Annotated in this window: 57 protein-coding genes and 2 tRNA genes (1 of these 59 only partly in view); 22 read left to right on the forward strand and 37 right to left on the reverse strand. The window is 52.9% G+C overall.

Annotated features, from left to right (window positions below):
- From G6Q15_RS08255 to G6Q15_RS08265, 3 genes are all read right to left on the reverse strand, one after another.
- A partial coding sequence (locus G6Q15_RS08255) for a hypothetical protein (protein ID WP_205518129.1) occupies positions 1 to 249 on the reverse strand: 249 nt, incomplete at its 3' end.
- A 14-nt stretch (positions 250 to 263) separates the two neighbouring features.
- A complete protein-coding gene (locus G6Q15_RS08260; protein WP_164117657.1) occupies positions 264 to 653 on the reverse strand; it encodes a hypothetical protein in 390 nt (129 codons plus the stop codon).
- 91 nt (positions 654 to 744) lie between these two features.
- Positions 745 to 924, reverse strand: coding sequence for a PspC domain-containing protein (locus G6Q15_RS08265; protein ID WP_164117659.1), 180 nt, complete (start codon positions 922 to 924; stop codon positions 745 to 747).
- On the opposite strand from G6Q15_RS08265, the gene G6Q15_RS08270 reads away from it, so the two are divergent.
- The 3 genes from G6Q15_RS08270 to recF all read left to right on the forward strand — a co-directional run bounded on the left by G6Q15_RS08270 (position 923) and on the right by recF (position 2,595).
- On the forward strand, positions 923 to 1,129 hold the full coding sequence (locus G6Q15_RS08270; RefSeq protein WP_164117660.1) for a hypothetical protein: 207 nt from the start codon (positions 923 to 925) through the stop codon (positions 1,127 to 1,129). The two genes, G6Q15_RS08265 and G6Q15_RS08270, sit on opposite strands and share 2 nt — an antisense overlap.
- A gap of 9 nt (positions 1,130 to 1,138) precedes the next feature.
- Positions 1,139 to 1,414, forward strand: coding sequence for a hypothetical protein (locus G6Q15_RS08275; protein ID WP_164117662.1), 276 nt, complete (start codon positions 1,139 to 1,141; stop codon positions 1,412 to 1,414).
- A 77-nt stretch (positions 1,415 to 1,491) separates the two neighbouring features.
- The gene (recF, locus tag G6Q15_RS08280; RefSeq protein WP_240330817.1) at positions 1,492 to 2,595 is read left to right on the forward strand and encodes a DNA replication/repair protein RecF; all 1,104 of its coding nucleotides are present in this window, start codon (positions 1,492 to 1,494) and stop codon (positions 2,593 to 2,595) included.
- Between the two features lie 10 nt (positions 2,596 to 2,605).
- On the opposite strand, the gene G6Q15_RS08285 is transcribed toward recF, so the two are convergent.
- On the reverse strand, positions 2,606 to 2,827 hold the full coding sequence (locus G6Q15_RS08285; protein WP_205518130.1) for a hypothetical protein: 222 nt from the start codon (positions 2,825 to 2,827) through the stop codon (positions 2,606 to 2,608).
- 159 nt (positions 2,828 to 2,986) lie between these two features.
- Here G6Q15_RS08285 and G6Q15_RS08290 point away from each other — a divergent pair, with 159 nt between their 5' ends.
- Entirely contained in the window at positions 2,987 to 3,172 is a 186-nt protein-coding gene (locus G6Q15_RS08290; protein ID WP_164117665.1) for a hypothetical protein, read from the forward strand.
- A 4-nt stretch (positions 3,173 to 3,176) separates the two neighbouring features.
- Here the strand turns inward: G6Q15_RS08290 and G6Q15_RS08295 are convergent, their stop codons facing one another.
- The gene (locus G6Q15_RS08295) at positions 3,177 to 3,932 is read right to left on the reverse strand and encodes an arylesterase (RefSeq protein WP_164117667.1); all 756 of its coding nucleotides are present in this window, start codon (positions 3,930 to 3,932) and stop codon (positions 3,177 to 3,179) included.
- Between the two features lie 16 nt (positions 3,933 to 3,948).
- Between G6Q15_RS08295 and G6Q15_RS08300 the strand changes: the two genes are divergently transcribed.
- Complete coding sequence (locus G6Q15_RS08300; RefSeq protein WP_164117669.1) at positions 3,949 to 4,665, forward strand: ABC transporter ATP-binding protein; 717 nt, start codon at positions 3,949 to 3,951, stop codon at positions 4,663 to 4,665.
- A 2-nt stretch (positions 4,666 to 4,667) separates the two neighbouring features.
- Positions 4,668 to 7,184 (forward strand): FtsX-like permease family protein, encoded by a 2,517-nt coding sequence (locus G6Q15_RS08305; RefSeq protein ID WP_164117671.1) that lies wholly within the window; start codon positions 4,668 to 4,670, stop codon positions 7,182 to 7,184.
- On the opposite strand, the gene G6Q15_RS08310 is transcribed toward G6Q15_RS08305, so the two are convergent.
- The 8 genes from G6Q15_RS08310 to G6Q15_RS08345 all read right to left on the reverse strand — a co-directional run bounded on the left by G6Q15_RS08310 (position 7,170) and on the right by G6Q15_RS08345 (position 17,373).
- Complete coding sequence (locus tag G6Q15_RS08310; RefSeq protein WP_240330818.1) at positions 7,170 to 8,141, reverse strand: bile acid:sodium symporter family protein; 972 nt, start codon at positions 8,139 to 8,141, stop codon at positions 7,170 to 7,172. The genes G6Q15_RS08305 and G6Q15_RS08310 overlap by 15 nt on opposite strands.
- Positions 8,142 to 8,151: 10 nt before the next feature.
- The gene (locus G6Q15_RS08315; RefSeq protein WP_164117673.1) at positions 8,152 to 9,189 is read right to left on the reverse strand and encodes a CaiB/BaiF CoA-transferase family protein; all 1,038 of its coding nucleotides are present in this window, start codon (positions 9,187 to 9,189) and stop codon (positions 8,152 to 8,154) included.
- A 168-nt stretch (positions 9,190 to 9,357) separates the two neighbouring features.
- Positions 9,358 to 12,234 (reverse strand): TonB-dependent receptor, encoded by a 2,877-nt coding sequence (locus tag G6Q15_RS08320; RefSeq protein ID WP_345940294.1) that lies wholly within the window; start codon positions 12,232 to 12,234, stop codon positions 9,358 to 9,360.
- Positions 12,235 to 12,294: 60 nt separating this feature from the next.
- Positions 12,295 to 12,370 (reverse strand) — tRNA-Thr (locus tag G6Q15_RS08325).
- Between the two features lie 47 nt (positions 12,371 to 12,417).
- On the reverse strand, positions 12,418 to 13,290 hold the full coding sequence (locus tag G6Q15_RS08330) for a hypothetical protein (protein WP_164117675.1): 873 nt from the start codon (positions 13,288 to 13,290) through the stop codon (positions 12,418 to 12,420).
- Positions 13,291 to 13,385: 95 nt separating this feature from the next.
- A complete protein-coding gene (locus tag G6Q15_RS08335) occupies positions 13,386 to 14,621 on the reverse strand; it encodes a mechanosensitive ion channel (protein WP_164117677.1) in 1,236 nt (411 codons plus the stop codon).
- 96 nt (positions 14,622 to 14,717) lie between these two features.
- Entirely contained in the window at positions 14,718 to 16,073 is a 1,356-nt protein-coding gene (locus G6Q15_RS08340) for a serine hydrolase (RefSeq protein WP_164117679.1), read from the reverse strand.
- A complete protein-coding gene (locus tag G6Q15_RS08345) occupies positions 16,054 to 17,373 on the reverse strand; it encodes a replication-associated recombination protein A (protein WP_164117681.1) in 1,320 nt (439 codons plus the stop codon). Before G6Q15_RS08345 ends, G6Q15_RS08340 begins: the two co-directional genes overlap by 20 nt.
- Positions 17,374 to 17,476: 103 nt before the next feature.
- Here G6Q15_RS08345 and G6Q15_RS08350 point away from each other — a divergent pair, with 103 nt between their 5' ends.
- Positions 17,477 to 17,914, forward strand: coding sequence for a hypothetical protein (locus tag G6Q15_RS08350; protein ID WP_164117683.1), 438 nt, complete (start codon positions 17,477 to 17,479; stop codon positions 17,912 to 17,914).
- Positions 17,915 to 17,921: 7 nt separating this feature from the next.
- On the opposite strand, the gene G6Q15_RS08355 is transcribed toward G6Q15_RS08350, so the two are convergent.
- From G6Q15_RS08355 to G6Q15_RS08410, 12 genes are all read right to left on the reverse strand, one after another.
- Positions 17,922 to 19,100: a glycosyltransferase family 1 protein gene (locus tag G6Q15_RS08355; RefSeq protein ID WP_164117685.1), complete on the reverse strand. Its 1,179-nt coding sequence runs from the start codon at positions 19,098 to 19,100 to the stop codon at positions 17,922 to 17,924.
- A 45-nt stretch (positions 19,101 to 19,145) separates the two neighbouring features.
- Positions 19,146 to 20,093, reverse strand: coding sequence for a hemolysin family protein (locus G6Q15_RS08360; protein WP_164117687.1), 948 nt, complete (start codon positions 20,091 to 20,093; stop codon positions 19,146 to 19,148).
- Between the two features lie 18 nt (positions 20,094 to 20,111).
- Positions 20,112 to 20,636, reverse strand: coding sequence for an rRNA maturation RNase YbeY (gene ybeY, locus G6Q15_RS08365; RefSeq protein ID WP_164117695.1), 525 nt, complete (start codon positions 20,634 to 20,636; stop codon positions 20,112 to 20,114).
- A gap of 8 nt (positions 20,637 to 20,644) precedes the next feature.
- Positions 20,645 to 21,706 carry a PhoH family protein gene (locus G6Q15_RS08370; protein WP_164117697.1) on the reverse strand — a complete coding sequence of 354 codons (1,062 nt, stop codon included), beginning with the start codon at positions 21,704 to 21,706 and terminating at the stop codon, positions 20,645 to 20,647.
- On the reverse strand, positions 21,706 to 23,067 hold the full coding sequence (miaB, locus tag G6Q15_RS08375) for a tRNA (N6-isopentenyl adenosine(37)-C2)-methylthiotransferase MiaB (RefSeq protein WP_164117700.1): 1,362 nt from the start codon (positions 23,065 to 23,067) through the stop codon (positions 21,706 to 21,708). The genes G6Q15_RS08370 and miaB overlap by 1 nt, the downstream gene beginning before the upstream one ends.
- An 8-nt stretch (positions 23,068 to 23,075) precedes the next feature.
- On the reverse strand, positions 23,076 to 23,867 hold the full coding sequence (locus tag G6Q15_RS08380; protein ID WP_164117702.1) for a lysophospholipid acyltransferase family protein: 792 nt from the start codon (positions 23,865 to 23,867) through the stop codon (positions 23,076 to 23,078).
- Positions 23,868 to 23,901: 34 nt separating this feature from the next.
- Positions 23,902 to 24,327 (reverse strand): Fur family transcriptional regulator, encoded by a 426-nt coding sequence (locus tag G6Q15_RS08385; RefSeq protein WP_164117704.1) that lies wholly within the window; start codon positions 24,325 to 24,327, stop codon positions 23,902 to 23,904.
- 125 nt (positions 24,328 to 24,452) lie between these two features.
- Positions 24,453 to 24,881, reverse strand: coding sequence for a MucR family transcriptional regulator (locus G6Q15_RS08390; RefSeq protein ID WP_164117705.1), 429 nt, complete (start codon positions 24,879 to 24,881; stop codon positions 24,453 to 24,455).
- Positions 24,882 to 24,993: 112 nt separating this feature from the next.
- Positions 24,994 to 25,482, reverse strand: a complete 489-nt coding sequence (locus tag G6Q15_RS08395; protein WP_240330819.1) for a GNAT family N-acetyltransferase — start codon at positions 25,480 to 25,482, stop codon at positions 24,994 to 24,996.
- 8 nt (positions 25,483 to 25,490) lie between these two features.
- Positions 25,491 to 26,123 carry a tRNA (adenosine(37)-N6)-threonylcarbamoyltransferase complex dimerization subunit type 1 TsaB gene (tsaB, locus tag G6Q15_RS08400; protein WP_164117707.1) on the reverse strand — a complete coding sequence of 211 codons (633 nt, stop codon included), beginning with the start codon at positions 26,121 to 26,123 and terminating at the stop codon, positions 25,491 to 25,493.
- Positions 26,124 to 26,137: 14 nt separating this feature from the next.
- Positions 26,138 to 26,731: a malonic semialdehyde reductase gene (locus G6Q15_RS08405; protein ID WP_164117709.1), complete on the reverse strand. Its 594-nt coding sequence runs from the start codon at positions 26,729 to 26,731 to the stop codon at positions 26,138 to 26,140.
- A gap of 45 nt (positions 26,732 to 26,776) precedes the next feature.
- Positions 26,777 to 27,352: a NifU family protein gene (locus G6Q15_RS08410; protein WP_164117711.1), complete on the reverse strand. Its 576-nt coding sequence runs from the start codon at positions 27,350 to 27,352 to the stop codon at positions 26,777 to 26,779.
- 141 nt (positions 27,353 to 27,493) lie between these two features.
- Here G6Q15_RS08410 and G6Q15_RS08415 point away from each other — a divergent pair, with 141 nt between their 5' ends.
- Positions 27,494 to 30,394 carry a M16 family metallopeptidase gene (locus G6Q15_RS08415; protein ID WP_164117713.1) on the forward strand — a complete coding sequence of 967 codons (2,901 nt, stop codon included), beginning with the start codon at positions 27,494 to 27,496 and terminating at the stop codon, positions 30,392 to 30,394.
- A 33-nt stretch (positions 30,395 to 30,427) separates the two neighbouring features.
- Here the strand turns inward: G6Q15_RS08415 and G6Q15_RS08420 are convergent, their stop codons facing one another.
- A complete protein-coding gene (locus G6Q15_RS08420) occupies positions 30,428 to 30,694 on the reverse strand; it encodes a hypothetical protein (RefSeq protein WP_164117715.1) in 267 nt (88 codons plus the stop codon).
- A gap of 236 nt (positions 30,695 to 30,930) precedes the next feature.
- Here G6Q15_RS08420 and G6Q15_RS08425 point away from each other — a divergent pair, with 236 nt between their 5' ends.
- From G6Q15_RS08425 to G6Q15_RS08435, 3 genes are all read left to right on the forward strand, one after another.
- The gene (locus G6Q15_RS08425) at positions 30,931 to 32,304 is read left to right on the forward strand and encodes a 3-deoxy-7-phosphoheptulonate synthase class II (protein ID WP_164117954.1); all 1,374 of its coding nucleotides are present in this window, start codon (positions 30,931 to 30,933) and stop codon (positions 32,302 to 32,304) included.
- Between the two features lie 233 nt (positions 32,305 to 32,537).
- Positions 32,538 to 33,815, forward strand: coding sequence for a M20/M25/M40 family metallo-hydrolase (locus G6Q15_RS08430; RefSeq protein WP_164117717.1), 1,278 nt, complete (start codon positions 32,538 to 32,540; stop codon positions 33,813 to 33,815).
- Positions 33,808 to 34,362, forward strand: coding sequence for a hypothetical protein (locus G6Q15_RS08435; protein WP_164117719.1), 555 nt, complete (start codon positions 33,808 to 33,810; stop codon positions 34,360 to 34,362). The genes G6Q15_RS08430 and G6Q15_RS08435 overlap by 8 nt, the downstream gene beginning before the upstream one ends.
- Here the strand turns inward: G6Q15_RS08435 and G6Q15_RS08440 are convergent.
- From G6Q15_RS08440 to G6Q15_RS08450, 3 genes are read right to left on the reverse strand one after another with little or no spacing between them, the layout of a single operon-like run.
- Positions 34,359 to 36,650 carry a CHASE2 domain-containing protein gene (locus tag G6Q15_RS08440; RefSeq protein WP_164117720.1) on the reverse strand — a complete coding sequence of 764 codons (2,292 nt, stop codon included), beginning with the start codon at positions 36,648 to 36,650 and terminating at the stop codon, positions 34,359 to 34,361. The genes G6Q15_RS08435 and G6Q15_RS08440 overlap by 4 nt on opposite strands.
- Positions 36,651 to 36,694: 44 nt before the next feature.
- Positions 36,695 to 38,041 (reverse strand): FecR domain-containing protein, encoded by a 1,347-nt coding sequence (locus G6Q15_RS08445; protein ID WP_164117722.1) that lies wholly within the window; start codon positions 38,039 to 38,041, stop codon positions 36,695 to 36,697.
- 19 nt (positions 38,042 to 38,060) lie between these two features.
- Entirely contained in the window at positions 38,061 to 38,759 is a 699-nt protein-coding gene (locus tag G6Q15_RS08450; RefSeq protein ID WP_164117725.1) for a response regulator transcription factor, read from the reverse strand.
- Positions 38,760 to 39,028: 269 nt separating this feature from the next.
- Here G6Q15_RS08450 and G6Q15_RS08455 point away from each other — a divergent pair, with 269 nt between their 5' ends.
- The gene (locus G6Q15_RS08455; protein WP_240330820.1) at positions 39,029 to 39,907 is read left to right on the forward strand and encodes an aldo/keto reductase; all 879 of its coding nucleotides are present in this window, start codon (positions 39,029 to 39,031) and stop codon (positions 39,905 to 39,907) included.
- Between the two features lie 130 nt (positions 39,908 to 40,037).
- Here G6Q15_RS08455 and G6Q15_RS08460 read toward each other — a convergent pair.
- The 3 genes from G6Q15_RS08460 to G6Q15_RS08470 all read right to left on the reverse strand — a co-directional run bounded on the left by G6Q15_RS08460 (position 40,038) and on the right by G6Q15_RS08470 (position 41,527).
- A tRNA-Gln gene (locus tag G6Q15_RS08460) sits at positions 40,038 to 40,112 on the reverse strand.
- 84 nt (positions 40,113 to 40,196) lie between these two features.
- Positions 40,197 to 40,451, reverse strand: a complete 255-nt coding sequence (locus G6Q15_RS08465; protein WP_164117727.1) for a DUF2798 domain-containing protein — start codon at positions 40,449 to 40,451, stop codon at positions 40,197 to 40,199.
- A complete protein-coding gene (locus tag G6Q15_RS08470) occupies positions 40,430 to 41,527 on the reverse strand; it encodes a branched-chain amino acid aminotransferase (RefSeq protein WP_164117729.1) in 1,098 nt (365 codons plus the stop codon). The genes G6Q15_RS08465 and G6Q15_RS08470 overlap by 22 nt, the downstream gene beginning before the upstream one ends.
- A 110-nt stretch (positions 41,528 to 41,637) precedes the next feature.
- On the opposite strand from G6Q15_RS08470, the gene G6Q15_RS08475 reads away from it, so the two are divergent.
- Complete coding sequence (locus G6Q15_RS08475) at positions 41,638 to 42,174, forward strand: MarR family transcriptional regulator (RefSeq protein WP_164117732.1); 537 nt, start codon at positions 41,638 to 41,640, stop codon at positions 42,172 to 42,174.
- Here the strand turns inward: G6Q15_RS08475 and G6Q15_RS08480 are convergent, their stop codons facing one another.
- Together G6Q15_RS08480 and G6Q15_RS08485 are read right to left on the reverse strand one after the other, a co-directional pair.
- A complete protein-coding gene (locus G6Q15_RS08480) occupies positions 42,175 to 43,803 on the reverse strand; it encodes an amidase (protein WP_164117734.1) in 1,629 nt (542 codons plus the stop codon).
- 469 nt (positions 43,804 to 44,272) lie between these two features.
- On the reverse strand, positions 44,273 to 44,812 hold the full coding sequence (locus G6Q15_RS08485) for a hypothetical protein (protein ID WP_164117736.1): 540 nt from the start codon (positions 44,810 to 44,812) through the stop codon (positions 44,273 to 44,275).
- A gap of 109 nt (positions 44,813 to 44,921) precedes the next feature.
- On the opposite strand from G6Q15_RS08485, the gene G6Q15_RS08490 reads away from it, so the two are divergent.
- The 5 genes from G6Q15_RS08490 to proC all read left to right on the forward strand — a co-directional run bounded on the left by G6Q15_RS08490 (position 44,922) and on the right by proC (position 48,191).
- Positions 44,922 to 45,671, forward strand: a complete 750-nt coding sequence (locus G6Q15_RS08490; RefSeq protein ID WP_164117739.1) for a TlyA family RNA methyltransferase — start codon at positions 44,922 to 44,924, stop codon at positions 45,669 to 45,671.
- 65 nt (positions 45,672 to 45,736) lie between these two features.
- On the forward strand, positions 45,737 to 46,291 hold the full coding sequence (locus G6Q15_RS08495; protein WP_164117741.1) for a TspO/MBR family protein: 555 nt from the start codon (positions 45,737 to 45,739) through the stop codon (positions 46,289 to 46,291).
- A gap of 88 nt (positions 46,292 to 46,379) precedes the next feature.
- Entirely contained in the window at positions 46,380 to 46,697 is a 318-nt protein-coding gene (locus tag G6Q15_RS08500; RefSeq protein WP_164117744.1) for an accessory factor UbiK family protein, read from the forward strand.
- Positions 46,698 to 46,867: 170 nt separating this feature from the next.
- Positions 46,868 to 47,371, forward strand: coding sequence for a YbjN domain-containing protein (locus G6Q15_RS08505; RefSeq protein ID WP_164117746.1), 504 nt, complete (start codon positions 46,868 to 46,870; stop codon positions 47,369 to 47,371).
- A gap of 4 nt (positions 47,372 to 47,375) precedes the next feature.
- A complete protein-coding gene (gene proC / locus G6Q15_RS08510) occupies positions 47,376 to 48,191 on the forward strand; it encodes a pyrroline-5-carboxylate reductase (protein WP_164117749.1) in 816 nt (271 codons plus the stop codon).
- A 32-nt stretch (positions 48,192 to 48,223) separates the two neighbouring features.
- On the opposite strand, the gene G6Q15_RS08515 is transcribed toward proC, so the two are convergent.
- From G6Q15_RS08515 to G6Q15_RS08525, 3 genes are all read right to left on the reverse strand, one after another.
- Positions 48,224 to 49,105 (reverse strand): LOG family protein, encoded by an 882-nt coding sequence (locus G6Q15_RS08515; RefSeq protein ID WP_164117750.1) that lies wholly within the window; start codon positions 49,103 to 49,105, stop codon positions 48,224 to 48,226.
- A 141-nt stretch (positions 49,106 to 49,246) separates the two neighbouring features.
- Positions 49,247 to 49,960, reverse strand: a complete 714-nt coding sequence (locus G6Q15_RS08520; protein WP_164117752.1) for an extensin family protein — start codon at positions 49,958 to 49,960, stop codon at positions 49,247 to 49,249.
- A gap of 141 nt (positions 49,961 to 50,101) precedes the next feature.
- On the reverse strand, positions 50,102 to 51,547 hold the full coding sequence (locus G6Q15_RS08525) for a YadA C-terminal domain-containing protein (protein WP_164117753.1): 1,446 nt from the start codon (positions 51,545 to 51,547) through the stop codon (positions 50,102 to 50,104).
- Between the two features lie 886 nt (positions 51,548 to 52,433).
- Here G6Q15_RS08525 and G6Q15_RS08530 point away from each other — a divergent pair.
- The 4 genes from G6Q15_RS08530 to serA form a co-directional block, all read left to right on the forward strand.
- Positions 52,434 to 52,970, forward strand: a complete 537-nt coding sequence (locus tag G6Q15_RS08530) for a ferric reductase-like transmembrane domain-containing protein (protein ID WP_205518132.1) — start codon at positions 52,434 to 52,436, stop codon at positions 52,968 to 52,970.
- Positions 52,971 to 52,990: 20 nt separating this feature from the next.
- On the forward strand, positions 52,991 to 53,308 hold the full coding sequence (locus G6Q15_RS08535) for a PepSY domain-containing protein (RefSeq protein WP_164117757.1): 318 nt from the start codon (positions 52,991 to 52,993) through the stop codon (positions 53,306 to 53,308).
- A 237-nt stretch (positions 53,309 to 53,545) separates the two neighbouring features.
- A complete protein-coding gene (locus G6Q15_RS08540) occupies positions 53,546 to 54,712 on the forward strand; it encodes a phosphoserine transaminase (RefSeq protein WP_164117958.1) in 1,167 nt (388 codons plus the stop codon).
- Between the two features lie 118 nt (positions 54,713 to 54,830).
- Positions 54,831 to 56,223, forward strand: partial view of a phosphoglycerate dehydrogenase gene (gene serA / locus G6Q15_RS08545; RefSeq protein WP_164117760.1) — the 5' portion only. It continues 191 nt past the right edge of the window; the window shows 1,393 of its 1,584 coding nt (coding positions 1-1,393); its start codon is at positions 54,831 to 54,833; its stop codon lies beyond the right edge, outside the window.

The raw sequence follows: 56,223 nt of genomic DNA on the forward strand, positions 1-56,223 counted from the left end.
TTTTTCTCCGCTCCCGGACGGGTTTTCTGACAAGATTGAACCGGGATCAATTTTCTTTATAACGGCGCGTTGCCGGTCCAGCTGATATTTTTTGCTTTTCCTGTGCGGTGCATGGATCATACCGAGGATAATGACTTCGGTTTTACCATCGGTGCGCGGCACAGATGTTTGCTGCACTTCTGTATCCCCTGCTGGGCGGCATGCGGATATAAAGGCTATCAGCACAAGCAGCATAAGCTGCTTGAACATGGCGGTGAACATAGTCACTTCGGTGTGATTTTGGGAGCGAGCCAGCCTGCGATAACTGGCAATGCCAAACCGCAAATTGCCATCCATAATGGGTGCGGTATGGTCATAAGGCTGAAAATTGTCCCGGCAATAATAAATGCGGCCACAATCCAGACGGACCATGGCCAGCGGGTTATATATAGTGCCGTCGCTGCGCCGCCCAATGTGCCTAGAAACCAGGCGATTATGACGGAAAGCTTCGCCCCGAAGGGCATGATATGCATGATTTGTGCAAGGTCGTCAGGATTATTCAGGTCTGTGCCTGCGGGCGGGGGGTAGATGATATGGCCAAGGCCTTCCAAAAGGGCGACCAATATACCTGCTACAATAATCCCTGCAATTATCCCCAATACTCGCCGCGCCATTATCTGCCTCCACTCGTTTTAGGGGAAGTTACCGCAAATTATGTAAAATGCAATGCGCGGCGGTTTTCGTATGTACTCAACGGGCTTAGGATCAGTTGGCGATCAGGCCGATGAGCAGGTAGATTAGTACTGGGGCACCAATGCCGCAGATAACTGCCAGAGCCCACAGGATACGGACCAGTGTGACATCAATTTCCGCCCAGTTGGCGATGCCGGCACATACGCCCATAAACTTGGCATTTGACTTGTCGAGCCGGAATGAATTTTTCATGGATTTTCCTCTTTTTGATGTTGGTGATTATGCGCGTGTTCAGATGAACATACTAGCGGAGTTTACAGCTTCGGCGGGCAATACGCTTGCACCGACAAAGATGGCGCTGAATATGAAAGCCGATACACCGGCAAGTATGGATGACTGGAGCTTGCTGATATTATGCATTTTATTTCCCTTTCCTCGGATTAAGTTGATTGTGTGACTTGTTTAGATGAACATGCTGGCGGAGTTTACGGCTCCGGCAGGAAGAACACTTGCGCCAACGAACACTGCGCTGAATACGAAAGCTGAAACTGCTGCGAGAACTGAAGACTGGAATTTGCTTACATTGGTCATTTTAATTTCCTTTATTGAATTTCCTCATCACCATGATGAAGTTACAAATAGCATTGCACAGCCCGTGCCAGTTTTGGTTTTTTCAATAAAAACATTAGCTTATGTCATTTTACATTTTACTGAATATTTGCTGAATACAAAATGTTGGTAAAATTCACTAAAGGTTGGTTTATGTAAAATCCTGTAAAGAGCCGAATTGGATGAAAATTGCCAAAAGGCTTCTCACACATGCGCTTTCTGGTTACATGGGTATGGATTATGCCGCTTAACTTCCTGTCGCTTCGTCACTTCCGCAACCATGGCGACAGCCAGCTTCATGGCCTTGCCCGTTTCAATGTGCTGACTGGTGACAATGGTGCCGGTAAGACCAATATACTGGAAGCCATATCGTTGCTTGCCCCTGGCCGCGGAATGCGCCGGGCGTCTTTATCGGAAATGGGGGCAATGCAGGGGCCGGGCGGATTTGCCGTATCGGCTGACTTGGGCGACATGAAAATCGGAACAGGCGTCACAGCTGATATGCCTGAACGGCGTAAGGTTCGTGTCAACGGTGCAGCGGCCAGCGCAAACAGCTTGGCTGAATGGTTATCCATTATCTGGCTCACGCCCGCGATGGACCGGCTTTTTATGGAAAGTGCGGGTGGCCGCAGGCAATTTGTTGACCGGCTGGTGCTGGCAGTTGATCCGCTGCATGCAAGGCACGCCTCGCAATATGAATTGGCGGTTCGGGAGCGCAACCGGCTGCTTGCGGACGATATTATGCCTGACCCCGCATGGCTGGATGCTGTGGAGGCCCGTATGGCTGAATATGGCGCATTGGTCGCTGCGTCACGCGTAGCGATGATCCAGCAGCTTAATGATGTGCTGGATAGCGAAACGGATAAAGTCTTCGCGCGGCCCATATTGGCTCTGGCCAGAGGCGAGCAGGATATGGCCGACAACATGTTAGAGACATGGCGCAATGCGCGCCCCCGCGACCGGCAGGCGAAGCGCACACTTGATGGCCCGCACCGCGATGACCTGATTGTTACCATGCGGCAAAAAGGCCAGGCTGCGGCGTTATGTTCGACTGGAGAGCAAAAGGCGATGCTGATCGCCATCATATTGGCGCATTCAGATCTGGTGGCGTCGCTTAAGAGTAATGCGCCCGTACTTTTGCTTGATGAGATTGCCGCGCATCTAGACCCGGTTCGGCGCGGCGTTTTATATGACAGATTGTCAGAACGCGCCGGCCAGGTGTGGATGACGGGTACGGACCGCGCATTGTTCAGCGGTATTACCAGTCCGCGCCATTTTACTGTCTGCGGCGGCGCGGTGCACAGTGATAATTAATGCGTGATGATTAATGCACTGTTCCGATCGACTGGTCGACCGACAGGATGATAATCATACGCTCAATCTGCCGCCAGTGACAGAAATGCAGATGATTGCCTCTTGAACGGGCAATATCAGCGCGTTCGGCGGCCTCTATGCCTGCTTCTGCGCCAAATACGCGGATCAATGCATCGGCATCGTCATAGGCTTGCCGGGAGGTCATGATGGGCAGGTTGGGTGCGAGTGACATGCGTATATCCGTTCCAGTGTGTTGGCACAGGATGTAGCGAAGCCAGGTGCAAGAAGTTTCAAGCAATATGGTTGATGCGCAGTTAACTGGTACGGCTCCCCGGGCGCATAATGCAAAAAGCGTTGGCAGATTGGTATCGAGCATGGCATGAGGACAGGCATGACTGATCCAGCAGAAAAACCAGTGCGCCGCACGCCACTCGCAGGCGGTTTCTTTATAGCCCTTGCGTCGATTGCAGGCGTGTTTATTGGCGGGTTCCAGGGCGAACCTGTTATTGGCCTGCTCGCGGGTTTTGCGCTGGGTCTGGCAATTGCAGCCCTAGTCTGGCTGCTGGACCGACGCTAGTTTTCTATTCTGCTACCAGTTCCTGCCGCACAGCGGGGGCCAGCCGTTCCACCACGACATCAATGCCCTTCGCATTGGGATGGATGCCGTCGGGCAGCATAAGGTTAGGCTGTTGAGTGCCATCAGTTGCGATTATGCCATCAAAAAAGAACGGGTAGAGAGCGGCGTCATATTCCTTGGCAACGTCAGTATAGATTGAATTGAATGCCTCTACGTAATCATCGCCCATATTGAGCGGAGCCATCATGCCGGTGAGCATGGCGTCAATATCACGGTCATCCAGCTCGTCGAGCATGGCGCGGATATTGGTGCGTGTCTGCTGGACGTCCAGTCCGCGCAGCAGGTCATTTCCACCCAGTCCGATAATTACAAGATCAGGCTTACGCTTGGCACCATCCAGCGTGAAGGCAAAGCGTTTAAGCCCTGCTGCCGTCGTGTCGCCAGACACACCTGCACCTATAACGCGCGCATTGATACCGTCCCGCCGTAGTGCTTTTTCCAGATCATGGGGCAGGCTTTCATTCTGTTTCAGCCCGTATCCAGCATATAGGCTGTCACCAAAGGCGATGATGAGTTTTTCAGGCTGCTGCTCCAACCCGGCTGGTTCGGACGTTTGTGTGACCGCGCTTTGCTGCTGGTCGACAGTCACGTCATCTTGATCGTTTTGTCCGCCGCTGCACGCCGCTAATATGCATAAGGACCCATAGACAAAAACGCGAAGCGCCCCATATGGGTTCGACAATGCAACTTTTCTGGCCATTACGGATTATCCTTTCATGCACGGCACAACTACTTCTTCAGACAATATTGTCATTCAAGCAGACAATGTCACCCTTTCTTTGGGGGCAAAGGACGCGTCCACAAAAATACTCAAGGGTATCGACCTGGAGATAGAGCGCGGTGCAACGGTAGCGCTGCTGGGTCCGTCCGGGTCCGGCAAGTCATCGCTGATGGCCATTTTTTCCGGGCTGGAACGCGCCACAAGCGGCGGCGTACAGGTTGCTGGCATGGATTTCGGACCGATGGACGAAGACGCGCTGGCAAGGGCGCGGCGCGGGCAAATCGGCATTATATTGCAGGCTTTCCACCTGCTACCCACTATGACCGCGCATGAAAATGTAGCCGTACCGCTCGAGTTGGAAGGGCAGGCGGATGCTTTTGATATAGCAAAGGCGGAACTGGAAGCTGTTGGCCTTGGCCACCGCATTACTCATTATCCGGCGCAGCTTTCGGGCGGGGAACAGCAGCGCGTGGCCATTGCGCGTGCCATGGCCCCACGGCCAGACATTATCTTTGCCGATGAGCCAACCGGTAATCTGGACGGCAAAACAGGCGCAGCGATTATTGAGCTACTGTTCGACCGGCAGCGCGAAACCGGTGCGACCCTGTTGATGATTACCCATGATCCGGAACTTGCGATGAAGTGCGGCCGGATCATCGAAATGCGTGACGGCGATATTGTTGCCGATACCGCAAAAATGGATGTTCTCTAGCCATGGGCTGGTCGCAGATATGGGCGATTGCACGCCGCGATTTGAATGGCCGGTTCCGCGGGCTGCGGCTGCTCGTCATATGCCTGTTTCTGGGCGTGGCTACACTCGCCACGATCGGCAGTCTGACATCCGCGATCACTACCGAGCTTTCTTCGCGCGGGCAGGTCATATTGGGCGGCGATATTGAATTTGCTATGTCGCAGCGCATGGCGAGCGCCGCAGAGCAGGCTGCGTTTCGCAGTGAAGGTGAGCTTTCCGAAACGGTGCGGATGCAGGCCATGGCCAACCGCATCGGCGAAACAGGTGATGACGGTCCGCAGGCCATATTGGCGCAGCTCAAGGGTGTGGATGGCGTGTATCCGCTTTATGGCGATCTGCTGTTGAAAGGTAGCAAGGCTGCGGGTCCTCTTACCAGCGATGAAATATATGTCGGGGCGGGTTTATCCGACCGTCTGCGGCTTTCCATCGGGGATACCGTGCGTTTTGGCGAAGCTGAATTTCGCATTGCAGGCCTGATTGCCGAGGAACCAGATCGTCTGGGTGAGGGCTTTACATTGGGGCCAGTGGCGCTGACATCAATGCAGGGCATTGAGCGCACCGGACTGGTACGTCCTGGCAGTCTTTATGAGAGCAAATACCGCATCAGGACACCTGGCACAGCTAATATTGAAAATGTCATAGAGCGCCTCAACACAGCTTTTCCCGAATCTGGTTGGGAAGTGAAAGACCGTGAGCGTGGTGCGCCCGGCGCGACCCGCTTTATCCTGCGCATGGGACAGTTTTTGACGCTGGTCGGTCTGACCGCGCTGGTTGTGGCAGGCATCGGTGTTGGCAATGGCGTGGCATCTTATCTGGCGGGTAAACGCGGCAGTATTGCAACGCTCAAGATACTCGGCGCACAGTCGGGCGATATACTACGCATCTATATGGTACAGATACTGGCCGTGTCGGCAATTGCCATTGTGGCTGGCCTGCTTGCAGGTATGTTCCTGCCGCAACTGATTGTCTATCTGGCAGGGGACGTGCTGCCGGTACGGCCCGGTTTTGCAGTCTATCCATTCCCACTTTTTGTGAGTGCGCTTTACGGGCTTCTTATCGCACTGATTTTCGCCCTGCCTCCACTCGCACGGGCACGATTGGTACCGCCTGCCGGGCTTTTTCGCGCGGTTGTGGATGGCGCGGTGCAGCGCGACTGGCGCACCTATGCAATAGTGGCTGGCGGCGCGCTGCTGATTGCGGCCATTGCGATATTTACTGCGCGCGATCCGATATTCAGCGCCGGTTTTCTGTTCAGTGTGTTGGCGGTGCTGGGCCTGCTTGCCTTGATTGGCTGGGGAATTGGCAAAATTGCCGCAAGACTGCCGCGTCCGCGGCAACCGCTTGCACGGCTTGCACTCACTAACTTGCACCGGCCTGGATCACAGACAGGACAGCTGGTGGTGGCGCTCGGGCTTGGGCTTACGTTATTTGTGACGCTGGCGGCGATCCAGACCAGTCTTAATAATGAAATCGAACGCACCATTCCGAAACAGGCCCCGAACCTGTTCGTGCTGGATGTGCCGGTGGAACAGCGCGAGACTTTCCTGCAGAAGATCACGGCTGAAGCGCCAGAGGCTGAGGTAAATACGGTGCCTGCCTTGCGCGGGACGATTACTGAATATGCAGGGCAGCGTGTAGCAGATCTGGAAGATATTCCCGACAATGCCTGGGTGCTACGCGGTGAACGCGGCCTGACTTATAGCGAAACCCTGCCGGAAGGCAGTGAACTTTTGGAAGGTGAATGGTGGCCGGAAAGTTATGACGGCGAACCGCTGGTATCGGTTGATGCGGAAATGGCAAAGGCCCTGGACCTGAAATTGGGAGATCCGTTGACAGTCAGCCTGCTTGGCCGTGAATTTACCGCGAAAGTCGCCTCATTGCGCCAGATTAACTGGGATACGATGGGGTTCAATTATGTGATGGTGTTTTCGCCCAACACGCTGCGCGATGCGCCGCATAACCTGGCCGCAACAGTGACCATGGACAACGTGTCGGAGCGGGCGGTTTCACGTGCATTGCTCGACACATTTCCTTCCATCTCGGTGATCGAGGTGCGCGATGTGATCGGGCAGGTGCAGACCATATTGCAGCAGATGGCATCAGCCATAGCTGCTGCGGCTTCCATTGCCATTTTATCGGGTATAGCAGTGCTGATTGGAGCTATTGCTGCATCACGTCAGTCGCGCATTTATGACAGCGTCATCATGAAGACACTGGGCGCAACGCGGCGGCAGATACTGTCGGCACAGGCGCTGGAATACGGATTGCTGGCGGCGCTACTGGCTTCAGTTGCGCTGGCGCTGGGTCTGTTTGCAGCCTGGTATGTGATTGTGCAGATATTCGAGTTTAACTGGGCGCCCGATTGGGGTGTGGTAGTGGCTATGTTGGGCGGCGGCGCTTTGCTGACGCTGATATTGGGCACTGTGGGTTCGCTTCCCGTACTTGCGGCAAGGCCTGCCCAGGCTTTACGTAGCCTGTAACCCTTTACCCGCCAACCTCGCCGCAACAGGCGCGGATATAATCAGCTGCAGTTGGTGATAGATTAGCGCGGGAAGGATGATCGTTCCTGCCTCCGGTCCTGCAAATAATATCGCGGCGAGAGGTGCGCCTGTGGCAATGCTCTTGTGTGATCCGGCGAAGATAAGGCTGATATGATCTGGGCGAGGAATATTCAGTATTTTTCCTAGTAGCCAGCTCGCGCAAAATGCAAATGCCAGAAGCAGCGCGATAAATCCGGTGAGTATGACCAGTGTGCCCATATCAACCCTGCTCCACAGCCCCGCCACCACCGATGCGCTGAACGCGACATAAACAGCAATCGCAATCGCGGATTTGTCCATAAAAGATAGCAAAGATTTGCGCTGTGCAGCCCAGGCCCCCAACTGCCCCTGCGCAATTTGGCCTATGGCAAAGGGCAGGAGGACTATCGCGGCAATCTTGATGACCACATCGCTGCCGATATTGGCATTTCCGGCGCCGCCAATCAGCAGTACGACCAGTAGGGGAGTCGCGAATATGGCAGACAGGTTGAGCACGGCAGAGGCCATGACTGATGCTGCCACATTACCGCCTGCGATTGAGCTATAGCTGATGGCGGACTGTACCGTGCTGGGCAATATGGTGAGATAGACAAGGCCTGTCACGAATATGGCGGGGAGAAAAGATGCGGCTATGGGGGCCACGACCTGCCCCGCAACCGGCATGGCGGCAAATACGAACAGGAAAATGACACACTGCAACCGCCAGTTGCGCATCGCCGTAAGCACATCCGCGCGTGGCAGGCGCAGGCCATGCAAGAAGAAGAGCAGGAAAATGGCCGCTGCCGATATAAGTTCCGCTAGGCCGGCCGCCGCCCCGCTTACAGGCAACAGGCTGGCCAGCACAATTGTGCCGAGCAACACCAGCACGAAATTATCGGGAACAAGGCGTTTTAGCACAGAAATAACGTTAATCCATGCGTGGTTTTGGTGCGGGTGTTCCCGAAAAGCGCGGGGCAGGGGCGGGCTGCAACACACCGTCCACTGTCAGATAGGTCTCGCGGACCTTGTTGTGCGGATGCTCCGGCGCTTCGGTCAGACTAAGCACCGGCGCGAAGCACGTATCCTTATGTTCCATAAGCGCACACCATTCATCACGGGTTTTTGTGTGAAACATCACTGCAAGCTTTTGTTTAAGAGGTTTCCAGCTTTGCGGGTCCATCTGCATATCGAAATCTGGATCATCTTCCAGTCCGGCACATTTGCGCAGTTCAGTATAAAATTGTGGTTCTATTGCGCCCACAGAGACATATTTGCCATCGGCGGTTTCATATGTGTCGTAAAAATGCGCACCGGTGTCGAGCAAGTTGAGGCCGCGTTCGTCATGCCACATTCCACTGGCCATAAAGCTGTATGTCATGGCGCTGAGTACGGCGGATCCATCGGTCATCGCGCAATCAATAACCTGTCCCTGGCCGGTTTTTTGCGCAGACAATATGCCCGCAAGCATGCCAAAGGCCATCATCATACCGCCGCCGCCAAAATCGCCCACTGCGTTAACGGGCGGAGTCGGCTTTTCATTCGCCCGGCCATAGCTGTGTAGCGCGCCTGATAGTGCGATATAGTTAATGTCATGACCGGCATAGGGCGCATAGGGCCCCGTCTGTCCCCAGCCAGTCATACGGCCATAGACAAGCGCTGGATTATCCTGCAGCAGCTCATCCGGGCCAAGGCCAAGCCGTTCCATCACACCGGGGCGGAAGCCTTCAATCAGGCCATCTGCTCCCTTGATGAGGCCTTGCAATTTGCTGATATCTGCATTGGATTTCAGATCCAGTTCAACTCTCTCACGTGACCGGTTCAGTATATCTTTGGGAAGACCGCGCATGTCCGGTTTTTCAACACGGATGACGTGGGCGCCATGGTCGGCCAACATCATGGCAGCAAAGGGGGCAGGGCCAATCCCGGCCATTTCCACAATCGTCAATCCGTCGAGCGCACCGGGCATAGCTTCCTCCATAAAGACTTCCGTTACATTATGGTTTTGCCGGGAAATGGTAAAGTGATTTAAGTGACCAGTTAAATACCGGGTTCGTAGAATTAATGTCCCACAGCACGGTATAAATAAAAAGGGGAGGCCGAAGCCTCCCCTTTCATAAAATTTATGTCAGTCAGATCAGAATTTGAAACGGACCGTACCACCATATGTACGCGGCTGATTTGGATAACCGGATATCGACTGTCCCTGGGCTACCGAGGGGAATATCGTCGAAATGTAGCGATCATCGAGAATGTTGCGGCCCCAGATGGAGAACTCCAGTCCCATATCCATCGCATAAGTGATCGATGCATTCACATTGTTCACTTCGCGTTGGAATTTCCTTGCTTCAATAATGGCGGGCGCAAAGTTTTGCGTTCCATCGGGATTGGTACCGATAAAGTTGGTCAACCCGTTAATCACTTGCACACGAGATTCATATGCGTAGTCGCCCCGTATAATAATCCGATCGTAATTCGACAGTTCTTTCTCCCACTGTGCGCCGAAAGATGCACTGATTGGATGAATGCCTGCAACAGTCGCACCAGAAAGATCACCGACTGGTGAGCCGACGAAGCTCTTATACGTCGGGTCAAGATATGTCAGCGCCAGATTGAGGGTCAGATCATCGTTTGGTTTCACGTAACCATCAAATTCAATACCGAATGTCTCTTGCTCACCTGCGTTAGACAGGACGAAGCTGGCACCGATGAAAGTGTTGGCCTGGAAGTTTTTGATATTCTGCTGGAAAATGGTGAGGTTGGCACCTGCCGAGTCCCAACTACCCTTGATTCCCAACTCGTACACGGTTGACTCTTCAGGTAGGGCGAAACGTGTACCCGGCCTGAGATTGGGTGTTGCAAATCCTTGTGATACGACTTGTGCAAAATCGCCTGGCAGTGGACGACTGTCGCGTGACAGGTTCCATGAGCTTGCTTTGAAACCGGTCGCATAGCTTGCATACACATTCAGTGTATCACTCACCTCATACGCTATCCGTGCAATGTAAGTCACGTCATCATCGCGTGACTTGCCATTCTCTACTGCATTGGGGACATTCAGGATGGGTGGAAGAAACTGAAAGGGTCTCAAACCTGCAAACGGATTTGCAGCAGGGTTGTTCTGATTAGCAGTCGCGAATGCTTGAGAGCCTGCCTGAATTGCTCCGAATGCGGCCATATTCCCGGCGGCAAAAGCTCCGATTTCGGCCGCTGTAGCTGATCGGCCAAGGTTCAAGGCATTGCCAACACCCTGTGCCAGTGCTCCCTGGAACAACAACAGGTTCCGGGATCCCGCAAATTGCGGCGCGTCGAGGTCAACTGAAGAGAATGCTTCGGTGGAGAGACCGTTTGACGTTATGTCCTTCTTATCCTTGGTATAGTTTGCGCCCAGCGTTACTGTAAGTCGATCGGTAAGGTCGATATCAACCTGTCCGAACAGCGAATAGGCTTCGTTATCCTGCTGGAAATCGTTAAAGAAACCCGTTCCTGCTGCAAAGAAACTACCATTCTGTGCACCGAGTAGTTGCTCGAGGGCATCGACGTTAAGAGCGCCTCCAGTAGCCCCTTGGATGAGCAAGTTGGCGTATGGCCGAAAGCCCGGGCCGTATATGACCTGATCAGCTACTTGCAGATCTTCATTAAAGTAATATCCGCCAACCAGAAAGTTGAACATCCCGTCAAGATCGCTGGCAAGACGCAGCTCCTGCGTAAAGGTCTTAATTTCGGCCTGACCGATATTCGCACCGCTAGCTACATCGGCACTGGTAAAATCGATGTCCTGGTTGGCATCAATGCTAGTATCACGATAGGCAGAAATGGAAGTGAGGGTGAGGGCACCGATATCATAGTCAACCTGGGCTGAGACGCCCCAGTTTTGAACTTTGTTGAACGGGTCAACATCAGTAAAAGCAATATCGGCTAAGGGTGTACGGAAATCGTTGACTTCGCCGCCGATCGCTTCGATCGCCGCAGTCTCAGCCGAACGTGCGAGATTGACAACCCCGCAACATGTTTCGTCGATCTCATCATAATCTGCGATCAGGCGGATTTTCAGATTGTCACTGTTTTCGAACAACAATTGTCCGCGCGCGAACCAGCGATTACGATCGTTAAGGTCGTCGCCATTAAAACCGTTGGTGACGAACCCGTCACGGCGATTGTAACCAGCAGCAAAACTTGCCGCCACACTATCAGAAATCGGTCCGGTCACATACGCTTTGCCGACGAATGCATTGTAGTTTCCGTAAGAAGCTTCAAGATTGCCTCCGAATTCGAAGGATGGTTCCGAGCTTACGAGCGAGATAACGCCCGCGCTTGCATTCTTGCCGAACAGCGTGGATTGCGGTCCACGCAGCACTTCGACACGCTGTAGATTAGGAAGATCGGAAATTTGTGAGATCGTGCGGCTGCGATAGACACCGTCCACGAACACTGCGACTGACGGCTCCAGTCCTAGATTATTACCATCGGTCCCGAATCCGCGAACTGCAAAGCTTGTGGCGAATGAACTCTGCAATTGCGACACCCGAAGTGAGGGCACCACGGATTGTAAATCTCCAATATCACGGATCTGCGCACGTTCAATCGTTTCAGCGGATGTCACGGATACTGCGACGGGGATTTCCTGCAAGGTTTGTTCGCGTTTGGTCGCTGTCACGATGATTACATTATCATCAACGACTTCTTCTGCAGCGTCTTCTGCGGGCGCTGTATCCTGCGCCATAGCGGTGCCGGAGATGGCGATTGATGCGATGCCTGCGGTCGACATCAGCATGGTTTTGATAAACGGATTTACAGTTTTCATGCGATTGTTCCTTCCTGAAGAACGATTTTTTTGGACATGCATGTTTTCATGATTGTCCCCAGTTAATTTCATTCTTTGCGCCGATTTTCTGAGCATGAAACCGTACGCATCACGCGATAGACTAGTTTTTTCAGGCGTTTCCCACAATAAAAAGCCGCGTATGCGCGGGAATTCCGCGATATGCGTGACATAAATGCAACGCAGCGTCAATTGCCGCTACGGCAAGCTTGCGTGGTGAGTCGCGATGTTTGTGGTGAATTTGAGAAAAAGTGGTGCCGAATATCCGACTCGAACGGATGACCTACCGCTTACAAGGCGGTTGCTCTACCAGCTGAGCTAATTCGGCGCTCTTTTTGAACCATTGTCCGGTCCGACTGGAAACGCCTCCTATACTCAAAAAACACCAAAGGTCCACCCCTCAGTTGCAGCAATTTGCTCATTCATGGCTTTTGGTGCCCAAAGCGCCCTGTTTTCAGCGGCCTTTGCCAGCCACGCTGCCGTCATCAGCGCATCGGTTTTGTGATCATCATATTCGGCCAATGGACTGTGCGGTTCAACCCCCAGCGCATCAAGCGCCTTATCTAGGGATCCGCGGTCACGCAGCTTGGTGCGCCCGCGCGTCAGGCCAGCATTGACCGCGGCAATGCTGGTATAGATCTCCACGATAAGCGGACCTTTTGCCGGTACGGGGTCAAATGGCCATATCGGAATTCTGCTTTCAAGCCGGTGCAAAACGCGCATTCCTGTCAGGCTGGATTTACCGACCTGTGCTGCACCGACAAGATTGAAACAGCTATATGGGTTGGCAAGCTGTTGGATACGCGATTGCTCTTCCACCATGCGCAGTCGTCCAGACCGGACCTGCCCATAAGCGTTGCCCAAATAACCGGCATGGCGAAAATATTCGCGCAACTGCGGGTGCTCCACGATACTGCGTGCGGATAAATATAGGTCATCGGAGCATATGTCATCAACCAGTGCCCACAGCGCTTTTGCGCTTTCGGGGCTGTTATTCCATCCGGGGAAATAAGCCTCCTGGTCCGTGAAGGGCAGTGCGGCAGATAGGTCGATGCCGATTAGTATGTCGGACCCGATGCGCGCCTGTTCCACAAGCCATTCCAACGCACCTTCGCGGCTCCAGCCATGTTCGTTTTCAATCAGAGCCGGTTTTTTGTCTGGTCCCATCACAGCCAGTGCAATGCCGTTGGGCCGCGCGACATTCTGGCCGGACCAGTCGAAACAGGCTGTATGGGTAAATCGGCGCATGGGGAGCTTTCTGCGCTGCCTGCGCACAAATGGAAAGCCCATAAAGAACGGGCGGATGATTTCTCACCCGCCCCGTTCATAAAGACGTGAAGCTATCAGGCTTTGGGTGTCTTGTTTTCTTCCGCCGCAGTTGCAGGTGCCGGATTGTTGTCAATGGCTGGTCGCGCGTCAGCTGCATCCTGCATTTTCTTGAGCTGGCGGGCCGCTGCCTCGCGGCCGCCCAAGCCGAACGCAATGGCGCTGGCCACGGCGGCTGCAAATACAAAGCCGCTAAAGGCGATGATCACGATCTGCTCACCAATCTGCATATGCGTGAGACCCATGAACGTGGCCACTGCAATGATCAGATATTTGAGCATGGTGGAAATCAACCCGTTTTCACCGGTTGTGCTGGCGACCAGATTGGAAATCAGGTTTGCCAGCATAACGCCGACTGCGATGATGACGCTGCCAAAGACAACGCGTCCGCCCAAATCAAGTATCTCGTTCAGGATGGTGGTGAGCTCGGGGAATGCCAGCAGCCGCGTTGCTGCAATCGCGCCGAATAGCACGATGGCAAGCTGTGCGATCCGGCCGACAAGGCTGGATACTGGCAGTGAAGATGGCAATATGCCGACTGATGCGATTGCCTGGTCCGCGCCCATATTGGCGAGGATCTGTTTCATCAAATCCGCTGCCCAGCGGCCCAGGAAGAAAGACAGGCCGAGCAGGATGGCTGCACCAAATACCCGCGGAATGGCCGCAGCGACATTTTGCAGAATTTCCGTTGCCGGTCCTGAAATCGCCTCAACCTGAAGCACGCCAAGCGCGCCAATGGCCACTACGATCATAATGAGCGCGAACACGACATTGGCAATTGTCTTGCTGATCGTTGAGCTGCCCGTGACTTCTGTTACGCCGCCGCGCGCTGCCCATTTGTCCAGATCAACCGTGGCCAGAGTGGTTTCGATAAGCTGCCGCACAATACGGGCGATAATCAGGCCAACAAAGAAGAACAGCCCCGCGCCCAGCAGGTTTGGCAGGAAATCGGTGATATCACGCAGCATGGTATCAATCGGCCCGATCACATTGTCGAGCCGGAATACCTGCAGGATTGCAACGATACCGAACAGCCAGACGAGTAACGACACGATCTTGCCGATCGACAGGCCAACAGTTTCGCCGCTACTTGTTTTGGTTTGCAGCAGTGAAATGCGGTCAACCATCTTCGCAGCTGCCCATTTGGCGACTGTCGCCAATATCCATGTGATGGCCAGTATGGCGATTGCCCATAGAATTTTCTCTATGATATCGCCGTCAATGGCATAGCTGCCAATATAAAATGAATTCATCTTTTCAGACCCCCTCTATTTTCGGCACGGTTTTTGTCGCACCATTGCCGCTCGCGATAGCATAAAGGGGTAACATATAACAGGCCGCCCTGTGGATTATTGCGATTCTGCAACGATTTGCCGTGTAAATTCTTCTATATTGAATCGTGCTTCCCGCGTGTCATAGCCGCGCCGGACAATCACCATATCCATTGAAGGGATAATGATCAGATACTGGCCGCGATTGCCAAAGCCTGCAAATGTATCTGCAGGTATGCCTTCCGATTTGTTCATGAGCCAAAAGGTCGCGCCATAGCCGAACCGCCGATCAGGCTGCGGTCCTGATGGTGCAGCAACATAGGCGCGCCAGCTTTCCGGCAGCAGACGCTGTTCCTCTCCCCGCGCATTTTTCCAGATACCGTTGTTCAGGTATAGCTGCCCCAGCCGTGTCAGATCACGTGCGGTGGTCCATACCTGACTGGACAGTATGTAATTATCCTGCCAGTCGGTTTCGGCATAGGTGCGTGTCATGCCTATTGCGCGGAAAAATGCATAGGGATCAAAACCGTCATATTGCGCCTGCGCACCGCGCACGGCCATGAGCGTGTCATTATTGGCATAACGAAAATATGTGCCGGGTCTGCGGATCAGCGGCCAGCTTGTGCTACGCTGCCCGACACTTGCCGCGCCCATGTAGATTGGATCGGTGCGATTGCCTGCTGTATCGCTGTATAGCCCGCTCGCCATACGCATCAGGTTATCAAGCGTTATGGTTTTTCTGCTATCACCAAAGCTCTGCCATTCAGGCACCTGTACAGGCTTTTTCACGTCAATGCCGCCGCTTAGTACGGCATGACCGATCAGGGTGCCTGCAATGGACTTGGCCACGGACCAGGTCCGTTGTCCCGTATGTTTATCGTGGCCGGGCATATAGGCCTCACCCATAATTTTCCCGCCGCGCATGACGAGTGCAGCGCTGGTTTTGCCGCCAAAGCTGCCGTTCACGGCCTGTAATGCAAGTGCGTTCATGGCTTTGTCTGGAGATACGGCATTCGCATCCCCCATCGGCCAGGGCAGTTCATCATGAAAGTCGCGAAGTTTGACCGCTGCACCTGTTTTTATGCCGCCGAAACCCACGGGCAGCGAAGTGCAGCCTGTACGGCGGTTCCACACGGCAATACGTGGCGGTGCATTATCGGCATACGTAACTTTTACCTGCCGCTCTGTTTCATCAATTTCAGTTTTCAGCGTAGGAACGATACTCGCAATGCGCGGATATATGCCTGTCAGTTCATCGCGTGTAATATTTTCTAGCGTCTTACCGCCATTCCATAGGCCGGAACAGGTGAATTGCGCTTTATATCCTGCCGCAAGAGCGTGATTATAGAGCAGGTCATCCGCATTGTCCTGCGCTGCCACAGGTGCAACGGCAAATACCGTAACAATAAGCGTGCTAGCTATCCTTTTTCGCATTTCTGAGTTTCTCCCAATAGGCTATGCGTTCGGCAATCTTGCGTTCAAATCCGCGCTCTACCGGAGCATAATAGGTCTGTGGTTCCATTTCCTGCGGCCAGTAATTATCACCGGAAAAGCCGTGTTTGCTTTCATGATCATAGCTATAGTCTTTGCCATAACCAATATCTTTCATCAGCTTGGTGGGAGCATTTAATATATTCTGCGGCGGCATGAGCGAACCGGTTTCCTTGGCAGATTTCCATGCCGCTTTTTGTGCTGTATAGGCTGCATTGGATTTGGGGGCAGTCGCAAGGTAAATACACGCCTGTGCAATTGCGAGCTCTCCTTCAGGGCTGCCGAGAAATTCATAGGCATCCTTTGCGGCAAGACACTGGTGCAGGGCTTCTGGATCGGCCAAGCCTATATCTTCAACCGCCATACGTACAAGCCGGCGCAGCACATATAGCGGTTCTTCCCCGGCGACCAGCATCCGCGCTAGATAGTAGAGCGCAGCCTGCGGATCGGATCCGCGTACCGATTTATGCAGCGCAGAAATCAGGTTGTAATGGCCCTCACGATCCTTGTCATATACCGCTACACGGCGTTGCAGGAAACTCGCCAGTCCCGCCGGATCAAGCGGTTTGCCGATGTTTACCGAAAAAAGCGTTTCGGCCTGGTTTAGCAGGAAACGGCCATCACCATCTGCGCTGGCGATCAGGGCATCGCGTGCGTCGCCATCAACAGGTAGTCCCCTTTCCATCAGTTTTTCAGCGCGATGGAGCAGTTCACCCAGCGCGTCGGCATCCAGACGGTTGAGGATCAACACTTGTGCGCGGCTGAGCAAGGCTGCGTTCAATTCAAAACTGGGGTTTTCGGTGGTCGCCCCGACCAGCGTCACCGTTCCTTTTTCGACATAGGGCAGGAATCCGTCCTGCTGCGCGCGGTTGAAACGGTGAATCTCATCTACGAAAAGCAGTGTTTTCTTGCCCGTACGCGCATATTGCTCGGCCTCGGCAAAGGCTTTTTTAAGGTCGGCAACGCCGGAGAATACGGCGGATATGGCCTTGTAATGCATGCCGACCGCGCCCGCGAGCAGGCGCGCTATGGTGGTCTTGCCTGTGCCTGGCGGTCCCCAGAATATGATGGAGGACAATTTGCCGGCTGCGACCATTCGGCCGATTGCACCATCAGGCCCGGTAATATGCTCCTGCCCGATCACTTCATTCAGAGTATTGGGGCGCAGCCTGTCGGCCAGCGGTCCGCCGCTATCTACACTATCCTCTATGATATTCTCGTCATGGCCAAAAAGATCACTCATGGCAGGGACCTTAAAACATAACCGGGGTGTGTTACAGACCGAATTTGCAGCGCAACAATATTACGTATATAGACAGTTGCATAAAAATAAGAGGAGAGGGAATATGGATATAACAGTGAAAACACCTTGGCACCTTTGGGTGGTGGGCATCGTATCATTATTGTGGAACAGCATAGGTGCCTATGACTATTTCATGACACAGACGAACAATGCCGAATATCTGAAAGATTTTACAGAAGTGCAGTTGAATCATTTTGCTGCCTATCCTGCCTGGGTCCAGGGCGCATGGGCATTGGGCGTATGGGGCGCATTGCTGGGATCAATATTATTGCTGGCACGCAGTCGGTTTGCGGTTCCCGTGTTTGCAATCTCACTTTTGGGATTGGCATTATCCACATTATATAACTTTATTCTAGCAGATGTGAAGTTGACCGAAATTGCAGGACCAGAAGCCCTGTATTTTACGATTTTTATCTGGGTCGTGGCAATCGCACTCTGGCTATATGCACGCGCACAGCGTGCAAATGGCGTCCTGCGCTGAGCGGTAATTACCGCAAAGCTTGCGGCCCTGGAGGGCCTCCGCTCTCCCTTTGCCGGATAAGCCGGATATAAGTATCGGCGAGCGCGCCGTTGATGCGGTCCCAGCTGTATTTTTCGGCGCGTTTCTCGCCTGCCGCGCCGTGTTCAGCGCGGATCTCGGGATATTCGCAATAATGCTGTAGCGCATCGGCAAAATCCTGGCTCGCGCCAGGGCGGATCAGCTTGCCTGATACACCATGTTCGACCAGGCTCTGACTACCGGTTGCCCGTGCTGCCACGACAGGCATGCTGCATGCCATCGCTTCCAATGTGACATTGCCAAATGTTTCAGTGATGGAAGGGTTGAAGAACACATCCATGCTGGCCACCGCACGGCCCAGGTCAACACCTGTTTGGAACCCCGCAAATACCGCGCTGGGCAGCCTTTCCTCAAACCATTCGCGCGCCGGGCCATCGCCCACGATCAGAACTTTATGCTTAACCTTGCGGCGGATCAGGCGGTCGATGCTATCGGAATATACATCAAGACCTTTTTCCATGACCAACCGTCCGGTAAAGCCAATTACGGGTTCATCATCCTGAATGCCCAAGCTCTGCCGCCACGCAAGATCGCGCTTGCTCTTATCAAAGATATTGCGGTCCACGCCGCGGGACCAGATGCCAACGTCATAGTTCATTCGCTGTTCGCGCAATACTTGCGCCATGGAATCCGATGGCGCCACGATTGCGTCACAGCGGCGATAGAGACGGCGCAATATGGCCTCAAGCGGCGGTTCCATAAACGCCATGTTATAATAGCGTGGATAGGTTTCAAACCGGGTGTGCACCGATGCCAGCACTGGGATATTATGTTTGCGCGCCCAGCGTACAGCGCTGTGCCCCACGACATCAGGACTGCTGATCTGCACAATATTGGGCGCAAATTCTTTTAGGTCCTTTTTGATGGCAGGGGAAAGCATCATGGGAATACGGTATTCGCCGCGACCGGGTATTGCGACGCTGGGCACACTGACTAGGTCGCCGGCTGGCTCAAATGCAGGTGTGTCGGTTGTGGGCGAATAGACACGCACGGCCGCGCCTTTTTCCAAAAGCCAGCTTACCAGGCGATTGAGCGCCTGATTGGCGCCATCGCGCACATAGTTATAATTGCCGCTGAACAGCGCAATGCGAAGATCACTAATTTCCATGATGCCGGGCATTAGCCGATGGCGTTGCAATTGCCAATGGGAAGATTATTCGGCTTCTTTATCTATATCACCTGACCCGGAATGCAGGCGTATCTTCGTCACACGGCGTTCATCACCCTCCAGTATTTCGATTTTCCAACCGCTCTCATGGGTTAGCACTTTACCTGCTTCGGGCACTTCACCGGCCAGTACGAATGCCAATCCGCCCAGCGTGTCGACATCTTCGGTGACTTTGGCAAGGTCAGGGTCGATGAGTTTCGCTACGTCGTCGAGTTCGGCGCGCGCATCTGCATCCCACACCCCATTTTCCAATGGGACCAGCATCGCTTCTGGCTCATCATCATGCTCGTCTTCAATCTCGCCGACAATTTCTTCGACCAGATCCTCAATGCTCACCAGCCCATCAGTGCCCGAATATTCGTCCAATACTACGGCAAGGTGGGTGCGCGTCGCGCGCATTTCGGCGAGCAGGTCGAGCACGCCCATGGATTGCGGCACAAAGCGAGGTTGGCGCATTAAAAGTGTCCAGTCAGCAGGTGCATCCTGCCCCGATGCTATGATTGCGAACACATCCTTGATATGGATCATGCCGATAATTTCATCGAGCGATTCGCGGTAAACGGGCATGCGGCTATGGCCATGTTCGGCAAAGGCCTGAACGACCTCATCAAAACCTGCATCCTCTGCCATAGCGATAATATCACCGCGCGGCACCGCGACATCATCGACATCATGTTCGCTGAAATGCAGCAGGTTACGGAGCATTTCACGCTCTACATGTGATAGGTCGCCATTGTCCGCTTCCAGCTGCGGCGAGCCATTATCCTCATGTTCGTCAATGACTTCTTCAAGCTGCGCACGGAGCGACTGGTCAGATTCCTCACGGAATAGCAGGGCCTTTATGCCCCGCCATATTCGTGCTCCGCCGCTATCGTCTTCGCTGGATTTCCCCGGAAGCTGCGCTGCTGCGCTGCTACTGTCACCTTCTGGCATGATGTACTATTTTGGCCTTTAATCGTTGTCGTTCTGGTTGGAATATGGGCTCGCAAGCCCCATGGATGCAAGCGCTTTTATCTCTAGCGCTTCCATTACATGCGCCTCGTCATCGTCCATATGGTCAAAGCCGAGCAGATGCAATGTTCCATGTATGATCAAGTGGCTTGCATGGTCAGCAATGGAGATGCCCTTTTCCTGCGCTTCGCGGGCACAGGTTTCACGGGCCAATATAATATCGCCGAGCAGCACTTCACCATCATGGCTATGTGACATGGCGGACAGCAGGTCGGGCTGTACCATCGGAAAGGAGAGTACGTTTGTGGGCCTGTCCTTTTGCCGGTAGTCGCGGTTCAGCGCCTGCACTTCTGCATCATCGCCCAACTTAACGCTGACCGCGAACAGTGTTGGTTGATCTATATACTGGCGGTAGGGACTGTGTGAAACGGCGGTCTGAACGCATTGCCGGGCAATATCATGCCAGGTCTGTGCTGCGCCGGGTTCTGGCCAGCCGTCATCAATTGCGGCATCGGTCTCAAGCATGGCGGCTGCTATGCATCCGGACCCTCATAGGCTTTGACGATGCGGCCTACAATCGGGTGGCGCACTACGTCTGCAGCGTTGAAGCGGATGGTGCTGATGCCGTCCACGCCTTCGAGCCGGGATACAGCATCGGCAAGGCCGGATTTGTGATCGCCACCGGGCAGGTCAACCTGTTTCGGGTCGCCGCACACCACCATTCGGCTATTCATGCCAAAGCGGGTGAGGAACATCTTCATTTGCGCAGGTGTGGTGTTTTGCGCTTCGTCCAATATGACGAAGGCATCAGCCAGTGTGCGCCCGCGCATAAAGGCGAGGGGGGCGATTTCTATCTCACCGCTGGCAATGCGCCGTTCCACCTGTTCGGCAGGCAGCGTATCATAAAGCGCATCATAAAGCGGTCGCAGATAGGGATCGACCTTGTCCTTCATATCACCGGGCAGGAAGCCCAGATGCTCGCCAGCTTCGACTGCTGGACGAGAGAGGATCAGCCGGTCAACTGACCCGGTGATAAGCTGCGATACTGCCTGTGCGACCGCCAAATAGGTCTTGCCGGTACCTGCAGGGCCAAGTGCAAATATAATATCGTCACGCGCCAGCGATTCCATATAAGGCACCTGCGTGGCGGAGCGCGGGACAATGGTTTTCTTACGAGTGCGGATCATCACCGATGGCGGCGTGGCCACGTCTTTCTTGATAATGCCGTCCAGTGTAGGTTCATGCGCCATACCGATCAAAGCCTCGACCGCGCCCTCGTCAATTTCCTGTCCCTGGATGATACGGTTATAAAGACCCGTGAGCACATCGCGTGCCTGACCCACATCCTCTGCATTACCCTCAATCTGAATATGATTTCCGCGTGCGGCGATATAGACGCCCAGCCGGTTTTCGATCGCGACCAGATTCTGATCAAATTCGCCGAATAAAGTGCCGAGCACGGCGGGCTGGTCAAAGGCTATTTCGACTTTCGCCTTGGCAGGGCCGGGGGCGAGTACGTCCAATCCCGTATTTTCCGTAATCGGCTGGTTGGGATTGATTTTGGGTTTTTTGCCCTTCGCACCTTTTTTTGCCATTAAGCAGCTTTCCTCCGGATTAGACTACCTTGCAGACTATTTGGCCCTGCGCTGTCAATATGCACATCCAGCATATCCCCAATTTTGGCATCGGGCGCGATGACATGAACGGATGTGAGCCATGGCGTCTTGCCGACCAACTGCCCATCCTTCTTGCCCTGCCGCTCCAAAAGGATACGGGTGTTTTTGCCGTCCAGCTTGCGGTTGAAATCAAATTGCTGCTCATTCAGTAGCGCCTGTAGCCTTTGCAGGCGCTCATCCATGATTTCAGGAGCAATTTGTGTATCCATATCGGCCGCGGGTGTGCCGGGGCGCGGGCTGTATTTAAAGGAAAATGCCTGCGAATAATTGGCGGCGCGAACGACTTCGAGAGTCGCCTCGAAATCCTCATCGCTTTCGCCCGGAAAGCCGACGATAAAATCCCCGGAAAGCGCAATGTCAGGTCGCGCTGTACGCACACGCTCAAGTATCTCTAAATAGCTTTCCACGGTGTGCGAGCGGTTCATCGCTTTCAATATGCGGTTGCTTCCCGACTGTACGGGCAGGTGCAGGTAGGGCATGAGCGATGCGACATTACTATGCGCGTCAATCAGACCTTGTGTCATATCGTTTGGGTGGCTCGTGGTATAGCGGATACGCTCCAGCCCATCTATCCTATCCAATGCGCGGATCAGGCCATCGAGTCCTTGCCGGTGTCCCTTGTCATCTTCACTTTCCCAGGCGTTGACATTTTGTCCAAGCAGCGTGATCTCCTTGACCCCGCCATCGACCAGCGCCTTCGCTTCGTCGACAATTTCTCCCCAGGGGCGGGAGATTTCGGCACCGCGTGTATAGGGCACTACGCAATAGGTGCAGAATTTGTCGCAGCCTTCCTGCACAGTCAGGAAAGCCGAAGGGCGCGGCTGTTTCGGGCGGGATGGCAACACGTCAAATTTGGAATTGGGCGGCATATCAGTGTCGATCGCCTTGTGCCCGGTTTTGGCAGTGTTGATGAGCTCAGGCAGGCGGTGATAGGCTTGCGGCCCCACTACAATATCAACGCTAGGCGCGCGGCGGGATATTTCCTGCCCCTCGGCCTGCGCTACACACCCGGCCACTGCAATCATCGGCGTGGAACCATCTTTGCGCCGCAACCGACCAATATCGCTATAGACTTTTTCAGCTGCCTTTTCGCGAATATGGCAGGTGTTGAGCACCACTAGATCGGCATCCTCACGGGTTTCGGATGCCTGCATTCCCTGATCGGAAAGCATTTCACCCATACGTTCGCCATCATAGACGTTCATCTGGCAACCGAACGACTTTACATAATAGGATTTACCGCTGTTCAGCGGTTTTTTCGTTTTAGAATCTGTTGACATGAGCTGGCCTATACACCGGGCACTACGACCTGGCTAGCCGAAAGCGACGCATCCAGCGCAGCCTGTATCCGGGTCCGCGCTTCGGCTACAATCGCCTTGCGGTCGCTATATTTACGCGGGTCAAACGGGTCGAGATAATGGATGTCCACCTTGAAAGATCCCGGCCGTGACAATAGCCGCCATGCGTTTTGCGGTGCAGTTTCATCGCCAATCCACGATACATCGCCACGATATTTGCCCAGGTCAATATAGACAGGCTGCACCAGCAGCCCGGGCGGCGGTGGATTGAGCGCGGCCAGCAATGGTGCCTTGAACGGCAACAGCATCGTGCCGTCGGTAGTGGTGCCTTCGGGAAAGATGGTGACCGCCCAGCATTCTTCCAGCGCTTCGCGCAGCTGGTTGATCTGGTCAGCTACGCCCATACGGTTCTGGCGCGAAATAAAGATAGTGTTGTTAAGCCTGCACAGCCAGCCGACAATGGGCCAGTGCGCGATTTCTTCTTTCGATACAAACGAAGTTCCGTTCACGCCGCCTAGCATCGGGATATCAAACCATGACAAATGGTTGGCGAGCAGTACGACGTCGCGCCGGATAGGTGTGCCCATCTTGCGAATGCGCGCGCCGCAGATATAGCTGACCGCACGCAGGAACCAGCGCGGCCATGGGTTGGGAAGCCGCAACATCCGCCAGATATAATAGAACGGGACACAAAATAGCAGTAAAAGCACCAGCAGGAGGGCGCGAATTGCAAATGTCACATATCCCAACAGGCCCGCACCCTTCCAGGTTTCGTAGGGCATGGGACGTTCGACCTGTTCTTCAAACAATAGTTGGTTATCCGTCTTTACGTGAGAGGGAAACTCCATAAAGCTCCATCCTGTGATCAACGAGGCGGTAGCCTAGTTTTTCGGCAATCTGCTTTTGCAGGAGTTCCAGTTCAGGATCAACGAATTCTACGACCTTGCCGGTTTCCACATCGATCAAGTGATCGTGATGGGCCTCTGGCGCGGCTTCATAACGTGCACGGCCGTCGCCAAAATCATGGCGGTCCAGTATGCCCGCTTCCTCGAACAGGCGGACGGTGCGGTACACTGTCGCAATGGAAATCCGGTCATCGATGGCGGATGCACGTTCATGCACTTTTTCCACATCGGGGTGATCATCGCTCTCGGACAAGACCTTGGCGATGACACGCCGCTGGTCCGTAATGCGCAACCCGCGCTCTGCACATAATGCTTCCAGGTCGATTTTCTGGTGCATAAAAGCTCATTTCCCCTAAGTTGTCATATAGCCTGAAACAAACCAGGCTGTGACCGCCAATGTAGAGCGTCACAGCCTGTTTGCAAGCCAGCGGATGGCAAGATCTCTGTATATGGCCAGCGAATTTATTTCTTCTTGCGCTTTCCTGGCTTGCGGCCAAGGCCTATTTTTTTGGCCAGTTCGCGGCGCTTTTTCGCGTAATTCGGTGCCACCATCGGATAATCGGATGGCAGTTCCCAGCGCTGGCGATATTCATCCGGTGTCATGCCGTAAGCGGTCATAAGGTGGCGTTTTAGCATTTTCAGTTTTTTACCATCCTCAAGGCAGACAATATAATCAGGTTTTATAGATGCACGGACGGAAACAGCTGGGTCCGGACGTTCTTCTTCCTGTTCAATATCAGCAGGCTTGAGACCTGTAAGTGTGTCATGTACATTTTGAATTAACAGCGGCATGTCTGAAACAGCGACACTGTTATTACTTACATGTGCGGAAACGATATCTGCTGTGAGTGTAACAAGCATTTCGTGCATTTCATTAGTATTATCTGTCATGTTTTTGGTGCAACCCTTTGTTATTATTAGTATAATTAATTTTATTTAATTTCTATACGCTGCTTTATCTAAAGAGCTGATGATGAAAATCAAGCAGTATTGCGAAGTTGTTTTACAGCTCGCGAGTATAAGTCAGCGCGTCAAATTTTGCACCATTTTGGCCAGTATAATAATTTGTACGCTCACCTGTTTGTATAAATTGCATTTTTTCATATAAGCGCCGTGCAAAATTATTGTGCCTTACTTCCAGAAAGACTTTTTTACAGCCGCGCGCCCTGCTTTGATCGAAAAGCCGCAACAACATGGCCTCTCCGAGTCTATTTCCGCGAAAACCGGGATGCACTGCGATGAGCAGAAGTTCTTCCTCATCAGCCACGGCGCGGCTCAATGTGAAGGCGGCAGGGTCTCCTGATGCAGACAGGGCGACCTGATTGTGGCTTAGCGGCATGGCGAGCATCGAAAGCGTCTGCATGTAATTCCACCCTTCACCATATTCCGGGTCAAATGCGTCGCGCATCACCGTCATGGCTGGATTCATAAAATCTTCCGCGACCAGTTCGTCGTGAAATATGAAAGGCTGAATTTTATGCTGCGACGCCATGACGCCCCTTAACGCGTTTTTGCCTGCTGTGCCATCGGTTTTGCATCGGGCGCGCGGCCATAAACCGGCTCTGCAGGCAATGCGCGTGCATGTTCGGGCAGCCGCATAGCCTGGCGGGCATCGGGCCATAATGAAAGAGCACGCGCATTATCGCACAGACTGACCAGTTTTTCGCTGCCGCTACCCGCAATCAAGTTATATTGTAGCCGCGCCGCCGCGATCTCCGGCGTGAGTGATGCGAGTTCACCTGCGGCTTTGCCATCTGGCGCATATGGCTGCACAAAAAACTCACCATGCCCGCCATGCATGGCGACATCGACACCATCGACCCCATCCTGCTGAACCAGCGCCATTATAGCCACTAGCCCAAGGCAGTTATAGCCGGTTACGGGTACACTCCACGCCAAGCCCAGTGCCTTTGCTGCAGACAGGCCGACACGCAGCCCGGTAAAGCTACCCGGGCCGCAATTGACGATGATGGCATCGGCCTTGCCATTGCCGGGAAGGGCCGCAATCATGGGCACCAGCCGCTCGGCATGGCCGCGGCCCAGTTTCGCATAATTACCGGCAATCAGTTTATCACCATCGAACAGTGCGACAGAACAGGCTTCCGTCGCGGTATCGATGACAAGCGTGTGCATATCCTTGCAATCAATCAGGCGACGGAGTTGAATTTGCTGAAGTCAGGGCGGGGGCTGCGTTCAAAAATCGTATCAAGATCGCCATAACCCAATGTTGAAATGAAATTCGATTTGATATGCGGCGTGTCGCCGAAAAATTCCTTGTCTACGGCTTCATTGTCAAAACCCGACATTGGACCGGTATCAAGGCCCAGTGCACGCGCAGCTATGATGAAATAGGCGCCTTGTAAAGATGAGTTCCTGAATGCACCTTCTGCACGGCCTTCCGGGTCATTTTCAAACCAGCTTTTGGCATCGGTGTGCGGGAAAAGCTCGGGCAGATGTTCGTGGAAATCCTGGTCCATGCCAATAATGACCGATACAGGGGCTTTCAGTATCTTGTCCTGATTTCCTTCACTGGAGCGGTCGGCCAGGCGTTGCTTGGCATCGTCACTGGTGCACCAGATCAGTCGTGCTGGCAGCATGTTGGCAGATGTTGGTCCCATTTTCATCAGATCCCAGATATCTCTCAACTGCTGCTTACTGACCGGTTTGTCATGATATCCGTTATAGGTACGCGCCTTGCGGAATATCTGGTCAAGGGCGGCATCGGAAATTGGCTGTGACATATCTGCTCTTTCTATTTGATCTGCAATCGGTTGCGTGTGACCCGATTAAGCTGCACGCACCTCAATGACTTCAGGAACATAATGTTTCAGAAGCGATTCAATCCCCTGCTTCAGCGTTGCCGAAGAGGAAGGGCAACCGGCACAGGCACCCTGCATCTGAAGATATACGATGCCTTCATTGAAGCCGCGATAGACGATATCACCACCATCATTGGCCACTGCAGGGCGGACGCGTGTTTCAATAAGCTCCTTTATCTGTGCTACAATATCGGCATCTTCAGGATTTTCTTCCCACTCTTCGTCTTCTGCAGGAACAGAGATGGCAGCAGCCGACCCAGGCTTGAAAAGTGGCATATTTGCTGAAAAATGATCAAGCAGCACGGAAAGCACATTTGGTTTCAGATCGCTCCATGGCACACCCTGTGCGGCTGTCACGGAAATGAAATCGCTGCCAAAAAACACACCTGTCACATCCCCCAGGTTGAAAAGGGCTTCAGCGAGCGGAGATATCTCCGCATCTTCGGGCGATGCAAAGTCACGTGTTCCACTCTCCATGACGGTTTGTCCAGGCAGGAACTTTACAGTGGCAGGATTCGGTGTGTTTTCGGTTTCTATCAACATAACTTCCCATGTGGTGTAAAACGATGCTGGCTTCAAGTAGGACTTTTTTGTTCCCCTCACAGGAGTACACAGGTTCCTGCCAGTTTAAAAATGCATCATATTCACTGGCCAGTAAGAATTGGTCTGTTTATAGCTACTTTCATGAAAATAACTTTCCGTTGCACTGCCCTTTCGGCGTTCGCCCTTTCCCTCACGCTATCTGCTTCCCCTGCATTGGCACAGCCGGCACAGCCGGCCGCTACAGAGTCCGAGCAGGCGGGGGAGACGCCGTGGCTGTATGAAAACAGTAATATTCCAGTTGATACTGAGTGGAAATTCGGCGTTCTGGAAAACGGGCTGCGCTATGCCGTGCGCAATAATGGTGTGCCGCCTGGGCAGGTGGCTATCCGCATTCGCATTGATGCAGGTTCGCTGATGGAAGAAGACAGTGAACAAGGCTTTGCCCATTTGCTGGAACATATGACATTTCGTGGGTCAAAATATGTGCCCGACGGCGATGTCATCAAAATCTGGCAACGTTTTGGGGCAACTTTTGGTAGCGACAGCAATGCCGAAACCACGCCGACGCAGACAGTTTATAAGCTAGATCTGCCAAATGCGAGCGCGGCTGGACTGGATGAGAGTATCAAGATTTTGTCAGGTATGATCCGTGAACCGGGCCTGACTGATGTCTCCCTGAAAAGCGAAGTGCCGATCGTGCTCGCTGAACTCAGGGAGCGTGCCGGGGCACAGGCGCGTGTCAGTGATGCGACGCGGCAGGAGCTTTTTAAGGGGCAGAGGCTGGCCACGCGTTCGCCGATAGGAACCGTTGAAACGCTGATGGCGGCGAATTCCGGATCAGTGCGGGCTTTTCACAAGCGCTGGTATCGTCCTGAGAATACTGTGATTGTAGTGTCAGGTGATGGCGAACCGGCCATGTTTGCAGAGTTACTCAATAAATATTTCGCCGATTGGTATGTAAATGGAGCAGCGCAGCCGCATCCAGGTTTTGGCGATCCAAAGCCAGGCCCCGGTGATGATAATGCCATCAGCACGGCTTTCCTTGTCGAACCGACATTCCCTCATATCGTCAATTACGCTGTTCTTCGCCCATGGCGGCAGGTCAATGACACGATTTCATATAATCAGGGACTTTTCATAGATCTGCTTGCGACGAGTATGATCCAGAGGCGTCTCGAAGCACGGGCGAGGGGCGGCGGCAGCTTCCTTCAGGCGAATGTGTATCAGGATGATGTAAGCCGTTCTGCGGACGCAACATTCGTCAATATCATTCCAATTGGCGATGACTGGCAAGCGGCGTTGGATGACGTGCGGTCAGTGATAGAGGATGCACGCATGAATCCGCCAACCGAAGAGGAAATCGCGCGTGAGGTGGCGGAATTCGATAATGCGTTGCTCGTGAATGTTGAGACTGCCGATACCGAAGCCGGAGCAAATAAGGCAGACGAGATAGTAAATGCGGTCGATATTCGTGAAACTGTCGCATCGGCGCAGACTGCACTCAACATATTCCGCGATGCCCGTCCTCTATTTACGCCTGAGAGATTACTACAATCGACACAGAAACTTTTTCAGGGCGACGTCACACGCGGGATATTGATCGCGCCAAAGCCTATTGAAAGCGGGACTGAGATGTTGGAGGCCGCGCTCGCAAAGCGCGTTGAGGCTTCTACAGATGCTCGGCTTTCCGCTGAAAGTATAGGGTTTGATGACTTGCCTGATTTGGGCAAAGCAGGGCAGGTAGTCCAGACCGAAGACCTGAATATGCTTGGTATGGAAGTGGTGACATTGTCGAATGGCGTGCGTGCGCTGCTTTATTCCAACGATGCTGAAGTTGCCAAGGTTTACGTAAAGGTGCGTTTTGGAAATGGGTATAAAGCATTTTCACAAAGCGAAGGCACACAGATATGGGCCGGTGAGACAGCGCTTGTCGATAGCGGAGTAGGCGATCTGGATCGGGAGAAGCTTGACCGACTGACAACGGGCCGGGCCATTAACTTCAATTTTGAAATTGATGATGATGCATTTGAGTTCAATGCGACGACAAAGCCTGCTGACCTTAAGGACCAGTTGCATCTGTTTGCCGCAAAGCTGGCTGCGCCGCGCTGGGACGCGGCCCCGATCACACGGGCAAAGGCGGGTGGGAAGCTGTCTTATGATAGTTATGACATGGCACCTCAGACCGTCATGGAGCGTGATTTTAGCTGGCTGGTGCGCGGCAATGACAACCGCTGGAAAACGCCGAACCCCATGGAGCTGGATGCATTGACTCCGGAAGGTTTCCGGTCTGTCTGGGAGCCTATATTATCAAGCGGCCCTATTGAAGTGATGTTGTTCGGGGATTTCAGGCGTGAAGATGCGATTGCTGCGCTTGAACAGACATTTGGCTCTCTTGGGCCACGTAATATTTCACCGATAGCGGATGGCGCGGAAGAAGTTGATTTCCCATCTGATAGCGGTCCGGCAATTTTGCGGCATCGCGGTGATGCGAACCAGGCGGCGGCTGTTATTGCATGGCCCACAGGCGGCGGCCTGCAGGGCGCAAGGGAGAGCCGACAGCTTGAGATACTGGCATCGCTGTTCAATAATCGCCTGTTTGAAAAATTTCGTGAACAGGCTGGAGCAAGTTACGCACCACAGGTCACGAATTTCTGGCCAATAAAATTTCCTAAAGGCGGTTATGTCGCGGCTATCAGCCAGCTGGAACCCAAAAATATTCCATTATTTTTTGAAATTGCCGAAGAAATAGCCGCTGATTTGACCACGACTCCCGTTAGCGCAGATGAGCTGGCGCGTATCACGGAACCACTTAAACAGATCATTGAACGCTCCAGCACAGGCAATTCATTCTGGATGTGGCAATTGGAAGGTGCCTCATATGACCGCAGGATCGTGCAGGCACTTCGGACGTTATATGGTGACTATACCGTGACCACGCCGGTACAGATGCAGGCACTCGCGCAAAAATATCTATCTGGAAACAAATGGAAAATGATGATTTTGCCTGAGGGACAGGAAGCAGGTAAAAAAATGAGCGACTAAAATAATCGCCCATTTTAGAAGTGCTTTGTAAGCTCAGGGGTTTGTAGGCTGGTCAATATCCGGAACTTCGATTTCTTCGCCATCAGAATCTGGCAGAAGCAATATGCCTACAAGAGCAGTTGCGGTTGCCAGTACAGCGATGATCACATTTGTACTGTCGCCTTCAAGTTCAGCTACTGCCTTTTGTTTTTCTTGCACACGTTCAACAGCGGCAGTTTCCTGACTTGCCTGCGCCAGAATTGGCGAAGCAACTGATGACAGAACTGCTACACCTGATAGCGTTATGTCTTTGACGTTCATGTAATATTTCTCCTTCAATTTGAGTCGAATGGCGATTGAATTTGTGTGTATCAATCAAAATTTCGTGAAATTCTCCATCATCGTACCAACATGTTCGGCCCTGCAATGCCTTGTGCCGCAAAAGTGATGCAAAACTTGCCGCTATCATGGTGCAAAGAAATTATGTTAGTGCCGATTGTGAATGCATATGCTTAAATGACAGAATGACGCATTTTGATACGATGATGGAGATTTTAGTGGCTGCAAATTGGCAACCTGATAGCTGGAAAGAGCATAAAGCACTGCATATTCCTGAATATGGTGATGCAGATGCATTGGCAGAGGCCGAACGGACGCTTGGCAGCTATCCCCCTCTTGTTTTTGCCGGTGAAGCACGCAATTTGAAAGCTGACCTTGCCGAAGTGGCGGCGGGGAAGGCGTTTCTGCTGCAGGGCGGCGACTGTGCGGAAAGCTTCGCCGAGTTTCACCCCAATAATATTCGCGATACATTCCGTGTGATTTTGCAAATGGCAGTGGTATTGACCTATGCGTCGAAGCTTCCGGTTGTGAAAGTAGGGCGTATGGCCGGACAATTTGCTAAGCCGCGTTCCTCGCCGGTTGAGAATGTGGATGGCAGAGAGCTACCCAGCTATCGTGGTGATATTATCAATGGCATAGAATTTGACGCAGAGCTGCGTGAACCCGATCCGCAGCGTATGGTACGTGCCTATAGCCAGGCTGCGGCGACACTGAACCTGCTCCGGGCGTTTTCAACGGGTGGTTATGCCAATCTGCAACAGGTGCATGGCTGGACGCATGATTTTATGGGCCGAAGCCCATGGGCAAAAAAATATGCTGAAATGGCTGACAGGATCAGTGAAGCACTGGATTTCATGGAGGCGTGCGGGATTAATCCTGATACAGTGCCGCAACTTAAGGCAACGCAATTCTATACCAGCCATGAAGCTTTGCTGCTCCCTTATGAACAGGCAATGACGCGGCAGGATTCGCTGACAGGCGACTGGTACGACACGTCGGCACATTTCCTGTGGATTGGTGACCGCACACGTTTCGACGGGTCGGCACATGTTGAATATATGCGCGGTATTGGCAACCCGATTGGGATGAAATGTGGGCCCAGCCTGGAACCGGATGCATTAATTCGTATGTTGGACATGCTCAACCCGGCCCGTGAACCAGGCCGCATTACACTTATTACCCGGTATGGGCATGACAAGATTGAGGCTGGTCTTCCCAAACTTGTACGGGCGGTCAAAGCGGAAGGGCACCCGGTTATCTGGTCCTGTGATCCAATGCACGGCAATGTCATAAAGGCTGCGAGTGGCTATAAAACCCGTCCGTTTGAACGCATCCTATCCGAAGTACGCGGCTTTTTTGCCGTGCACAGAGCAGAAGGTACGACTGCTGGCGGTATACATGTCGAAATGACAGGTCAGAATGTTACCGAGTGCACTGGCGGCGCCGTTGCCATTACGGATGAGGCATTGGGTGATCGCTATCACACACATTGCGACCCCCGTTTGAATGCGGCACAGTCGCTTGAACTGGCATTTACGCTGGCGGAAATGCTGAATAGCGAAATGGCGACACGCGGACGCGAAGCGGCATGATATGGAAAACAGGAGTGTGATTGTGCAGAGGGAAGTTGTGAAAACGGGTCTGTCCTTTGGCAGTGCACTCGCCATTGTCATAAGCTATGTAGCCCATAAGAGTATTTTATGGGCAATTATCCACGGTTTCTTCTCCTGGTTCTATGTCATTTACTACGTCCTGACACAAAAGTGAGACGGATGCGTTAAGCATAGTTTGCAATAAACAAATGTGCGGGGCATATAATCATTCCATGACCTTTCACAATTTTGCAAAACCGTTCCTATACCTTGCCGCGGCTTTGCATTTGGCCCTGCCAGTACAGGCCCATGCAGACAGTGCAGCTGAACAGGCATCGACCAGCGCACTGGCAAAGGATTATGACAGGGTTATAAACCAGCTTGTTACCATCACCGAAATTCCGGCACCTCCGTTTAAGGAACAGGCGCGCGGAGAATGGATGATGGCAGAATTCGCACGGCTGGGGCTGAAAGATGTGACCCGGGATAAGGAAGGCAACATTCTTGCCATTCGTCGCGGTTCAGCGCCGGAAGGTACAAAGTTGCTGGTTGTGTCTGCGCATCTTGACACGGTTTTCCCTGAGGGAACTGAAATCAAGGTTACACGCGATGGCGACATATTAAGAGCGCCTGGCATTGGTGATGACAGCCTCGGCCTGACTGCACTGTTGGCATGGGTGCGCGCAATGAACACAGCAGGCATAGCCCATGAGAATGATATTCTTTTTGTCGCAACTGTTGGTGAAGAGGGCGTGGGTGACCTGCGCGGCGTGCGGCATATCTTTACTGAGGGACAATATCGCGGCCGCATCGGCGCATTTATTTCTGTTGATGGCAGCAAACCTGCACGCATTGTACACCGTGCAGTGGGGTCCAAGCGCTACCGCGTTACGTTTAAGGGGCCCGGTGGCCATAGCTACGGCGCTTACGGCATTGTGAACCCCATGGCCGCCATGGCGGATGCAGTGCGCAGGCTTTATGATGTGCATGTTCCAGCAGACCCAAAGACAACATATTCGGCGAGTGTCGTTTCAGGAGGACGTTCGGTTAACACAATTCCTGACAGTATTTCGCTGGAAGTTGATATGCGTTCACCGGCACCCGATCAGCTGAAACGGCTGGAAGACCGTTTTTTGACAATTGTCGATCAGGCTGTGGAAGCAGAAAATTTCGCACGTAGCACACAATACGGAAAAATTTCCGTTGAAAAGTTACGCATTGGTGACCGGCCCGCTGGTATGACCAGAGTAGAGCACCCATTAGTAAAAACAGCCGTTGCAACTCTTGAATCTTATGGTTTTGAACCTGAATTGCGTGCTTCATCGACAGATTCCAACGTGGCGATGAGTGCCGGAATTCCTGCCATTACGATTGGCACGGGTGCAGGCGGCGGGCGTGCACATGCGGTGGATGAGTATTTGAATGTTGCTCGTGATGATTTTATACGCGGACTTTCTGCAGGATTGATATTGGTTCTGCGTGCAGCCGAGCTGGACTATGAGGATGACTAGAACTGGTCACAAAGATATTGGCGTTCTGTCTGCCATGGCCTTCATGCTGATTTTGCCGGGCTGTGCCCCGATCGTTGAAACATATATCCGGTCAGGCGGCGTGGCACCTCTGGCTGAAACAGGGCAATATATTTTTGCAAGCCCGCCCGGCAATGTGAGTCCTCTGCATATCAAGGCAAAAAACCTTGTTGCAGATTCACTCCACCTCAAAAACTGGACAGAGTCCACTCATGCACAATATGTGGTGTCCGTGGGCGTATCTTCGCTACCGTCTGACCTGGAGGTATATGAAAATTCAGGTGAGGGCACTGGTAAGACGATTATTGCAAGACGTCCTGAGGAAAAGGGAGTTTTGGGCAATTGTAGTGCCATACACCACCGGTTGGATGTAAAGATCTTCCGTATTTCCGATGGCCGCAACATGTTTTCGGGAACGGCATCTGAATATCACTGCAAGGCTAGCATTGACGATACACTTCCGTTCCTGACCAACGCCGCGCTGCGCAATTTTGGGCGGCGGGCAGAATCTGCCATCGAAAAACGCTAGAGTCCGTCTGGCTCCTGTGCAACAGGCAGGATCAGCTTGAACGTGGCACCGCCATCACGGGCGTTACTCGCGCTTATTTCTCCACCATGTCGCGCAATAACATTTTCAACATGGAAAAGGCCAAGTCCTATACCTTTAACACGTGCACGCACATTACCTCGCTGACTTGAAAATTTGCCAAACAGTTCGGGTAGGAGGTTTTCGGCAATGCCGCCGCCTTCATCGACAATAGCCGCGCTGACATAATGTTCCTTGCCAAGCTGCCTGAGGCGCAACGTTACGGTAATTTTGCCATGATCAGGACTATATTTGATTGCATTGTCAAACAGGTTGGTAACTGCCCGAAACAGACTGTTGCGTTCACCCGAAACAAAAGCGTCTTCACTGCGATCGTCAAAAATGAATTCGATATCGCGTGCAGATGCGAGTGGCCATAAACCATCGGCTGCCTCGTGCATCAGGTCAGACAGTAATATGTCTTCAGGATCGAACTCCTGCGTTTTCATGCGCGCGACATCAACAAAGTTATCCGCTAGGTTGAGCGTACGGTTTGCCTGTGAGGCAATTCGGTCGTCAATATCACCCAGATCAGTTTTCGCAGGCAGTTTTTCCAGCAGTGCCAATATCGCAGCCTGCGGTGCACGCATGTCATGTGAAAGCAGTTGCAGCACTTCTTCACGCTCCGCCTGTGCGTTCGCCATAGCTGTAATATCTGCCATATAGATGACATGCCCGCGGATATAGCCTTCACCGGATTTTACAGCGGCGCAGCGAAGGGCATAGCTATTGCCATTGCGTGCGGTAAACTCCGTATAGCCAACCTGTGTGTCGCCCTGGATAAATTCGGCCCGTATGGCGGTGTTTAGATACTCTGCAACGTATTCCCAATCATTTTCATTCACATAGCCGAGAAGCAATTCCTTGAGATTCTGCCCCTCTACGCTATGACCCAAAATGGCGTTGGCCGCGTTATTGGAAAGTAGGATGTCATTTTTCAAATCTGCCACCAACATGGGATCCGGCAGGTGCGTGAGCGTATCGGACACAAACCGGCGTAGGTCGCGCATCTGTGAAATGGCGTGCTTCATTTTCTCTGCCTGTTCGGTGACTATATCAACAGGTGTGAACCCTGAATCCGGCAGAGGAAGAGGGGGAAGTGCCGCGTCCATCTGGTCGAGTTCACTTTCCATATAATCACTTGTCGCTTGCAGGCGGCGCCAGCCCCATGTCGGATAGATAAAAGCCAACCCGGCAAGCGCTGCACCTGGAGCAAACCAGATTGAGAAGAATAGTCCTGTGACGGTTGCAGCGAGCAAAATGGCGATTAATCCAATCGCAACCGTTAACGTTGTGCGTGGTTTCCAGCGCCAGAGCCCTATAAGCAGTATCCAGCTGGGCAGGAGCGAGAGGATAATATGCATGATATTACCCACAGGCTTGATAAAACCACCCTTCATCATTGTATTGAGATAATTGGCCATGATGGTCACACCTGCCAATTGCCCGCGATTTCCAGCAACGCTGTACTGGTCTCCCATACCCGCCGCGGTTGCACCGATCAGGACATATTTATCTTCCAGAAAAGCAGCTGGAATCTGCCCCTCGGCCAGACTCTCATAACTGATATAGGTAAAGTTGGCACGTGGTTGAAAAGGCAGCATGAAGGGCTGCGTGCAATCTTCTGCTTTTGCCGCAACAGACTTTTCGCCAGCGCCGTGTATATAAACACGTTCCATCAGGTGCCACCGCGAAGGCTCACCTTCCTGCATGCGGAAACAAGGTTCTATACGGCGTAAAATACCATCGCTATCGGGGCGAAGGTTGACATGGCCTATATCTTTTGCGGCGTGCGTAAACATGTCGATTGGTAACAACTCGTCATATTCACGGCCATTGCTGCCTGGGGTGATATATTGCAGGGGCAGGAAAACATTGCCATTGCTCGCGATCGCATCGGCCAATGCGGAATCATTTGCCGCATCTCCTTTTTCGGTAAGCAATATGTCAAAGGCAATGGCTTTTGGCTGGGCTTTTTCCAAAGCACTGAATGTGTCTAAGTGCCGTGTACGCGGCCATGGCCATTTGCCGAAACTGGCAAGGCTGGGCTCATCAATGCCGACTATGACAATATTTTCTGGTTTGGCAGGTTTGTGAAGGCGGCTTGCTGAATCATATAATAGGCTGTCGAGCCTCTCCACGCCGTGGAAAAGTGAAATTGTTGTGACTAGAATCGTTGCCAGCGCCGCAATGACGCCCCATTCAATCCATAGCCGTGTGCGCAGTTTCATGTGGCCATGGCCTTATCAGCGGGTAGGCATCATTGCAAATCAGCTTATCCAACTGTGAATTCTTTAAAATCGGTCCAGCTTTCATCCATTTCACTATCAATGAAAAGCTGTGTACCAACGCGCCAGAAATAACGGCCTTCCGGTAAGTCAGACAAAGTAAGTCCGTCCGTTTCGAACCCTGACTGTTCAATCATAGCGGCACCTGTTGGGGTAAAATTGCCCAATGCCTGCTCATTTCCTACCCGGTAAAGCTGGAATTGATAGACCCGCCTGCCTTTACCGGTGCCTTGCCACCGGAAGCTATACCCTGCTTCGCTAATATCCGCGCTGGCCTTTACGGTGTTTAGACGGCGTTTGAATGCAATGGTCGTCGGCAGGCCTTCTAGGCCGTTTTGGCCATAGGCAGTGAATTTTGCAAAATAATTCCCGTTATCTACATTCGCTATGGCTATTTTATTGTCACTTACCTGCATATCGTCCACAATCTCAATAAAGCCCGCATCGCGTGAAAGCTGTACGCGGTAAGCTTGCGCCGTATCGTTATCTCTCAGTTTGAAAGTCACAAATTCACGCTTCTGAAGCCCTGTACCGGACGCAAGCTCGGGTGCGGGGAGCATTTGCAATTTGGCAAGGCTTTGTGCGCCTATGGCAGCCCCAAAGCCCGGTTCCAGTGTAAGAGCTCCGGTAGTGTCAGAACCCGTCACGTCCAAAGCGCCTTCAACCAGTTCGGCAAAAGAACTGCCGGTTTCGGGATCATAGCGATTACGAAAATCTGTGCCGCGTACTGCAGATACAGATATGGGCGTACGGGTGCGGTAACGGTCTTGCCTGTTTCTGAATGGTGTTACCTTCGACCGGATTCCACCGCGATCCAATGCAAATTCATAGTCAATTGATTCCGTAAGGAGAATCTTGCGTAGCCGCGTTACTCGTATCACGCTGTTGGAAGGCATGGTAACAATTGATCCATCAGCAAAGGCCAATGACAGCGAAGATGCCTTGTTGGTGGCGAGTATATCGCCTTCAGTGATGGACATGCCGACACTTACATTACGTGTGGGTTTGTTTTTTGCCGCAATTGCGACATCCCCGCGGAATGCACGGACAGTTCCGCTGCTGCGTGTATATTTCAGATAGTCATGGGGGATTTTCAGCTTGAAACCGACCGGGATTGCGCGATCATTTCTGATCCCGTTGTGATCGATAATATCGTTATAGGATTTGGATGCCTGGAAATACCGTTTGGCAAGCGCGCTGACTGTATCATTTTGCTTGAACACATAGATAATTTCCGTGTCACTTGCAGCCTCCTTGGCAGATGCGGCTTGTGGCAGGACAAGGGCAGTCAGGAGTAGCCAAGCAAAGGTCAGATTCGACAGGGATTTATGCATTATGTTCCTCGTGACTATATCAGCCTTTTAATTTTTCCAGTGTTTCGAGACGATACCCATAGCCAAAGACCGTTGAAATGCGAAACCCGTTTTCCGGCTTAAGTTTTAGTTTTGAACGCAGGCGTGAAACATGCATGTCAAGTGTACGTGTGGCAAGATCGGCATTGGTACGCCAGATTGTTTCCATGATATAAGCACGTGATAATGTGCGGTCCCGGTTACGAAAAAGCAGGTCGATCAGATCGAACTCTTTTGCAGTCAGTGCAATGTCTTCACCGTGCAGGTTTACACTTTGCCCCATGCGATCGAGAGTATAATCACCATATTGTGCAGTTTTTTCCATCGCACCACCGCCCGATGACCTGCGCAGCATGGCATTGATGCGCGCCTCGATTACACCTTCATCTTCCGGCTTTGTAACATAATCATCTGCGCCCGCATTCAGGGCGTCCGCAATATCTTTTTTTGCGGTGCGGCTGGTCATCATGATGACGGGCGGCCTATCGTCAACCCCGGTCTGCATCCATTCCAGTATCTCCAGCCCATCTTTGCCAGGCAGGTTCCAGTCAAGCATGACAAGGTCAAAAGTATCGCGCAGCATGGCCGTGGTAAAACGGTCACCATCATTAAATGGAACCGGTACATAGTCCAATTTCTTCACGATATTTTCTACATATTGTAGGATATCGGGTTCGTCATCGACGATGGCTATTCTCATCAAACTCTTCCTTAAAACTTTGCGACTCCTGTTATTCAAAATGGATACAGGAATTTGAAATATATATTAGGGGCTATTGTTCCTGCTTAGCCAGCGATTCGTTGTCGTTGTTACAAGTGTTTACAAACCTATATCTGAAGCAACGAACAGGGTGACGTAGCGTCTAATGGCCTTCCGGTAAATTTGACCTTGCTATCTTTCCCCTTTCCATCAAATTGGAAAGCATCGAAACTATATGTGAGAATAATATCTTGAAAATCAGCAATAGCATGCGTGCACTTAACGGTAGCAATATCATGGTCAGTTCCATGGCATGGGGCATGTGGCGCTTTGCCGGACAGTCACTTGCAGGAGCACATGAGCTGGTTGAAACCGCGCTGGAAACCGGCATCAAGTTTTTCGATACAGCCGATATTTATGGACTGGATGGGCCGCGCTTTGGTGCTGCGGAAGAGTTACTGGGTGCGGTATTCTCGCAAAAGCCCGAACTTCGTGACCAGATCGTACTGGCGAGCAAGGGCGGCATAATGCCGCCTGTGCCCTATGACAGTTCATCCAGGTATCTGGAAAAAGCTATTGATGATTCGCTGCGCCGCCTGCGCACTGACCGTATTGATTTATGGCAGGTACACCGGCCTGATATTTTAACTCATCCGGCGGATCTGGCGGCCACTCTCGACAAAGCCGTGGCCAGCGGGAAAGTTCGTGCCGTGGGTGTATCCAATTTCACTCCAGTGCAAATTGATGCGCTGCGCATATATCTGAACGCACCATTGGCATCGACACAGCCGGAATTTTCACCTTTCCATCTGAAGCCTATTGAGGATGGTCAGCTTGACCAGGCAATGCAGCATCAGTTAACCGTTATGGCATGGTCACCTTTGGGCGGCGGACGCATTTCAAGCCCCGACAGCGAACGCGGAAATGCTGCCGTGGAAGCGCTGAGGCAGGTGGCAGATGCGCAGGGTGTATCGATTGCAGCCGCAGCCTATAGCTGGATTATGGCGCATCCAGCGCGGCCAATACCTATTATTGGGTCACAAAATGTGGAGCGGATCCGCGATGCAGGCACGGCCTATCAGGTCACATGGACACGCGAGGACTGGTATAAAGTACTGGTGGCAAGGCGTGGAGAGTCTTTGCCATAGGCCCGTCAGCTATACCGGACAATGTGATCGCAGTTTCTGGATTTGGCAGAACGCTGAATTGAGAGAGACCCCGGATCAGGTGCGGGGCAATGTTTTTCTATATGCGCTCTGCTTAGTTAAGAAAAATTGTTGGCTGGGGTGGCAGGGATCGAACCTGCGAATGCCGCTACCAAAAAGCGGTGCCTTACCACTTGGCCACACCCCAGCAACAGAGGCGGCTATTAACGGACTTATATGTGTGGGGCAAGTGATTGTGTCAGATTTTTTGCATGGGAATGTGGAGGTCCCTTCATTGCGCCTCACGTACCAGTTTGCGGACAATCCAGCGCACGAAAGGGGCGACAAACAGGACCGCCGGAAAAGCGATAGTCCATGATGTCAGCCATCCCGTTAGCAGGCTGTCAAAAAAATCTGGTGTGATCCCCATCGTGACATAGGTCGATATGGACGAAATAATGCATGACATGATGCCGGAAAGGAAAAACGCAAACAAAAATGGCGCAAACCGGGGGTGAAGTTTGTTCAAAACAGCTTCTGCACCCATCCATGCGGGTCCGGAGCGCGTCCGCGCTGGATATCTACCAGGCGGCTGCGCATTTTTTGCGTAACCTGTCCGGTGCTGCCACTGCCAATAGTGAATTCTCCATCGGTAGACTTCACCGTGCCAACGCCGGTGACAACAGCTGCAGTGCCGCAGGCAAATGTCTCAAGCAATTCTCCGCTTTCCGCATCATCGCGCCACTGATCAAAGCTGTAAGGCTCCTCGTGCACATCATACCCTTCGCCACGGGCAAGGGCGATAATGGAATCGCGCGTGATGCCGGGCAGGATCGTACCTGTAAGTGGCGGCGTAATGATGCGTCCGCCGTCCATGACAAAGAACAGGTTCATGCCGCCCAGTTCTTCGACCCATTTGCGATTGGCTGCATCGAGGAACACGACCTGGTCGCATCCATTGGCGATGGCCTGTGCCTGTGCAGGCAGGCTAGCGGCATAATTGCCACCGCATTTGGCCGCACCTGTACCGCCGGGTGCGGCGCGGCTATAATCCTGCGATGCCCAGATGGTGACGGCCTTGGCGCCGCCTTTGAAATAGGAACCCACGGATGAGGCAATCACCATATAGAGATATTCTTTTGCAGGGCGCACACCCAGGAATACCTCGCTTGCGAACATGAAGGGGCGCAGATAAAGAGCGCCGCCTTCGCCGGGCGGTATCCAGCTGCGGTCCGTTTCGACAATCCTGCGGATCGATTCGAGAAATATTTCTTCGGGAAGCTCGGGCATGGCCATGCGCTGCGCCGATGCCTGAAACCTCTGTGCATTGGCTTCTGGCCGAAAAAGGGCAGTGCTGCCATCTTCCTGTTTATAGGCTTTCATGCCTTCGAAAATTTCCTGCGCATAATGTAGCACGGATGAAGCCGGGTCCATCTGGATGGGTGCACGCGCCTCAATCCGGGCATTATGCCAGCCCTTACCCTCAGTATAATTGACCACCGCCATATGATCGGTGAAAACAGTCCCGAACCCAGGGTCGGCAAGCAGTTTTGCACGCGCATCATCGGAGGCGGGATCGGGGTTTGGGTGAATATTAAATTCAGGTGCTTGCGGGGCAGTCATATTTTCCTCACGGGGGCTGAACCTAGCATGGCCTTGACGCTTCAAGCGCCTTGGCCAGCGAGCTGTCCGTTATACTTGCGCTGGATTAGCCATGCTGGCAAGACAGGTCAATGGTTGACCAATCACCTTTTTCTTCCACATCCAGGACGCGGCAGGAGCTTCTTCAATCCGCGCCGGCATCTCCGCTTTATCTACGCGAAGATGAGGTGCGGCGTGGGATTGAGCTTGTGCATTTCGGATATATGCGGCTGATGCGCGCAGCGGATGCACGGTTAAAGATAGAAGGGCTTGGCCGGGCTCATCAAAGGGCACTCTATTTTATCGCGCGCAGCCCTGACCTCACGGTTACCCAGCTCCTGCAAAGACTGGCAATCACCAAACAGTCGCTTGGACGTGTGCTGAAGGATCTGGATGCGCGCGGATTTACTGAAAGCAGGCCGGGCCGTAATGACCGGCGGCAGAAAATGTTGCGTCTCACAAAAACCGGCGCTGCATTTGAGGCCGAGCTGTTCGATGCGCTGAGGCAGAAAATGTCTGCGGCTTATCAGCATGCGGGCCAAGAGGCCGTTACCGGTTTCTGGCGTGTGCTTGAAGGCTTGCTCCCCGAAGCTGACCGAGCAATTATTGCTGATATCACCAAAGGGTAATCAGTCGATTTTCACTGTTTGGCGATACATGGGCGGTTTGCGCGCCTGTGATGCCTGTTCAAAAGCATAGCCAGCTCTGATGACATCGTGATCGGCCCATTTTGTGCCAATGATACTGAGACCTAGTGGCAACCCCTCAATATCGCCCATTGGCACTGTGATATGCGGATAGCCAGCCACAGCAGGCAGCTGGCTTTGACTGGGGCCTCCAAAATTGTCACCATTGACGATATCGCTGACCCATGCAGGGCCATTTGTGGGGCCGACCAGGAAACGGACATTATTGGCTCTCAACAGGCGGTCAATACCTTTGGGGCCTGCAAGCGTTCTGGCTTTGGTGCGTGCGGCTTTATAGTCATTATCATCCAGTCCAGCCTGGCTTTCGGCCAGCTCGAAAAGATCCTGTCCAAACCACCGCAGTTCAGTACCTGCATTCTCTTTATTAAAGGCAATGAGGTCAGCCAATGTGCGTGTTTTGACGGCAGGAGGCGTTGAGGCAAGGTAGGTATTCATATCTGCCCTGAGCTCCGTCATGAGGACGGCGAATTCCGCTTCCCCGACTTCATCAAGCCCGGCGCGTGTATCCTGAATATCCACCAATATGGCACCGGCTTTTTCAAGCTGTTTCAGTGCAGAATTGAAAACAGCCTGTATTGCTGCATTGCTGCCAATTCGGTCACGCATCACGCCGATATGTACATTTTTCAGGTAAGTGGCTGACAGGCCTTTTGTAAAATTGACGGCATATTGTCCGGCATCCTGCGTGGCCTTGTCCATTGGATCGCTGCCTGCCATGGCCGTGAGCATGAGCGCTGTGTCACGCACCGTACGGGTCATTGGACCGGCTGTGTCCTGGCTGTGGCTAATAGGCACAATATATGTGCGCGAAACAAGGCCGACAGTGGGCTTAAAACCGACCAGGCCATTGATGGCGGCGGGGCAGGTGATCGATCCATCGGTTTCGGTGCCAATCGTTCCTGCCGCAAGGCTGGCCGCTGCAGCCGCTCCGCTACCGGAAGAAGAGCCACAGCTATTGCGATCGAGTGCATAGGGGTTGCGCACCAGTCCGCCCACGCTGCTCCACCCGCTGGTCGAATTGCTGGAGCGGATATTGGCCCATTGTGACAGGTTGGTTTTGCCTAGAATGATAGCGCCTGCCGCCTTGAGCCGCGCGATCATCGGTGCGTCGCGATTGGTGATATTCTCCAGCAACGCTGTCGAACCAGCAGTTGTGGGGACCGGCCCCGCCACTTCGATATTGTCTTTCACCATGACCGGAATGCCATGCAGCGGACCGCGGGCCCGGCCAGTTGCCTGTTCGGCATCACGCTGCCGTGCCTGTTCTAATGCATCGGGCATAACAGCGATCACGGCATTGAGCGCAGGGCCCTTACGGTCCAGTCTATCAATCCGTTCGAGATAGGCTTTGACCAGCTGTTCACTAGTGGTTTTTCCATTTTTCAGCCATGTAGCCTGCTCCGATATCGGGACCTCTGCGATATCGGGCATTGTTTCAGATGCGGTATTTGCATTCTGTGCTACAGCTTCTGGCGCGATGTACGAAGACAAGGCGATGAGTGCGAAACCGGGTAAAAATATGGATTTCAGGTTGAATAGGCGAACAGGCATATCTGGGTGCTCCTTGGAACCAGATAGGGAATGTCGCATGATTTGACCGTATTGAAAAGCCAGATCCAAAACGAAAAGGACCGCCGGAGAAAACCGGCGGTCCCTTACATGGTCAGCGGACGGAAGTGCCGCCAGTTGGAGTAATCCAAACGCTAAATAAGCAGACCAGTTATCGCTTGTTTTAGCGGACGTTACCCCAAACGGACTTGACCGACCCCTGTGCTGAACCATGAGACATCGGACCACCTCCTCTCGCTATGTTGAAATATGACGCTGTAACCATGAGCATTCTCCGGTTGTTGCGTTTTCAGTTGTGAATCAATTCGCGAATCACGACAAGGCTTGTAATTTATTTTTTTTCGGGCAATTATGGGGGTTCTGGTGTTTTCTATACCAGCCCTTCCGCATAACAATGCATACTCCCCCTTTTAAGGCAGGCCAGTTGGCACTGCCAAATGACGGTATGCCGTTATTTGCGGCAGTCTTCCACAACCCGTGTGAACTCGGGCCAGATCGGAATGGCAAGGGCGGATGTGCTGGACACTTCAACAGTAAAACGGCCACGGCTGAATGCGATCTTGTCCAGTATATCGTCATATACCGCCACTTCTGCGGCAATATAGGGCGGTGTTCCGCCGGCATTACTGGCAGGCAGGTTCCTGTCCGTTGCCGTTGTGCGGACCAGCATACGCGCTTGCCGCTGCGTTGTTCCCGTGCGTGAAAGGAATATTTTCTTTTGCGCGCGATCACAGCGCACCATGAAGTTTGCACTTTGCCCGGCCTCCCCAAACAGCGCAATCGATCCGCGTGTATCCTGTCTATAGACCCAGTCCCCCGGTGTTATCGGCCAGTCGCGCCAGTCTCCGGCAGGGCGGGGTTGCGGGGCAGGCGCTGGTGTGACAGTTACTTGCTGCGGAGCCTGTTGCTGCGTGGGCGGAGGTGGCGGCGTCGATGGAGCGACACAGGCGGAAATGGCAAATATGCTTATCAGGGGGAGTATTTTCTTCATAACCGATGTGTAGTTACCCTGCTGCTGCGGCTCAAGGTGAAAAATCACAAGGTTGCAAATAGCCGGTGGAAAACGCGATTTGGGCCCGCTAGGTTGTAAGGCAATGAGTATGCACTCCAAAAAACCGAAAAAAATTCGGGCTGACCAGCTATTGTTGGCGCGTGGTTTCGTGGAGAGTGCCGCACAGGGGCAGGCTGCCATTATGGCAGGACTGGTTTTCTGCAAGGAACAGAAAATTACCACCGCGGGGCATCAACTGCCCGTTGACGCCGTCATAGAATTGCGCGGCAAGGAGCATCCATGGGTATCGCGCGGCGGGCTGAAACTTGACCATGCGCTCAAACATTTTGCACTTGATGTAAAAGGGTTTACCGCGATTGATGTGGGCAGTTCCACAGGTGGCTTTACTGATGTGCTGCTGTCACGTGGCGCGAACCATGTGTTTGCGGTGGATAGCGGTACCAATCAGCTTGCCTGGAAATTGCGGCAAGATAGCCGTGTGGCTGTACATGAGCAGACAAGTGCAAGGATCCTTACCGATGCGCATATCGACCGGGAGATTGACATACTCGTATGCGATGCCAGCTTCATCACCCTGTCCGACGTCTTGCCTGTACCACTGGGTTTTGTACGCAAAGGCGGTTGGGCCGTGGCACTGATAAAACCGCAGTTCGAGGTGGAACGCCATGAAGTGGGCGAGGGCGGTGTGGTGCGTGATGCTGGCCTGCATGAGCGCGTCTGTCGTGATGTGAAGAACTGGTTTGAAAGCACGGGATGGGATGTACAGGGCATTGAGAAGAGTCCGATTACTGGGCCGAGCGGCAATATCGAATTCCTGATCGGTGCGATTAAAGGCTGAACCCTTTTCATCTTGCGACAAAGCCGATAAGGACGCATTTTCCGCGTCTACTTACAGGATTTTGCATGACTGAACTCGCATCGCGTACCCAGCTTCGAATGACATTTTTGCGTTGGGCGCTGTTCATAATCCCGCTGATCATGCTGCTTGGCTTTATGTCTGGCCAGGCGTCGGGATCGGGTGAAGAGAATATCTGGTTCCAGATGTTGCAAAAGCCTGAAGCGCAACCGCCGGGTTGGGCCTTTGGAGTGGCGTGGACGATCCTCTATTTCATGATGGGACTTGCATTGACGCTGGTGGTCTGTGCGCGTGGCGCAGCGCAGCGTGGTCTCGCCGTTGCACTGTTTGTGGTACAGCTGGCGCTCAATCTGGCCTGGTCACCGTTATTTTTTGCACTGCATCAGGTTACATATGCTTTTTACCTGATCCTACTGATATTCCTGCTGGCGACAGCGACCACAATCGTATTCGGCCGTATTCGTCCGCTCGCAGCATGGTTGATGGTGCCCTATCTTGCCTGGCTATGCTTTGCGGCGATCCTGAACAAACAGTTTGACGAGCTCAACCCTGATGCTGAAACCCTTGAAGGGTCGGGTACGGCGCAATCTGTGCCAATTTGACGCCATATAGCCTTGTTTTTGGGGCTTGCATCCCCAAATAACAGGTGGAGCCAGAACAACGAAAAGCTATTCAAGCAGGACGAACATTATGCAGAGCGAAAACAAGATATTTGCCGATTTTGCCAAATTCATCAACGGCGCAGCAGGTACGATGGCGGGCATGGGCCGTGAAGCCGGTGAAAGTGCGCGCGAAAACATGCGTGAATGGATTGCCGGTATGGACTTTGTATCGCGCGAAGAATTTGATGCGGTGAAAGACATGGCGGCCAAGGCGCGCGAAGAAACCGAAACGCTGAAAAAGCGTGTGGAAACACTTGAGGCGGCGCTGGCGAAAAAGCCCACGGCAAAACGCGCGACACGCAAGACGACTGGAAAATCATCGGGTACGGATAAGAAGGGCGGATAGCCTGAAAGCCGCTGAAGTGGCTGTTGTCCACAACTTTCCCACAGGGAAGGTAAACTCTCCACATGCATTTTGGACACGCCGATTGCGCTGCCATGGCGGTAAAGTCATGGTCATTTCCAAGGCCCGTGAACGCAGATTCGCCAGTCACCCCCGGGCCCGGAATTGGATTCATGAGCGAGCAGATAACCGGAATGGAAAGCGACGAAGCCGCACCGGTGGATATGCTTGCTGCGTTTTTTGAAGCGCGTGGCTGGCCTAGCGAAATGGTAAGTGACGAGGAAATCGTCACTGAGGTTAAGGGCAGTTGGGCAACTTATCAGCTTCGTGCGATCTGGCGTCATGAAGACAATGTGTTGCAACTGCTGGCACTGCCGGACATTCGTATCAATGCGGACAAGCTGGCAGCGATGCATGAGGCACTGGCGCTCATCAATGAACAGCTCTGGCTTGGCCATTTCGACATCTGGTCGAACACGTCGGTGTTGTTATATCGGCACGGCTTGATGTTGGGCAATGATGGGCTTCTCAGCATTGATCAGGCGCAGATGGCGGTTGAAGCCGCGATTGAAGAATGTGACCGTTTTTATCCTGTTTTCCAGTTTATCCTTTGGGGTGACAAAAACCCGCAAGAAGCGTTGGAAAGTGCGTTGATTGATACGCAGGGCGAGGCTTGAAGCTATGACTGCATATCCGAAAAACCTGACAATTTTCGGATGCGGCAACATGGCAGGAGCGATGCTGCACGGCTGGCTCGCAGATGGAATGGACCCGGCCCGCGTAACAGTCATTACGCCCAATGGCGGCAAAGTGCCGGAAGGCATACGCATATTGAAATCCGCTCCGACCGATATGCTGCCTGCGGACATGCTGCTGATCGGCATCAAGCCTTACATGCTGGCCGATTTGGCACAGGATATTGCACCGCTGGCTGGCCCTGCCACGATGCTGGTATCGATACTGGCAGGGGTTGATGTGGCAACGACGCGGAGTTTTTTCCCCGATAGCGGGCCGATTGTACGCGCGATGCCGAATATGGCGGTCAGCATTGGCAAGTCACCGATTGGTATTTTCAGTGAAAAACTGGATGCTGCGCAGCATGGCTTGGTAGATGGCATGATGGTGGCACTGGGCAGTGTCGAATGGCTTGATCGTGAGGAACTGATCCACCTTATTATCGCGGTAAGCGGTTCAGGCCCCGCCTATCTGTTCCGGTTTATCGATGCTCTTGCCAAGGGTGTGGCCGATCTGGGCCTCCCTAAAGATCAGGCAGATCGGCTGGCATTGGCCATGGTCGAAGGTGCTGCGGAGCTGGCGTCGAAATCAGGTGAAAACCCCGGCGTTCTTGCTGACCAGGTGGCCAGTCCCGGCGGTACGACGAGGCAAGCACTCAATGTGTTTGATGAAGATAATGCGCTGAACAAGCTGGTCCACAAAGCCGCGAAAGCGGCCTATGAACGCTCTATTGAGATGGAGGCTGAGGAGAAGGGAAATTAACATGATGTCCATGAGGACATCATGGGAGTCTTCTATCCGCAATCCAGTCCGTAGAAATCCTGCACCTGTTTCCACGCTTCATCAGCGGTTTCAACCATGGTGAACAGGTCAAGGTCGCTCGGAGAAATAGTGCCTTCTTCACCCAGCACGTCCCAGTTGATAACCTTGTTCCAGAAATCACCGCCGAACAGCAAGATCGGAATAGGCTCCATCTTGCCTGTCTGGATCAGCGTCAATAGCTCAAAAAATTCGTCAAACGTACCGAAACCGCCTGGGAAAACGGCAACTGCGCGGGCGCGCAGCAGAAAATGCATCTTGCGCAACGCGAAATAATGGAACTGGAAACTGAGATGCGGCGTCACATATTCATTGGGCGCCTGTTCATGCTCGAGTACGATGTTCAGGCCAAGTGTATCGGCGTCCACATCATGCGCGCCGCGGTTGGCGGCCTCCATAATTGATGGCCCACCACCGGAACAGACAACAAACTGTTTTTGCCCATCCTCGACAATACCGCAAGTGCTGGCAAGCCGGGCCAGTTCGCGCGCTTCGTCATAATATTTCGACTTGGCCTTCAGGTTCTCGGCAATGCGTTTTTCCTGCGGTGTTTTGGCGGCCTCGATGATCGCATCGGCCTTGGACGGTTCGGGAATGCGTGCAGAACCGTACATAACGAATGTGGAGCCGATATCCGCTTCATCCAGCAGCATCTCCGGTTTGAGTAGTTCGAGCTGAAACCGCACGGGGCGGAGTTCTTCGCGCAGTAAAAAGTCTGTATCGCGGTACGCCAACAAGTATGCAGGATCGCTGGTTTGTGGTGTCGAATAGGGTATTTCTTCCGCTGTTTTGGCATCTTCGGATGCGCGGCGAAATTTACGTTCGTGGATTTCTTTGCGTGTATTTTTATCTGTCATGCAGGATGCGATAAGGCGGATTTGAGCTTGCGGCAATATTTATTTGATCGCTTCATGGTGATAAGTCGGCACCAGCCCGCCCTCCACTTGCGAGCGAGAGCGAACCAATTAAGACTTTGGGCAATAGCAAACCAATAGGCTTTACCTGCAATATCCTTTGCCGCTCATGTCAAAATGGAAATGATCACGGTGCGCATTGTTATAATCGGGGCCAAGGACCGTGCCAAAGCGTTTGCAGGCACTGCGGTGGACAACACGCAGGAACTCGCGTTCACGTCGTGAGCCGTTCCATTCGCTTTTCACGCTGATGCGGCGACCATCGGCCAGCACGAAAGCGGCAACATCAATGGCATTGGCATGGGCGTGCTGCGAAAGTCGGGCAGAGCCGGCAATACTGCGGCAGCTATAGCTGCCCATCGTTTCAATTCGAACCAGATCACTGCCGAGCATCTGCCGCGCGGCGCGGGCTACGCCATATTGTGCCCAGCTAGCAAAATTGAGCGCTAACGGACAAGTAACGGGGCCAAGATTGGTGACTTCCAATGTGCTGCGAAATGGCGAATTGCGGTCAAAGCCGACATTGGAGAGGTTTACGCTGTTCACTTGACTGCACCCGCCGCCAAAATACTGGTCGGGCAGGGGTGTAAAATTGACCTTCGCCTTGCCAAGATCAGCGTGACAGGCACGGGTATCAGCATTCTGGGTAATACGCGGTGCGGCGCTGACCGAGGGACGTGGTGCGCTGGCTTTGGAAGAAGAGGTTCGGCCTTCGGGTAATATACCGCAGGCAGACAGCAACACTGTTGCCATTGCGGCGACCGCAAAGCGACCGATATGGGGGCGTAAAAACATCATAACCTTTTATTAACCATGATTTGGTAAACAAAAAGTTAACGAGGTCCTGTCTGATTCTATTTCAGGATAGCGGATTGGGGCAAAGTAAAAGGACCGGCAACCATGGTTGCCGGTCCTTCGGATTGGTTGGGGAGGCTATCATTACCAACCAAATGTTACGCCAACACGACCAGCAGTGCCGCCGTCGCCATCAAAGCTGGTAGCAATACCTGCGTTGAGCGCGACATTGTCACTGACAAGATAGTTTAACTGGCCAGAAACAGCAGTTTTGCTCTTATATTGCCCGAGGTTGAACGAGATGTTCAGAACCTTGCCCGGCAGGAACGTACTGCCGGAAAGAGCGACTGCGACCGCTGTGGATGCCTCAATCTTTTCATCAAGCCGGTCAATACGGTTGTTGATTTGTGTCAGCGAACCACCCAGCGCGTCAACCTGCTGACGCAACGCATCATCGGCTGCAATTCGTGCATCAGTTTCGGCTGCGATTGCTGCAGTGTTGGCATCAATGTCTGTCCGATTTGTAGCAATATCTGCCGTGTTGACTGTTACACGTTCATCAAGGTTTACAAGTGCCGCGACGGCTTCAACCTCGAAATTGGTTTCTGCAGCGACCGGGTTTCCGGTCAAAGCACCTGCGGCCTGGGCAATTGCCATATTCGGACTTGCTTCAGCAGCCGTGAGCACTTCCTGGGCGCGTTCCAAGGTCCGGACACCGGAAGCCAGGGCAGTTTCGGCAGCTGCAGCATCAGTTGCTGCAGTGCTGGCAGCTGCGGCTGCATCAGCAACGGCTGCAATGCCTTCTTCAGAAACAGGCTGGCCTGCATCTGCCAGTGCATCGGTAAGGGCCATGTTGCCATTTAGCGATTCATTGGCTGCAGTTGCAGCATCCGCCGCTGCCATTTGGGCTGCGGTATTGGCAGCCTGCGCAGCATCCAGGTTAGTTGAAGCTGTTGCAGCAGCGTCAAGAGCAGCGTCACGTGTGGCTTCGGCGTTGTTCACAACGTCCTGCGCCGCCTGCTTGTCTGCACGTGCCGCGATTAGTGTCGCAAGCGCCACCTGAGCCTCAGGTGTTCCGTCGGTTGCGGCATCAAATGCGACTTGTGCGGCATCTTCCGCAGCCTGGGCATCAGTGAGTGTAGTTTCGGCAACAGTCAGCGCATTGCTTGCATCGGTAACTGTTGCACCAGCTTCGGCAAAAACTGTTGTTGCGGTTTCCTCGGTAGCCTGAGCTGCATCAGCAGCTGCGAATGCTTCATTGGCGGCAGCAAGCGCAGTCATATTTTCTTCTGTGAGGGCAGCCTCAACAGCAGCCTGCTGTGCTGCTGCTTCAGCAGCTGCCGCTTCGGCTGCGGCAGTTGCCTCAGCAGCAGCAGCAGCTTCTTCCTCTGTAGGAGCTGCGTCGGCAATTTGTCCGTCAAGGTCGGCATAGTCGCCGTCAAGATCCCCAAACGTCTCGCTTGTGCTGGAAGCGGGGGTAGGTGCTGGGTCCGCAGTCTGCGCCATGACAGCGTTTGACATCGAGAAGGCTAACGCTGTGGAGAGCAGGAAGGTACCGCGGACCACATAACTTGTTTTAAAATTTTTCATTATCTTTCCTCACTGAAAAATAGATTCTCAATACTATTTGTTATTGACCAAAATTCGTGGCCAGACCAAAAAATTTAACCCCCATTATGACATTTAAATCAGCAAGGTTTGTGCATAGGAAAATACATGCAGGCCAAGCCAACTTTAGGTAGCTAGAGCATTAAATCTCTCAGGGGTTGCTATGGGAATATTGGAAAATATAAAAGCAGTATCGAATGCATAAAGTATGTATAAAAAATGCATATAAAATAAACACATATCATTTACACTTAAGATATGTGATACGCTTGAATTTCTTAGATAATATATAACTCTCTTGCGCGCGCTAAAAACTGTGTTTTGGCGCTGCGAGTCATGCCAATCCGAGGTGTGCTTCAGAAATCGTTGGGAGTGCGTGATGCTTGATATGGAATAGTGGTGAGCTACAAAAAAGATAGGTATAGCAATGATCTGGATTCAGAAAACGCAGCACATTTACTAAATCTGACTCGATATTTTGAGAGTGTCTGGGACATCAACATATTGACCAGAGAATCTAAGCTCCTACTTCACGTGATTAAGGGCGAGCACATGTCCATAAAAGAAGCAATAATATTGACTGACAGCTCTTATCGCGGCTTTTATATATTGCTCGACAGGATGGTTGCGAAACAGTTGATCGAAATAGTGCCGGATAAAAGTGATCGCAGGGTAAAACGCATAAAATTGACGGAGAAAGCTGCGAGTCATTTACTACGCGATAAAGAGTTGCGATAAAACAATAATAAGAATAGTCGAGCAATGGAATTGTTCATAATATCAGGACGGACTGTAGATGCTCTACAAACTGATAAATAGTTTATATTTCCTGTGGCTTCTGCTCGCAATCCCTGCGTTAGGCGCACTGTTGCAGTTTTCCCACAATCCCACCACTAGTTTTGACCTTATCCACCCTACGGGCGAATTTTCGGTGCGGCTGATGATTATAGCGATGATGATCTCTCCGTTGCGCCAGCTTTTCGGACGGCGCGGCTGGACTGACTGGCTCCTCAAACGCCGTCGCGCGATTGGAGTGGCAGCATTCGGCTATGCGCTGCTGCACCTGGTTTTTTACCTGATCGACATGGCGGTGTGGGAGCAGGTCGTGAAGGATGCGATGATTTTCAGTATCTGGACGGGCTATATTGCCTTTGCCATATTCACCGTGATGGCGCTGACCAGTAACGACAGCGCTATGCGGATGCTGCGTGCCAATTGGAAGCGTCTGCAGCGTTTCGTCTATGCCGCCGCAATACTGACAGCCTTGCACTGGGTTTATGTCGATGGCGAATGGCGCGGCGCGCTTATTCACTTTATCCCGCTCGCGGCACTGGAAATCGCGCGCGTTGCACATATATTCACAAAACGTTCACGCAAAACTGCGCAAGTAGGCACCGTGATCTAAAGACAAAAGGATTGTTCGATATGAAATTCAGCCAAGCCCTTATGGCCGTTGCCGCAGCTACTGCGATGCAAGTTGCCACTGCAGAGCCAGCGCAAGCCACTGGTAAGATCAAATGCGAAGCTGGACCACAGTCCGGCTGGGTTTCCCGTGAGAAGCTTGAAGCTGAACTCAAAGCCAAAGGCTGGAAAATCAAAAAATCCAAAGTCGATGGCGGTTGTTATGAAGTTTATGGCACGACCCCCAAAGGCGACCGTGTCGAAGCCTATTTCCACCCGGTGACAATGGAAAAGCTGCTGGTATCCCGCCGCGGGAAAGTGATTTTCCGCAAGAAGGGGTGACGGAGGTCTTTTGACCTCGCGGTAATAAGCTGAGTCTTTTGATCTGACGCTAGAATGCCACGCCCCGCCGGAGGCGGATGCGAAGCATCTCGCCGTGAGGCCAAAAAAATCCTCAATCCACAATAATTTCACGCCCTCTCATATTTCCCGCTTGCCAATGCTGCATTGCATCATTACGCCGGTAATTGGGCCACGCGGTCCCAACGCCGCGCGAGCTCTCTGTAAGGAGAGAATATGATGAGTAACCAAGTACCGGCGGAGCCGACGCTCCGTCCTGAACGCCCGTTTTTTTCTTCGGGTCCCACAGCCAAACATCCTGGCTGGTCTTTTGATAAACTGAAAACTGAGAGCTTTGGCCGTTCGCACCGTTCGGCTGTCGGCAAGGCGCGGCTAAAATATGCCATTGACCTCAGCCGTGAGATTCTCGGCATTCCTGATGATTATTTGATCGGTATTGTTCCGGCGTCTGATACGGGCGCGGTGGAGCTTGCTATGTGGAACATGTTGGGTGCGCGTCCGGTGACCGTTGCTGCGTGGGAAAGTTTCGGCAATGTGTGGATCCAGGACGCTGTCCAACAGTTGAAACCGGCAGGGCTGAACACATTGCAGGCCGATTATGGCGAGATTCCGGATCTTACCAAAATCGACGGGGGTGACGATATTGTTTTCACCTGGAACGGCACGACATCGGGCGCGAAAATCCCGAATACGGACTGGATTGCGGACGACCGCGACGGCGTTACGATCAACGATGCCACCAGCGCGATTTTTGCGCAGTCGATGGATTGGGCGAAGCTTGATGCCACCACGTATAGCTGGCAGAAAGTCATGGGGTCGGAAGCCGCACACGGCATGCTGATCCTCAGTCCGCGTGCGGTCGAACGGATTGAAAGTCATGACCCCGACTGGCCGCTTCCCAAAATCTTCCGCGTCAAAAAGGGCGGTAGACTGAACCGCGCAATATTTGAAGGCGCGACGATCAACACGCCGTCGATGCTGGCAACCGAAGATTATATCGCGGCGCTCGAGTGGGCCAAATCGATAGGCGGGTTGCAGGAATTGCATGCCCGCGCCGATCGCAACGCCCAAATCGTCACCGACTGGATTGAGGCGACACCGTGGCTGCGCAATATGGTCAGCGATCCGGCCAAGCGCACCAATACCGGTGTCTGCATGGTGTTTCAGGGCGATTATTATGATGGCCTGGACGATGATGCCAAAGCAGCCGTGCCCAAAACCATTGCCCAAATGCTCGACGACAAGGGCGTTGGCTTTGATTTTAACGGCTACCGTGATGCACCGCCATCGCTGCGTATCTGGTGCGGCTCGACCGTGGAGGAAGAAGACCTCCGCCGCCTGCTACCCTGGATCGAATGGGCCTATGCCAAAGTGCAGGCCGGTTAATTCTCAAATTATATGATCGTCATTCCGGCGAATGCTGGAATCTCCTGCTACAAAGCGCCAGATTAGTGGAGATCCCTGCCTTCGCAGGGATGACGGCCTAAAATTGAAGGACAATTTTATGCCTAAAGTACTTATTTCCGACAAAATGGACCCGAAAGCCGCGCAGGTTTTTCGCGAGCGCGGTGTTGAGGTTGATGTGATAACCGGCCAGACACCCGAAGAGCTGGCAGCGATTATCGCCGATTATGATGGGCTTGCTGTCCGTTCTTCCACTAAAGCCACGCCGGAACTGATCGAAGCTGCCACCAACCTGAAGGTCATTGGCCGTGCAGGAATTGGTGTTGACAATATCAATATTCCCGCCGCTTCGGCCAAGGGTGTGGTGGTGATGAACACGCCATTTGGCAACTCGATCACTACCGCTGAACATGCCATCGCCATGATGTTCGCGCTCGCGCGTCAGATTCCGCAGGCGGACAGTTCGACGCAGCAGGGTAAATGGGAAAAATCGAAATTTATGGGTGTCGAGCTGACTGGCAAGACACTCGGCCTGATCGGGGCGGGTAATATCGGTTCGATCGTAGCCGAGCGCGCGTTGGGTATCCGTATGAAAGTGATTGCTTATGATCCGTTCCTGACCCCAGATCGTGCTGTGGAACTGGGTATTGAGAAAGTGACGCTGGATGAGCTTTTGGGTCGCGCAGACTTTATTACGCTGCATACGCCGCTCACGGATCAGACGCGCAATATCCTGTCCAAAGAGGCTTTGGCCAAAACGAGAAAAGGTGTGCGTATTATCAATTGTGCACGCGGCGGATTAATCGATGAGGCGGCGCTCAAGGAAGCACTCGAAAGCGGCCATGTTGCAGGTGCTGCGCTCGACGTGTTTGCCGAGGAACCGGCGAAAGAGAATCCGCTATTTGGTGCACCGAACCTGATCTGCACGCCGCATCTGGGCGCCTCGACGGGCGAGGCACAGGTTAATGTTGCGGTTCAGGTAGCCGAGCAGATGGCTGATTATCTGGTGGATGGCGGTGTCACCAATGCGCTCAATATGCCCAGCCTGTCGGCGGAGCAGGCACCCAAGCTGAAGCCCTATATGGCGCTGGCGACGCAGCTGGGTACTCTGATCGGCCAGCTGGAAAGTGAGAATATCAAAGGTATTTCGGTGGAAGTCGAAGGTGCGGCAGCCGAACTGGATCAGAAACCGATTACGGCGGCAGTCCTGGCGGGACTCATGCAAGCTTATAGCCAGACGGTGAACATGGTGAATGCGCCTTTCCTTGCAAAAGATCGTGGACTGGATGTGCGCGAGATTCGGCATGAACGCGAGGGCGACTATCATACGCTGGTACGGGTCACGGTCAGCACCAATGATGGTGAAAAATCACTCGCTGGCACATTGCTGGGCAACGAACAGGCGCGGCTTGTCGAGATCTTCGGAATCAAGATGGAAGCCAATCTGGATGGCAATATGCTCTATGTCGTGAATCAGGATGAACCCGGATTTA

Origin of the sequence: Sphingorhabdus sp. Alg239-R122, from assembly GCF_900537065.1 — a bacterium.
Taxonomy (GTDB): Bacteria; Pseudomonadota; Alphaproteobacteria; order Sphingomonadales; family Sphingomonadaceae; genus Alg239-R122.

What these genes read in the sequence shown, in the direction of transcription:
- G6Q15_RS08260 (WP_164117657.1), bottom strand. Translation starts at nt 653, where the DNA reads ATGGCGCGGCGAGTATTGGGGATAATTGCAGGGATTATTGTAGCAGGT.
- G6Q15_RS08270 (WP_164117660.1), top strand. Translation starts at nt 923, where the DNA reads ATGGATTTTCCTCTTTTTGATGTTGGTGATTATGCGCGTGTTCAGATG.
- G6Q15_RS08265 (WP_164117659.1), bottom strand. Translation starts at nt 924, where the DNA reads ATGAAAAATTCATTCCGGCTCGACAAGTCAAATGCCAAGTTTATGGGC.
- G6Q15_RS08275 (WP_164117662.1), top strand. Translation starts at nt 1,139, where the DNA reads ATGAACATGCTGGCGGAGTTTACGGCTCCGGCAGGAAGAACACTTGCG.
- recF (WP_240330817.1), top strand. Translation starts at nt 1,492, where the DNA reads ATGCGCTTTCTGGTTACATGGGTATGGATTATGCCGCTTAACTTCCTG.
- G6Q15_RS08285 (WP_205518130.1), bottom strand. Translation starts at nt 2,827, where the DNA reads ATGTCACTCGCACCCAACCTGCCCATCATGACCTCCCGGCAAGCCTAT.
- G6Q15_RS08290 (WP_164117665.1), top strand. Translation starts at nt 2,987, where the DNA reads ATGACTGATCCAGCAGAAAAACCAGTGCGCCGCACGCCACTCGCAGGC.
- G6Q15_RS08295 (WP_164117667.1), bottom strand. Translation starts at nt 3,932, where the DNA reads ATGGCCAGAAAAGTTGCATTGTCGAACCCATATGGGGCGCTTCGCGTT.
- G6Q15_RS08300 (WP_164117669.1), top strand. Translation starts at nt 3,949, where the DNA reads ATGCACGGCACAACTACTTCTTCAGACAATATTGTCATTCAAGCAGAC.
- G6Q15_RS08305 (WP_164117671.1), top strand. Translation starts at nt 4,668, where the DNA reads ATGGGCTGGTCGCAGATATGGGCGATTGCACGCCGCGATTTGAATGGC.
- G6Q15_RS08315 (WP_164117673.1), bottom strand. Translation starts at nt 9,189, where the DNA reads ATGCCCGGTGCGCTCGACGGATTGACGATTGTGGAAATGGCCGGGATT.
- G6Q15_RS08330 (WP_164117675.1), bottom strand. Translation starts at nt 13,290, where the DNA reads ATGCGCCGATTTACCCATACAGCCTGTTTCGACTGGTCCGGCCAGAAT.
- G6Q15_RS08335 (WP_164117677.1), bottom strand. Translation starts at nt 14,621, where the DNA reads ATGAATTCATTTTATATTGGCAGCTATGCCATTGACGGCGATATCATA.
- G6Q15_RS08340 (WP_164117679.1), bottom strand. Translation starts at nt 16,073, where the DNA reads ATGCGAAAAAGGATAGCTAGCACGCTTATTGTTACGGTATTTGCCGTT.
- G6Q15_RS08345 (WP_164117681.1), bottom strand. Translation starts at nt 17,373, where the DNA reads ATGAGTGATCTTTTTGGCCATGACGAGAATATCATAGAGGATAGTGTA.
- G6Q15_RS08350 (WP_164117683.1), top strand. Translation starts at nt 17,477, where the DNA reads ATGGATATAACAGTGAAAACACCTTGGCACCTTTGGGTGGTGGGCATC.
- G6Q15_RS08355 (WP_164117685.1), bottom strand. Translation starts at nt 19,100, where the DNA reads ATGGAAATTAGTGATCTTCGCATTGCGCTGTTCAGCGGCAATTATAAC.
- G6Q15_RS08360 (WP_164117687.1), bottom strand. Translation starts at nt 20,093, where the DNA reads ATGCCAGAAGGTGACAGTAGCAGCGCAGCAGCGCAGCTTCCGGGGAAA.
- ybeY (WP_164117695.1), bottom strand. Translation starts at nt 20,636, where the DNA reads ATGCTTGAGACCGATGCCGCAATTGATGACGGCTGGCCAGAACCCGGC.
- G6Q15_RS08370 (WP_164117697.1), bottom strand. Translation starts at nt 21,706, where the DNA reads ATGGCAAAAAAAGGTGCGAAGGGCAAAAAACCCAAAATCAATCCCAAC.
- miaB (WP_164117700.1), bottom strand. Translation starts at nt 23,067, where the DNA reads ATGTCAACAGATTCTAAAACGAAAAAACCGCTGAACAGCGGTAAATCC.
- G6Q15_RS08380 (WP_164117702.1), bottom strand. Translation starts at nt 23,867, where the DNA reads ATGCCCTACGAAACCTGGAAGGGTGCGGGCCTGTTGGGATATGTGACA.
- G6Q15_RS08385 (WP_164117704.1), bottom strand. Translation starts at nt 24,327, where the DNA reads ATGCACCAGAAAATCGACCTGGAAGCATTATGTGCAGAGCGCGGGTTG.
- G6Q15_RS08390 (WP_164117705.1), bottom strand. Translation starts at nt 24,881, where the DNA reads ATGACAGATAATACTAATGAAATGCACGAAATGCTTGTTACACTCACA.
- G6Q15_RS08395 (WP_240330819.1), bottom strand. Translation starts at nt 25,482, where the DNA reads ATGGCGTCGCAGCATAAAATTCAGCCTTTCATATTTCACGACGAACTG.
- tsaB (WP_164117707.1), bottom strand. Translation starts at nt 26,123, where the DNA reads ATGCACACGCTTGTCATCGATACCGCGACGGAAGCCTGTTCTGTCGCA.
- G6Q15_RS08405 (WP_164117709.1), bottom strand. Translation starts at nt 26,731, where the DNA reads ATGTCACAGCCAATTTCCGATGCCGCCCTTGACCAGATATTCCGCAAG.
- G6Q15_RS08410 (WP_164117711.1), bottom strand. Translation starts at nt 27,352, where the DNA reads ATGTTGATAGAAACCGAAAACACACCGAATCCTGCCACTGTAAAGTTC.
- G6Q15_RS08415 (WP_164117713.1), top strand. Translation starts at nt 27,494, where the DNA reads ATGAAAATAACTTTCCGTTGCACTGCCCTTTCGGCGTTCGCCCTTTCC.
- G6Q15_RS08420 (WP_164117715.1), bottom strand. Translation starts at nt 30,694, where the DNA reads ATGAACGTCAAAGACATAACGCTATCAGGTGTAGCAGTTCTGTCATCA.
- G6Q15_RS08430 (WP_164117717.1), top strand. Translation starts at nt 32,538, where the DNA reads ATGACCTTTCACAATTTTGCAAAACCGTTCCTATACCTTGCCGCGGCT.
- G6Q15_RS08435 (WP_164117719.1), top strand. Translation starts at nt 33,808, where the DNA reads ATGACTAGAACTGGTCACAAAGATATTGGCGTTCTGTCTGCCATGGCC.
- G6Q15_RS08440 (WP_164117720.1), bottom strand. Translation starts at nt 36,650, where the DNA reads ATGAAACTGCGCACACGGCTATGGATTGAATGGGGCGTCATTGCGGCG.
- G6Q15_RS08445 (WP_164117722.1), bottom strand. Translation starts at nt 38,041, where the DNA reads ATGCATAAATCCCTGTCGAATCTGACCTTTGCTTGGCTACTCCTGACT.
- G6Q15_RS08450 (WP_164117725.1), bottom strand. Translation starts at nt 38,759, where the DNA reads ATGAGAATAGCCATCGTCGATGACGAACCCGATATCCTACAATATGTA.
- G6Q15_RS08455 (WP_240330820.1), top strand. Translation starts at nt 39,029, where the DNA reads ATGCGTGCACTTAACGGTAGCAATATCATGGTCAGTTCCATGGCATGG.
- G6Q15_RS08465 (WP_164117727.1), bottom strand. Translation starts at nt 40,451, where the DNA reads ATGGGTGCAGAAGCTGTTTTGAACAAACTTCACCCCCGGTTTGCGCCA.
- G6Q15_RS08470 (WP_164117729.1), bottom strand. Translation starts at nt 41,527, where the DNA reads ATGACTGCCCCGCAAGCACCTGAATTTAATATTCACCCAAACCCCGAT.
- G6Q15_RS08475 (WP_164117732.1), top strand. Translation starts at nt 41,638, where the DNA reads ATGGTTGACCAATCACCTTTTTCTTCCACATCCAGGACGCGGCAGGAG.
- G6Q15_RS08480 (WP_164117734.1), bottom strand. Translation starts at nt 43,803, where the DNA reads ATGCCTGTTCGCCTATTCAACCTGAAATCCATATTTTTACCCGGTTTC.
- G6Q15_RS08485 (WP_164117736.1), bottom strand. Translation starts at nt 44,812, where the DNA reads ATGAAGAAAATACTCCCCCTGATAAGCATATTTGCCATTTCCGCCTGT.
- G6Q15_RS08490 (WP_164117739.1), top strand. Translation starts at nt 44,922, where the DNA reads ATGCACTCCAAAAAACCGAAAAAAATTCGGGCTGACCAGCTATTGTTG.
- G6Q15_RS08495 (WP_164117741.1), top strand. Translation starts at nt 45,737, where the DNA reads ATGACTGAACTCGCATCGCGTACCCAGCTTCGAATGACATTTTTGCGT.
- G6Q15_RS08500 (WP_164117744.1), top strand. Translation starts at nt 46,380, where the DNA reads ATGCAGAGCGAAAACAAGATATTTGCCGATTTTGCCAAATTCATCAAC.
- G6Q15_RS08505 (WP_164117746.1), top strand. Translation starts at nt 46,868, where the DNA reads ATGAGCGAGCAGATAACCGGAATGGAAAGCGACGAAGCCGCACCGGTG.
- proC (WP_164117749.1), top strand. Translation starts at nt 47,376, where the DNA reads ATGACTGCATATCCGAAAAACCTGACAATTTTCGGATGCGGCAACATG.
- G6Q15_RS08515 (WP_164117750.1), bottom strand. Translation starts at nt 49,105, where the DNA reads ATGACAGATAAAAATACACGCAAAGAAATCCACGAACGTAAATTTCGC.
- G6Q15_RS08520 (WP_164117752.1), bottom strand. Translation starts at nt 49,960, where the DNA reads ATGATGTTTTTACGCCCCCATATCGGTCGCTTTGCGGTCGCCGCAATG.
- G6Q15_RS08525 (WP_164117753.1), bottom strand. Translation starts at nt 51,547, where the DNA reads ATGAAAAATTTTAAAACAAGTTATGTGGTCCGCGGTACCTTCCTGCTC.
- G6Q15_RS08535 (WP_164117757.1), top strand. Translation starts at nt 52,991, where the DNA reads ATGAAATTCAGCCAAGCCCTTATGGCCGTTGCCGCAGCTACTGCGATG.
- G6Q15_RS08540 (WP_164117958.1), top strand. Translation starts at nt 53,546, where the DNA reads ATGAGTAACCAAGTACCGGCGGAGCCGACGCTCCGTCCTGAACGCCCG.